36 protein-coding genes are annotated in these 47,531 nt (G+C 45.9%); 10 read left to right on the top strand and 26 right to left on the bottom strand.

All coding sequences use genetic code 11. The annotated features are described in order from the left end of the window. The first annotated feature begins 264 nt into the window (after positions 1 to 264). Positions 265 to 873 carry an abortive infection family protein gene (locus V9K67_RS24575; RefSeq protein ID WP_336727321.1) on the top strand — a complete coding sequence of 203 codons (609 nt, stop codon included), beginning with the start codon at positions 265 to 267 and terminating at the stop codon, positions 871 to 873. Positions 874 to 1,082: 209 nt separating this feature from the next. On the opposite strand, the gene V9K67_RS24570 is transcribed toward V9K67_RS24575, so the two are convergent. The 14 genes from V9K67_RS24570 to V9K67_RS24505 all read right to left on the bottom strand — a co-directional run bounded on the left by V9K67_RS24570 (position 1,083) and on the right by V9K67_RS24505 (position 11,212). Further along, complete coding sequence (locus V9K67_RS24570; RefSeq protein WP_336727319.1) at positions 1,083 to 2,348, bottom strand: Y-family DNA polymerase; 1,266 nt, start codon at positions 2,346 to 2,348, stop codon at positions 1,083 to 1,085. Continuing rightward, positions 2,345 to 2,755, bottom strand: a complete 411-nt coding sequence (gene umuD / locus V9K67_RS24565) for a translesion error-prone DNA polymerase V autoproteolytic subunit (RefSeq protein ID WP_336727317.1) — start codon at positions 2,753 to 2,755, stop codon at positions 2,345 to 2,347. The genes V9K67_RS24570 and umuD overlap by 4 nt, the downstream gene beginning before the upstream one ends. A gap of 735 nt (positions 2,756 to 3,490) precedes the next feature. Beyond that, positions 3,491 to 3,715 (bottom strand): hypothetical protein, encoded by a 225-nt coding sequence (locus V9K67_RS24560; protein WP_336727315.1) that lies wholly within the window; start codon positions 3,713 to 3,715, stop codon positions 3,491 to 3,493. Positions 3,716 to 4,166: 451 nt separating this feature from the next. Then, on the bottom strand, positions 4,167 to 4,409 hold the full coding sequence (locus V9K67_RS24555; protein WP_336727313.1) for a hypothetical protein: 243 nt from the start codon (positions 4,407 to 4,409) through the stop codon (positions 4,167 to 4,169). Between the two features lie 375 nt (positions 4,410 to 4,784). Then, positions 4,785 to 5,090 (bottom strand): hypothetical protein, encoded by a 306-nt coding sequence (locus V9K67_RS24550; RefSeq protein ID WP_336727310.1) that lies wholly within the window; start codon positions 5,088 to 5,090, stop codon positions 4,785 to 4,787. A 153-nt stretch (positions 5,091 to 5,243) separates the two neighbouring features. Next, positions 5,244 to 5,438 carry a hypothetical protein gene (locus V9K67_RS24545; RefSeq protein ID WP_336727308.1) on the bottom strand — a complete coding sequence of 65 codons (195 nt, stop codon included), beginning with the start codon at positions 5,436 to 5,438 and terminating at the stop codon, positions 5,244 to 5,246. A 58-nt stretch (positions 5,439 to 5,496) separates the two neighbouring features. Then, on the bottom strand, positions 5,497 to 6,003 hold the full coding sequence (locus V9K67_RS24540) for a hypothetical protein (RefSeq protein ID WP_336727306.1): 507 nt from the start codon (positions 6,001 to 6,003) through the stop codon (positions 5,497 to 5,499). Between the two features lie 39 nt (positions 6,004 to 6,042). Continuing rightward, a complete protein-coding gene (locus V9K67_RS24535; RefSeq protein ID WP_336727305.1) occupies positions 6,043 to 6,255 on the bottom strand; it encodes a hypothetical protein in 213 nt (70 codons plus the stop codon). A gap of 44 nt (positions 6,256 to 6,299) precedes the next feature. After that, positions 6,300 to 6,827, bottom strand: coding sequence for a hypothetical protein (locus tag V9K67_RS24530; protein ID WP_336727303.1), 528 nt, complete (start codon positions 6,825 to 6,827; stop codon positions 6,300 to 6,302). Further along, positions 6,817 to 7,137 carry a hypothetical protein gene (locus tag V9K67_RS24525; protein WP_336727302.1) on the bottom strand — a complete coding sequence of 107 codons (321 nt, stop codon included), beginning with the start codon at positions 7,135 to 7,137 and terminating at the stop codon, positions 6,817 to 6,819. The genes V9K67_RS24530 and V9K67_RS24525 overlap by 11 nt, the downstream gene beginning before the upstream one ends. Then, positions 7,124 to 7,933, bottom strand: a complete 810-nt coding sequence (locus V9K67_RS24520; protein WP_336727299.1) for an HNH endonuclease — start codon at positions 7,931 to 7,933, stop codon at positions 7,124 to 7,126. Before V9K67_RS24520 ends, V9K67_RS24525 begins: the two co-directional genes overlap by 14 nt. Before the next feature lie 110 nt (positions 7,934 to 8,043). Continuing rightward, positions 8,044 to 8,583, bottom strand: a complete 540-nt coding sequence (locus V9K67_RS24515; RefSeq protein WP_336727297.1) for a hypothetical protein — start codon at positions 8,581 to 8,583, stop codon at positions 8,044 to 8,046. Positions 8,584 to 8,877: 294 nt separating this feature from the next. After that, positions 8,878 to 9,099 (bottom strand): hypothetical protein, encoded by a 222-nt coding sequence (locus V9K67_RS24510; protein WP_336727295.1) that lies wholly within the window; start codon positions 9,097 to 9,099, stop codon positions 8,878 to 8,880. A 181-nt stretch (positions 9,100 to 9,280) separates the two neighbouring features. After that, on the bottom strand, positions 9,281 to 11,212 hold the full coding sequence (locus tag V9K67_RS24505; protein WP_336727293.1) for a ParB/RepB/Spo0J family partition protein: 1,932 nt from the start codon (positions 11,210 to 11,212) through the stop codon (positions 9,281 to 9,283). 700 nt (positions 11,213 to 11,912) lie between these two features. Here V9K67_RS24505 and lexA point away from each other — a divergent pair. The 6 genes from lexA (at position 11,913) to V9K67_RS24475 (ending at position 19,264) form a co-directional block, all read left to right on the top strand. Beyond that, the gene (lexA, locus tag V9K67_RS24500) at positions 11,913 to 12,539 is read left to right on the top strand and encodes a transcriptional repressor LexA (protein WP_336727291.1); all 627 of its coding nucleotides are present in this window, start codon (positions 11,913 to 11,915) and stop codon (positions 12,537 to 12,539) included. A 10-nt stretch (positions 12,540 to 12,549) separates the two neighbouring features. Continuing rightward, positions 12,550 to 12,795: a DUF2188 domain-containing protein gene (locus tag V9K67_RS24495; protein WP_336727290.1), complete on the top strand. Its 246-nt coding sequence runs from the start codon at positions 12,550 to 12,552 to the stop codon at positions 12,793 to 12,795. A gap of 81 nt (positions 12,796 to 12,876) precedes the next feature. Further along, the gene (locus V9K67_RS24490) at positions 12,877 to 16,125 is read left to right on the top strand and encodes a DEAD/DEAH box helicase (RefSeq protein ID WP_336727289.1); all 3,249 of its coding nucleotides are present in this window, start codon (positions 12,877 to 12,879) and stop codon (positions 16,123 to 16,125) included. 190 nt (positions 16,126 to 16,315) lie between these two features. After that, on the top strand, positions 16,316 to 17,188 hold the full coding sequence (locus V9K67_RS24485) for a hypothetical protein (protein WP_336727287.1): 873 nt from the start codon (positions 16,316 to 16,318) through the stop codon (positions 17,186 to 17,188). A gap of 221 nt (positions 17,189 to 17,409) precedes the next feature. Then, positions 17,410 to 18,684 (top strand): AAA family ATPase, encoded by a 1,275-nt coding sequence (locus V9K67_RS24480; protein ID WP_336727285.1) that lies wholly within the window; start codon positions 17,410 to 17,412, stop codon positions 18,682 to 18,684. A 34-nt stretch (positions 18,685 to 18,718) separates the two neighbouring features. Next, a complete protein-coding gene (locus tag V9K67_RS24475; protein ID WP_336727283.1) occupies positions 18,719 to 19,264 on the top strand; it encodes an RloB family protein in 546 nt (181 codons plus the stop codon). Between the two features lie 94 nt (positions 19,265 to 19,358). On the opposite strand, the gene V9K67_RS24470 is transcribed toward V9K67_RS24475, so the two are convergent. Then, positions 19,359 to 19,607, bottom strand: a complete 249-nt coding sequence (locus tag V9K67_RS24470; protein ID WP_336727282.1) for a hypothetical protein — start codon at positions 19,605 to 19,607, stop codon at positions 19,359 to 19,361. Positions 19,608 to 20,155: 548 nt separating this feature from the next. On the opposite strand from V9K67_RS24470, the gene V9K67_RS24465 reads away from it, so the two are divergent. The 3 genes from V9K67_RS24465 (at position 20,156) to istB (ending at position 24,346) form a co-directional block, all read left to right on the top strand. Next, positions 20,156 to 21,775, top strand: coding sequence for an ISL3 family transposase (locus tag V9K67_RS24465; RefSeq protein ID WP_336727281.1), 1,620 nt, complete (start codon positions 20,156 to 20,158; stop codon positions 21,773 to 21,775). A gap of 268 nt (positions 21,776 to 22,043) precedes the next feature. Then, entirely contained in the window at positions 22,044 to 23,573 is a 1,530-nt protein-coding gene (gene istA / locus V9K67_RS24460; RefSeq protein WP_336727279.1) for an IS21 family transposase, read from the top strand. Positions 23,574 to 23,617: 44 nt separating this feature from the next. After that, the gene (istB, locus tag V9K67_RS24455) at positions 23,618 to 24,346 is read left to right on the top strand and encodes an IS21-like element helper ATPase IstB (RefSeq protein WP_336727278.1); all 729 of its coding nucleotides are present in this window, start codon (positions 23,618 to 23,620) and stop codon (positions 24,344 to 24,346) included. Between the two features lie 82 nt (positions 24,347 to 24,428). On the opposite strand, the gene V9K67_RS24450 is transcribed toward istB, so the two are convergent. From V9K67_RS24450 to V9K67_RS24400, 11 genes are all read right to left on the bottom strand, one after another. Further along, positions 24,429 to 24,863, bottom strand: coding sequence for a transposase (locus tag V9K67_RS24450; RefSeq protein ID WP_336727277.1), 435 nt, complete (start codon positions 24,861 to 24,863; stop codon positions 24,429 to 24,431). Positions 24,864 to 24,886: 23 nt separating this feature from the next. Further along, the gene (locus V9K67_RS24445; protein ID WP_336727275.1) at positions 24,887 to 25,441 is read right to left on the bottom strand and encodes a helix-turn-helix domain-containing protein; all 555 of its coding nucleotides are present in this window, start codon (positions 25,439 to 25,441) and stop codon (positions 24,887 to 24,889) included. 88 nt (positions 25,442 to 25,529) lie between these two features. Further along, complete coding sequence (locus V9K67_RS24440; RefSeq protein WP_336727272.1) at positions 25,530 to 26,657, bottom strand: DUF8696 domain-containing protein; 1,128 nt, start codon at positions 26,655 to 26,657, stop codon at positions 25,530 to 25,532. Positions 26,658 to 27,047: 390 nt separating this feature from the next. Next, a complete protein-coding gene (locus tag V9K67_RS24435) occupies positions 27,048 to 27,677 on the bottom strand; it encodes a hypothetical protein (protein WP_336727269.1) in 630 nt (209 codons plus the stop codon). Between the two features lie 173 nt (positions 27,678 to 27,850). After that, positions 27,851 to 28,897: an RHS repeat domain-containing protein gene (locus V9K67_RS24430; protein ID WP_336727267.1), complete on the bottom strand. Its 1,047-nt coding sequence runs from the start codon at positions 28,895 to 28,897 to the stop codon at positions 27,851 to 27,853. Positions 28,898 to 28,919: 22 nt separating this feature from the next. Next, complete coding sequence (locus V9K67_RS24425; protein ID WP_336727265.1) at positions 28,920 to 29,285, bottom strand: hypothetical protein; 366 nt, start codon at positions 29,283 to 29,285, stop codon at positions 28,920 to 28,922. Next, complete coding sequence (locus tag V9K67_RS24420; RefSeq protein ID WP_336727264.1) at positions 29,285 to 36,928, bottom strand: RHS repeat-associated core domain-containing protein; 7,644 nt, start codon at positions 36,926 to 36,928, stop codon at positions 29,285 to 29,287. Before V9K67_RS24420 ends, V9K67_RS24425 begins: the two co-directional genes overlap by 1 nt. Before the next feature lie 21 nt (positions 36,929 to 36,949). After that, the gene (locus tag V9K67_RS24415) at positions 36,950 to 37,795 is read right to left on the bottom strand and encodes a hypothetical protein (protein ID WP_336727261.1); all 846 of its coding nucleotides are present in this window, start codon (positions 37,793 to 37,795) and stop codon (positions 36,950 to 36,952) included. Positions 37,796 to 37,820: 25 nt separating this feature from the next. Further along, complete coding sequence (locus V9K67_RS24410; RefSeq protein ID WP_336727259.1) at positions 37,821 to 44,840, bottom strand: hypothetical protein; 7,020 nt, start codon at positions 44,838 to 44,840, stop codon at positions 37,821 to 37,823. Positions 44,841 to 44,861: 21 nt separating this feature from the next. Next, the gene (locus V9K67_RS24405) at positions 44,862 to 45,932 is read right to left on the bottom strand and encodes a hypothetical protein (RefSeq protein WP_336727256.1); all 1,071 of its coding nucleotides are present in this window, start codon (positions 45,930 to 45,932) and stop codon (positions 44,862 to 44,864) included. 1 nt (position 45,933) lies between these two features. Then, entirely contained in the window at positions 45,934 to 47,484 is a 1,551-nt protein-coding gene (locus V9K67_RS24400) for a hypothetical protein (protein WP_336727255.1), read from the bottom strand. Positions 47,485 to 47,531: the final 47 nt, after the last annotated feature.

Raw genomic sequence — 47,531 nt, 5'->3', positions numbered from 1 at the left:
GTTTTACTCATTTGACAGGTTTAAAAGTTTACAAATATCTACTTTAATTGCCTGTCCAAAAAACCGGGAGTATTATACTTTCTCGTAACAAAAACATTACGAGAAATAAGTAACTATTTTGACAACCATGATGTAAAGTTTACAGAGCTTCCTGAAGGCAAGGTTGTCGGAGCGCAAAGACGAACCCTCGTTGAAAACTACTATTATGGAGTTAACTGGGAAGACCCAAAGGATGTTAGCAAAATTCTAAAAGTATATGAAGATGTGTTTATAGAATTGGAGGATATAACAAATACTTGGGAACCAGAGAAAGACAAAGAATGGTTAGAGAAGTTGAAAAATAGCCTTCTTAGGGACGGCTATGCTTTTGAAAATAAAAAGTTACACCCAGTTGGACAGGCAGTAAACTTTGAGGATTTGCAAAATGCCACAGACTTACTCGACAAAGCACATTTCCAAGAATATATTGACCGAATAAAAAAGTCAATTTCAAATGATCCTAGTCTTGCAATTGGCTCTACAAAAGAGTTGATTGAAGCTACTTTAAAAACTATTTTGGCACAACAGAACGTCGAATACGATAAAGATGATGATGTACCAAAGCTTTTAAAAAAGGTTCAAAAATCACTTGAACTTGTCCCTGACGAGGTTGACCATAGTAAACGAGGGGCGGACATAATAAAGGTAATATTAAGCAACTTAGGCTCGATCGTTATAAAGCTTGCAGAATTAAGAAACTTGTATGGTACTGGTCACGGACAAGAAAGAGCAAGAAAAGGGTTAAATGACCGCCATGCAAAGCTTGCGGTGGGAGCCGGGATAACGCTCGCAACATTTTTACTTGAAACATTTGAACATAAACGGGCAAAATGAAGTAGCTGTGAGCCGACGCCAGTCGATCAATAAAATGTTATCATTTTGAGCTGACCATTAGGTGCCGACGCCGGCAGCCACTGCTAAACTTGTTATCAAACAGGAGTATCCGGTTGGCTGGTCGGCGCTGATTCAGTTCCTTTAGGAAATTTTTTGTTATCAAAATGCAGTGGCCGATACTTAAATAAATCGAGAAAGAGCTTTGATCTTCAAACTTTTACCTTTAGAATATCGCTGAGCCGGGTGGTATAGCAGGGGGAGCGTTTTTCCGATTTCAGCTTCCATTTGTTCCCCTGGCCACGGCTGGCCACCCGCACCACATCAGCCCCGAAGCTCTTATTGATTTTATCCATTGCCGCCATCACCGCCTTGTCGGCCGACCGGTCCCGCTGATCGAAAAGGTTGTACTGCACCTGGGATTCCGGTATTATATCCGACACCAGCACGCCGGCTTTCGCATAATTGTACCCGGGCTTGAAAATCTTTGCTAATCCCGCAATGGCATATTTCACCAGCTCCATGGTCGAGGAGCTGGCCACCGGTAGGGTAAGGGCAATGCTCTTGCTGTACTGTTCATCGCTTTTCCGGAAAGGAGAAGTATGGATGAATACGGTAATCTGCCGGGCGCAACTGGCCTGCCGCCGCAGCTTTTCAGCGCAGCGGGAAGCATAATAGGCTACGGCCTCCTGGAGATCCTTTTTCGCCCTTATAACCTCTCCAAACGAACGAGAGGTACAGATGGCCTTTTTCGCGGGTATAAGCTCCTCCAGCTCATGGCATTTGATGCCGTTTAGCTCCTTCACCAGGCGCATGCCCACAACTCCGCCCAGGTTCTTTTTGGCCCAGGGAAGCGGCACCCGCTTCAGGTCCAGTGCCGTCTGCAGGCCATACATAACGGCAAGGTTACTGTATTGCCGGCCAATGCCCCAAACGTCCTCAACCTTAGTTTTTTCCAGAGCCTTCCAAATGCTCTCCTCGTCCAGCATCACGTAATACCCCTGCTCTCTTAGGTGTTTCTTCGCATACCGGTTGGCAACCTTTGCCAATGTTTTTGTCTGGCTTACGCCAATCGATACCGGTATGCCGGTACATTTCAGAATCCACGCCCGCAGCCGGCTGACCAGCGCCGGAATATCAGCTTTTCCATAGGTACTGAGATCAATAAAAGCTTCATCGATACTGTACACCTCGACTTCCGGGAAAGTCTCCCGGATTAATTGCATAACCCGGGCCGACATATCGCCATAGAGCGTATAATTGCTGCTGAATACCACCACCCCGTTGCGCTCGATAATATTCTTCACTTGAAACAAGGGTACTCCCATGGGAATCCCCAGCGCCTTGGCTTCCTCTGACCGCGCAACGACGCAGCCGTCATTATTGCTCAGCACTACAACCGGGCACCTGGCAAGGCTTGGCTCAAATACCCGGTGGCAGGAGGCATAGAAGTTATTACAATCTACCAGTCCGATCATATAACGCTGTTTTCAGCCCTTTTACGGGCTTGGTTGATGAAATAAGTAACAATGCCCCACACCAGCACATCCTCCAGTACATCGATGCGCAGGGGCCTATAAGCGTTATTTTCCGGGTACAGCCATGCCCCATCAGGCTTTTTTACAAATCGCTTGACGGTAAACTCTCCCTGAACGGCCGCAAGGACAATATCGAGGTGTTCCGCGGTCAGGCTCCGGTCCACGATCAGGATCGCATTGTCCAGGATACCCGCGCCCTTCATGCTGTCGCCTGCTGCCCGGATCAGGAAGGTGGAGGAGGGCCTGGGAATCAAGAACTTTTGTAAATCAATCTCATCTTCAAGGTAATCGGTTGCCGGTGAAGGAAAGCCACACCGCACGTTCTCCAGGTATAAAGCCACGCCCATAATGCTAATATTTTTAGCAAATCTATACAAAATGAGTGCAAAATTATTGTGTTCCTGACGGCAGGCATCCCCTGTCAACGGGTAGTTTCCCTAAGCGAGGATCGGAGAGCGGAGAAAGCGACCGTACGAGCGAGACTGTAAAATAATTTGTGAAACGGCGGAAAAGGTGATCATCAGAGCCAGCACCTGTTTTCAAAAATAGTTAAGAGCGGATTTGACCCCCAAGGGCGGGCCTCGTCCATTCCGCCCTGAATGCCGTCCAATAAGGAAATACGTTTCTTCCCGTAGGGTCCACCCGATTGAACAGAAGTTTTTCCAGGACTTTGCGACGCGGCCCTGGGAAGAGGAGGTCGCCCGACAGTCCAGAGCAGGGTAGGAGCCCCTGGATTATCCGCGCTTTTGTATCCCAGATTACTTGCGGCATTTCTTCACGGACTTCCTTTTCGGTAAAGCGCAGCACATGGAAGCCAAGGTGCTGAAACTGCCGGTTGCAAAATCCCAAAAGGAAGAGAACTGCACCTGAAGCAAGTTGATTTTTTTAGGATGCCCCCTTTTATTACGGGCTGCTGCCGGACTTTAATAATTTTATGGAAATGGCAAAGGCTAAACGACTTTCCTCCCTGGAACTGTATGGCGGTTCCCTATAGCGGTCGCCATGGCCAGCAAGCACCAGGTAACATCCGAAATATTTTCGCCCGGTCACAGCGCCACAAACCCCGGAGCACAACAGGCTCCTCAGGCTTCCTCCACCCAATCCCACCAGCTCTTGACAAAGCTGCGGCCGCTGCTGCTCACGCACAGGCAGGCCGGCCTGGCCTGGACCAGGGTGTCACCCTCCGGGGCCGGTTCGGCCGCAAGGGTTTGCTCGTTATTGAGCTTTTGATATTTCCGGGTCTTGCCGGGAAGACGAAAATATTTGCCATCCCGTATGAGGGAGAGGGGAACCAGGTTCTTTTTCATTTGCAGATAAAATAACTGAAGGGCTAAAATAAAAAAACGGGCCAAATTGCACTGGAAGAAAACAAAAAGAAACCCGGATTTGCAACACCTTGCCCCTTAGTCCTGACCGCGGTCTTTAACGGAAAATGCACCATGGGGGAAAGGAGGATCGTATAGAATAAATACAAGCTAAACAACAACTATTAAACAAATAATCCTTTATGCAATCAATATATTATTGGATCAAGGAATTAATAAAACAATAAATCAAATGCTTGATAAATCATTAATAAAATAGCTTAAGGAAATAAGAATCAGCGTAAAGTACCTTAGCTGCGCTACTGAAATAGCACTCAGGTATGGGCAACCTTATCTCCGGCTTCCAAAAGTTTCATTTCTTCCATAAGGGTTAAGCAAAATTTAATTTGTGGCGCAAATAGGCAGGTTTATCGGAAGACGGAAATTGCGTTGGTCAAAATCCATCCGGGAGATTTATTTCTCCCAGATAGGGCTCCAGCGGATCCAAGCTGGTAAAGGAGCGGAACCGCCTGATTTCCAAATGTTCTTTGTCCCGGTACACCTCCACGTAAAAGGCATCGATCTGATACAGCAAAATGATGTGCTGCCCATCTTCCCGGTCGCCAATCCTGGCCGCCCCTGCAATGACCTGGGCCTTTTCCGGGTCAGTCATACCGTTAAATTCGTACAGGGTCATGTTTGCCTCCTTTTAGGGGTTCTGCATTGCCAAGGTTCTATAACGTAGCGCCCAGCATTTGATTCATTATAGAAAATTAATCGGCCTCCTCCACCAAATCCGAGGAAGCTTTTACAAATGTGCTGCCACTACTATTCACGCAAAGGCAGCCCGGCTTTGTTCCAATCACCGGCGTACCATCGGGAAGATAATCCAGGAAACGCACCAGGTGACCTTTTCTCCGCAGGATATACTTGGCCCGCTTACCAGGCAGCCGGAAGCATCCGCCCTCCCTGATGGTATCCAGGGGCACTAATAGTCTCGTGTCCATTTACAGGGCGCCTTGAACGACAAGTTTGACCCGATCATCCTTTTGCTGCATAATTTTTTAATCGCCTACTGTTTCTGAAAGTACCCGGAAATACCATCCAGGTTGTGTACAAACCGGTCGGTAGCGGCATGAATTACCTCCTCCGGGCCAAACATCAGCTTTACCTTATACCCGGTAAAGGGAATCGTAACCGGTTTGTTGGCGGCCAGGGCCTGTTCCAGGCTTTCCTGCGTTATGGGGGCCTCCAGCTTAAAATCCCTCTCGTTGAGAAATTCGTCAATCCAGGTGTAAAGCTTTTCCCGGGTTGCACAGGGCACGGGGTTGATAAGCGCCCGCGGCTGGCTGTCCTGAATGAATCCAATAATATACATAAGGCAAATTTAGGGTTCCAGGGATTGTTCTTGCATGGGCTTTTTTGGCAGGGCCGGCTCCGCCGCAGATTGCCGTTTCAGGGTTTCCGTTTCACGGCATGGCGTAGACGCCTGCAGAAAGTTACATAGGTGTCGATGATCCCCTCCAGCTCCTTATCCTTCCCTTAAGACGGTCACCAGCCCTTCCAACTGACGTTTTTCCTCCTTCAGGGGAAAATAACCTTCCAGGGTCCGGAGCACCGCCTTGGAAGCGGTATGCTCCCCGAACTCGCCCTGCAGCCGGGCAATGAGCGCTCCCGTTTGCGCAGGTAGCTTCCGCAAGTAGACTTCCGATACGGGTTTTCCCATTCTCAGGGCTTTGCCTGCCTGGGCGGCCACGCAGGATAGGTAAGAACAGGGCAACCGGTTAGTTATACAAGCAGCGATGGATGCGACTGACCACGGCTGCATACCGGCATACCAGCGGGGCGGAGAGGCGGTTGAGATCCACCCAGGCAGCGTCCAGTTCCCGGCAGAGGGACAGGCATTTGCAGCGGTTTTCCTCCCACGAAGCCTTTTCCAGTTCCTCCACCCGCATCAACAGGTAAACCTCCTCGAAGTCCTTCTCGCTGAAGATGGCCGCATAGGCGCTGACTTTGGCCCAGAACTTCCCGGCCCTGCGACCCCGGGCCCGAAAGAAGCTCAGGCCGGCAATATCGCCTTCCAGGGTGCAGAGAATCTTGCGCTGCAGGTTTTCCGGGGACCGCAGCATTTTGGCGCGGTACCGCATGAACAGAATAAAGTAGAGCATGCTCTCGGCCGGTCCCGGGGGAACATTCCTGCAGAATAGTTCCGCCAGGTCTGTCCGGCCGGCACTGAGGAGCGTTTGGGAGACGACTTTACGGGCGATCTCCTGTTTGATCCTTGGTTCCATAAACGAGTGTTTTAAATGAAGTAGGGGAAGGGAGGAGCCCTATTCGGCCAGGGCACCCCTCGCCCGGGCCTCCGGGGCGTCCCCGTCGGAAAGGGGCTCCACCCGGAGGTTCCAGCGCCCGAAATAGAAGGGCACCCGCACCAGGGCGCAGCGCCCCGGCAAAGTGTCGGTTCCCGGAAAGGGGAAAAGGTTGTTGCGCAGGGAGGCGCCCTGATCGGCCGGTGGTTGCGGCCGAATGACACACATTGCCATAACACAAAGATTTTAGGATGAAAAAATTTCCGTTTCCCCGGCCCTCAGGACCGGGCAGGCTTGAAGTTGCTGACCCGCGTGGTGGTCTTGCGGACCTTCAGCAGTAATCGCTTCGCCCGCTGCCGCTGCCAATAACTTTCCCGGGCGCTCTCGGCCTCCTCCTGCCGCCGGACGTAGATCACTGTTTTATGGGCATCATGGAGGCAAACCGGGACCAGGAGAGAATAATCCACCACGCGGGTAGGGAAGGGTACCGGCTGGGGCTTTCTTGCCGGTGCCCGGGCAGCCGTTCGCCCCGTGACCGCCACGATGGTCCCCGGGGGCCTGGAGACGCTTTTCTTCTGCCGCCCGCCCCTTCCTGCCTGGCGCCGCGGCGCACCGGGGGCTTTGGAGGTCCTTTTCTGTAACAGCTGCCGTTCCCCGGGGCTTACCGGTTCGCCGGTAAGCTCCCTGATCTTTTCCTGTACCTGGGACAAGGGGCGCTCCATGAGGGAGGCGATCTCTTCGCCCGTATGCTTCTTCATCAACTGCCACAGCAGCTGGGTATCGAGAAAAGAGAAATCATTTTCCATGACCTTTGGTTTTAGGGTTGCCGCCTGCGGTTTTCAAGGGGATCAGTTTGGTTCCGGCTCCCTTCTTCCCGGAAGCCGCCCCGTTCTTTGCCGGGCGTTGCTCCGCCACCAACTTCACCACCTCGATCTGTGCCTTGCAGGAATTGATCACTACTCCGCCCATTTGCGCCAGGGCGTCGGCACGTCGGATCTCCTTTTCCAGGTCATTGTTGGGATCGGTCAGCCGGCCCATCTGTTCGAACATGCGATCATTCAACTGCTCCAGGGCATTGGGCTGAATCTGCTGCAGCAGGAAGTCATTCTTTTTCATGACATTTTTTGATTTTGCGTTTCAAAAGAAGCAGTTGCCGGTAGGTTTCCACCAGGGCAGGGTTACGGAGGAAATCTTCTTTCAGGTGCCGGTTCTTCCTACCGGCCAGCAGGGAGGCGACATACGTATCCGGGAGGTGGAGGGAGCCGCTGTTTCGCTTTACGTTTTCCTTGCGGGAAATCAGCTCCCAGTTCGAAATATCAATATTCAGGGTGTCTCCGTCCCGGCACCAAAGGCACATGCCTTTCGGAATCCTGCCCCTGTGCTGCTCCCAGTTAAAGCGCTGCAGCTCCTGCCACACCCCGGTCCGTATGCGGATGTACCAATGGGGAGCGCCTCTTTGCGGGTGCGGCCACCGGATGGCAATGGCGCCGTCATAAAGGGTATTGGCCGGGGCCTGCCCCTTTTTAAAGCGGGTGCCGGCCGTCCGCCGGAGGGCTGCGGGGGACAGGAACTCTTCCTGCCGCTTTCCCTTGTTGGCTGGAATATGGCCTTTGGAAAAACACCCTGCCCGCCGGAACTGCTTGCGCAGCCTTTTGGGCACTTCCAGGCCCAGGGCCTTCAGGCGCCCTTTCACCAGGGTTTCGCTGTAGCCCAGGTACCGGGCCATTGCATTCACCGGCGTGGTGCGGTAATGCCTGCGGATATACGCATCGTCTTTCCGGGTAGCCTTGGAGCCCACCACCGTCGGGACCATTCGTTTCAGTTGCAGCACGGTCACCTTTGACTTCAACGCTGCGTAGGTCTTTCCCAGGCGGGCGGCCAGCTTGCGGGGGTTATCAATTAGGGGATACAATTCCCGGAGCTTTCGGAGTTGGTATGGTGTCCATGTTCGCATAGCCATAGACAGGAATCAAATACAATGTAAATATACTAAATATATCTTTACACAAAGAATAAAAAAATTTAATAATTTCTTGTGTCCGCTTTCAGGTACCCATCCAGGGTAGGCCGCGAAACCTCGAGTTTCCGGGCCAGGTCCGTCTTGGTATAGGAACCGGTGGCAAATAGGTTCTGGGCTTCCTTTGCCTTTTTCAAATACTCCACGGTATGGCCTTCCGGGGTAATACCTGGCTTAGGTTTGCTGGTGTCCTTCCGGTTTTTCTCCGCCGCTTTAATATCCACTTCCATAAGCGCCAGCACTGCAGCGCCCTCCACGCCACAGAGTTTCGCGATTTTCAGGAGTTCTCCTACACGGAAAAAGTAAGGGTCCTTTTGCTGCAGGTCCACAAACACACTGACATTTTTTTTCAGCGTATGGGCAAGAACCGTAGGGGGAAGGAAGTCATAGATATCCGAAAACCGCTTTACTTCGCCCGACAGTATTTTCTCCCCAACCAGTTGAAACCGCGCGTCTTTCTGCAAGAGCTTTTTCTTCTCTGCTGGTTGCAACCGATGGCCGTTCCGCTTTTCTTTCTGCTCCTGGTTTACTTCTTTTTTGGTCATAAAGAGCCTATTACCCGGCAAAAATAAAGGTCGGAGAGATTATCCAATCGACAATAGGTTATCGAAGAGCAGAATGGCATCATCCAGGGATTTCCAGCTCCTCACGCGGGACGGCACTCCCGAAACCGGCCAGGTAATACCTGCCGCTGCAGCGGTCGCGGGAAAGGATACGGGTCAGCACGCCCCGATAGCGTACCGGGGCACCAGCAGCCAAAGGTTCACCTTCCCGGGATGGGAGAGAGGCCACACTTTTCTTTGAAGAATCGATTTTTTTGCTATCCATAACGGGTATGCTTATTTGCTTCGCAGCAGGTTGAAGGTACAAAGAAGGGCGAAGCCATAGCAGAGGTATTTCAGGACCATAAAAACGAATTCCAGCAGCTTCAGGGAAGCCAGGAAGATGATCTTGATCAGCCATCCCAGGATCATAAAAAAAGCAATAAGTACCTTTTTGAGGGGCTTGGCTGTAGTTGCCGGAACGGCGCCGCTACTGATGACATCCTTGCTGATAAACATAACGTATGCTTTAGAATAAATCCGGTAGAGGTTGATTGCGAATGGCTTATCCTTAAAGGTACACCATACGCCTTTAGCCTCAATGCTCAACTGCAAAAACTTTCACATATGTTTTACTGTCTGATCGCCCGCTCCCGCGATCATCATACCAACCGGGGAGTCCTCCCCGGTTGGTGGCCGTTCAGGATTGTTCCGCCATTTGTACCTGCGGCTGCTTTTCTTCCTCCGGGCTTCCTGCCCGAAGCAGTTGCTTTTCCTTTTTCCGGGCGTCAATGCGCACCTGCACATTTGCCTGGCGCTTCAGGGTTTTTTCATCCTGCTCCTTTTGATAAGCGGCCAACTGGCCGGGCAGGTAAATTTTCATGAGCTCATAAAGGGCTGCCGCCTTTCCATACTTTTTCCAATCGGTTTCGACGGTGGAATCCAGGCCATCAAAAACAGAGCGGCGGATAAAGCGGTACATCAGGCCCGGTTCGGGGAGTTCCCGTAGCTTTTCGAACAGCGCCAGCCCCCGGTAATCATGTTCTGCGCCCAACTGCTTTTCCAGCCAGTCTTTGGTTCCGGGGCCAGCCCCTGTGCCGGACAGGGAAAGAAGGACGGTCAAAGCCACCAGTTCCTGCCCTGCGATCGGAGCCGTGCTGTCGATAAAAGCGGCGCAGTGTTTCAGTTCCGCACTGGCCCGCTTGTACACTTTTTCCCGGTCCAGTTCCTGATTCCGCTCCTCGCGCTGCTCCATCCGTTTGATCTCCAGGTCACAGGCCAGCTCCCGGTTGCCCTCCGTTGCGGGCAGGGGAACGCCTTTTTGCGGGGTAAAGACCACCTCGATGATCCTGCCTTCCTCGGTGCCGGCCACCACCAGGGCGCGGCGCAGATTTCCGGATTGCTGCTGCCGGTTATAGTGTTCCAGCTCGTGCTCGTAGTCGGCCACCTCGCTTTCCCACTCCTGTTTACACTGCTGTTCGGCTTCCCGATTCTCTTCTTCACTGTACTCCTCTTCCTCGCTCCACCGGTCGTTTTCTTTCAAATAGTCTTCCCAGGAACCCGGGTGCTCGGGAGGCCGGATTTCGGTAAACGTGTCCCGGTTCAGTACGGCAGCGCCCATTTCCTCGGCGGAGCGGACCTTTGCTTTAGCGTCATCATCCAGGTAATAGCTCTTGGTAACAAACAACATATCCGGTTCTTTCAGGTGCTCCTCCAGTTGCCGCTTATAGTTTCGGGAACACTTGATCTTGAAGCATACCCCGTTATGACAGGTGCGCGCTGTGTTCATATCCGGGAACAAAAGCTGGTTACAGGCTGAATTATGGGGACAAAGGCTGCAGGCGCCCATTTCAGGATACAGGTCGGGATCTTCGATTGGGAAGGGCGCACTGTCCAGGTTATGCTGCTGGCGGTCAATGTAATAGGCCAGGTTGCCCGGCTGCCAGTCCGGCCGCTCTTGCCAATCGTCGGGAACGTTGAGGCTCTTCAGGATTTCCTGTTGGGCATCGCCCGCAAACCGGGAAAGATTTACGGCATCGGTTAATTTGATTTTCTCGGCGGCCAACAGGTCCTGAAAGGCGGGGACCAGGTCATTGAGTTTCACACGGTTTGCCACAAACTGGGGGCTTTTGCCCACCCGCAGGGCGATCTCCTCTATACTGTACCGTTCCTTTAAGGAGGCAAAAGCCACGGCTTCTTCCATGGGTAAAATGTCCTTTCGGAGCAAATTCTCGATGATCTGAATCTCCAACGCTTCCGCATTACTCAGGCTGCGAATAACCGTTGGAATATGCAAAATCCCGGCGGCCCGGGCGGCCCGCAGGCGGCGTTCGCCGATCACCAACAGAAAAACCGGCCCTGCCAGACTCCGGGCCTCTTTAGGCAGGGGTATATCGTCGGGAAAAGGCCGAACAGTAATGGCCTGCAATACCCCATGCCCCCTTACCGAATCGGCCAACTCCTTCAAATCTGCTTCATTGAAGTATTTCCGGGGCTGATTCGGGTCCGGGAAAATGTTTCCGACCGGCACCTTTGTGTAACTGGTCTCGGGGATTTCCAATACTGATGCAGAACCAGTGGCTGCTGTACCTAAGCTTTTCTCATTTCTCGGGGAAGTCTTTTTTTTCGTCATAAGACAAACATTTAAAATGAAGAAAAAAGGAAGAAGATCATAACCTCCTTGCCTATGTAAAGATACTAAATATATGTTTACATATCATTTAAATAAGGAGACAGTTCCGCACATAAGAAACCGATACTATCCTTTTCCCCTTGGTGCCTCCTTCTTATTAGCTTCATAACCTCAAATTGTCGAGAATGGCCTGTGCTTAACCGGCAGAGGTTTATTCTATCTGGATCAGCGAGGCCAACGGCGGCACGAATGCCGTGCGTGTAGTCAAAAGATAATTGGAAGTGGGCCGGGACAAGGCGCTGCCTGAGCAGCAGTTCCGCGCCACAGAGGTCGGCCGCTGCGCGACCAGGGACGGCATTTAACCACAAGAAAACGGACATTTATACGATGTCAAATTGGACAAAATTGCTTGGCTGACGGGATACAGGTTGGCAGTTCAGCGTAAAATCAGAGAAATATGATAGTTTTTGGAAAATACTGGGATCCTGGTGGCCCGTCGTACTTCTGGGTTCAAAATGGAAAATTAATTTCCCGAACCATTCAATTACGGAAGTAGGCAAATATTAGAGGCAAAATCGTAGTTTTTTCACAAAAAAGAGGGATTTGAACAGGCTTTTCGCAAAATTCGATCGCAAAACGCTACACCATATATAAGAAAACCATTAAATTGCAAATAATACAGCATTATACACTTCGTATTATGAGTGCAGAAAACCTGGGCTTAAAAGCAAAAGAAGCCTTGCGGCAGGTCATTAATTTCATAATGAGTTATGGCAGAGTTCCTTCTGTCCGTGAACTCATGATCACCATGAACTATAAATCTCCTCGTTCAGCTGCATTGTTATTGGAGGAGTTAGAAGAAAATGGCTTTTTAGAAAAGAAAGATGATGGCACTTACAAATTATTAAAAGATATAAAAGATAACGAAAACGCCCAAACGGTCGCTATTCCATTATTAGGAACGGTTACCTGTGGTCGCCCTATACTCGCAGAGGAAAACATTGAAGCTTTTATTCCGGTCTCTATTTCTATTGCCCGGCCAGGAGGAAAATATTTTATGTTAAAAGCAAAAGGTGATTCAATGAACGAAGCGGGAATCAACGAAGGAGATCTAATATTGGTAAAGCAGCAATCTACGGCAGAGAACGGGCAAAATGTTGTTGCACTTATAGATGACGAAGCAACTGTAAAAGAATACCAGCAAAGGGGAAAGGTCGTTATACTATATCCCCGATCAACGAATAAAGCACATCAACCAATTATTTTGGACCATGAATTTCAAATTCAGGGCATTGTCATAGCAGCTATTCCAGTTATTAATATTTAAAGTCAGAAAAATGGCAACTTATCATGTAACTCAGAGTAACGGCCAGAAAACCTGGAACGTAAGAAAAGAGAATGGCAAAAAGGCTTCTGCAATCCTGCCTACTCAGGAAGCGGCAGAAAGGTTGGCTAAAAAACTCGCTGGAAATAGCGGAGGCGGTGAAGTTAAAATACACAGACCAAATGCAGGCCCGATCCGCGATAGTGATACAGTGAAGCCAGGCAATGACCCGCGCAGGTCAAAAGATCACAGGCATTGATCTCCTGTTTCCATTCGGGGAATTAAGCTCAACCACTTATTAGATCTTTTGGTGATTGCTTTTTTAACCAAAGAACATTGGATGAAAAAACTTTTACTGCCCGACCTTTTCAACGTCAAGAAAGAAGGAAAGAATCTGATAAAACAAAAACTATTTACAAGTGAAATTTTCCATTCATCTTCAACAGAGATCTTTAACGGATATCATCTGCATAGGAATGAAGATGGAGAAGTCATTTGTATTGTTCAAAAAGGAAAGCCTTGCCCAGCAGGATTCTCCAGGATACTGGCAGTTGACAGGAAACTTTCTCCGGAAAACGGCTATGATTCTTCTGTTGAGCCGACATGGCTGAAATATCCCGGCCTAAACGACCCATTTGAGCCAGAGCAGGTTCACCAAAGCTGGACGGATACGTTTTCTTATAAGGAGGAGAATCTGGCTGAAGATGTTTATGGCCTGCGAAAACCACAGATCGCTGCAATTTTCAGTGTGCTATCCCACTGGAGAGTTGAAGAGGACCTGGGGACCGTGGTTATGCCCACCGGAACCGGCAAAACAGAAACCATGCTTTCCTTGCTGATAGCCCAAAAGTGCCGGCGATTGCTTATTATCGTTCCATCCGACCCTCTCCGGGAACAATTAGCAGAAAAGTTTGTTACGCTAGGTCATTTGCAAAAACCTGCATTTGGAATTGTTTCATCAAAAGCCTTGAAACCTATAGTAGGAGTTTTATACGAGAACTTCAAGTCCAGTGACGACCTGCTTTCGTTTATACAAAAGTGTAATGTGATTGTGACAACAATGGATTTGATCAGTGCTGGCTCGACGGAGCTGCAGGTCTCGTTGAGCCGGAATGTTTCACATATTTTTATAGACGAAGCTCATCATGTAAAGGCCCCTACCTGGTTGCATTTCCGGGGCTTGTGCCAAAAAGAGAAAATTATTCAGTTTACTGCAACTCCGTTCAGGAATGATGGTCAAAGCCTGGATGGAAAGTTTGTATTTAACTATTCGCTGAAGAAAGCACAGGAGGATGGGTACTTTAAAAGGATTGAGCTCATTCAGGTAAACGAGTGGGACAATGCAAAGGCCGATGCGGTTATTGTTGAGGCAGCAATAAATCGACTCAAAAGCGATCTGGAAAAGTATGATCACATCTTAATGGCCCGTTGTAATACCCAAGTAAAAGCCAATGAAGTATTTACGCTTTATGAAGCCTATCCGGAATATAATCCGGTTTTAATACATACAGGACTGAGTAAACAGGAAAGAGAAGAAGCGAAAAGAAAAATACTGAGAAAGGTATCCAAGATCATAGTTTGCGTGGACATGCTGGGAGAAGGCTTTGATTTACCCAACTTGAAGATAGCTGCCTTTCATAATATTAGAAAAAGCCTGCCCATTACAGTCCAGCTAGCTGGAAGATTCACCAGGACAAAATATGATGAGCAGCTCGGCAACGCCAGCATTATTGTAAACCTGAAGGATGCTGATGTAAAAAAAGAACTCGAGGATTTTTATGCCTTGGGTGCGGACTGGAATTCATTACTCCCCAAGGTAAGTACAACGCGGATCAAAAAAGAGATTGACTTTAGAAAATTTTTGGATGGATTTTCAGAATTGGATGAAAGTAAAATTCCTTTTCAGAGTTTGACGCCAGCGCTGAGTACCGTAGTTTATAAAAACCATTCAAACGAATGGTTTCCCAACAATTTCAAAGAAGGATTACCGGGAGTGGAAAAGCTAGACTATTTATTCCCAGATATAAATAGGGAAGAAAAAACGTTGGTTATTATCACGGGTAAAAAGCAAGAAATAGACTGGGCCTATTCCAGAGAAATATATGATATACTTTGGAATCTTTACGTAATTCATTGGGATACAAAGAACAACCTGCTTTTTATTAATGCAAGCGACAATGCCGGCATGTATTCAGACCTTGCTAAAGCCATTATTGGCAAGGATGCTGAAATTATAAATAAAATAAATATATTTAAGGCATTTCATGGAATAGAAAGAGTGCGGTTGCAAAATGTGGGTTTAAAGGAGTTTTTGGGAAGGAACATTTCCTTTAGCATGCGAACAGGCTACGACATCGAAAAAGCCTTAGAATTAGCAGATAAGCAGTCTGCAGAAAAAGCCTTTGTTTATGGTACAGGTTACGAAAATGGCGAAAAAGTCTCACTAGGTTGCTCCTATAAGGGTAGGGTTTGGGCCCGAAAGAATGGCGATATTCAGGAACTGATAGAATGGTTCCATGCTATCGGCAATAAGTTGATTAGCGATGTGGATCCAGAAGAAATTTTAAGAGACACACTTATATCTCATTCAGTTTCAATGCGCCCCAGAATCCTGCCATTTGCCGTGGATTGGGACGAGGAGGTCTTTCTTTCCCCGGAGCAGCGCATTCTTTTTGAGATCAATGGAGTTCCTGTGGAGTTTTATAACACAGAGCTACAATTGATAGAGGCATCAGAATCCGGGGACTTAATATTTCTTCTCTCAACACCAGAGGAAAACATCAAGTTTAAACAGGTGCTCTTTAATAATGGGAGGCATGATGATTTCAGAATTGAAAGATTTGCGGGTCCGAATGAAAAATACCTTGTAAGGATAGGCAAACGGCAATCTACCATTGAGGATTTTTTTTATCAAAATCCGATCACTTGGTGGTTCGTTGATGGTTCATCCTTAACAGGCAACGGCTATATGGAGCTAAAACATTTAATGCCTTCCTTTCCGAAAGAGAACATTATTAAAAAAGATTGGACAGGCGTAAACTTAAGGCAAGAATCTCAGGGAATAGATCCCAAAAAGACCAGCTCGATACAGTTTCATGTTATCGCTGAATTAAAGGAAGGAGATTTCGATATTGTTTATGATGACGATTATAGTGGGGAAATAGCCGATGTAGTCACCGTAAAACAATTTGACGATTATATAAACATTCAACTCTACCACCTGAAGTTTGCACACGCGGGTCGCATAAGTAAACTCGTTGACGATTTATACGAAGTATGCGGCCAAGCTGTAAAATCCTTAAATTGGAAATTTAAAGAATCTCAGGAATTCTTCGAACATTTGCTGCGAAGAGAAACAAAAAAAAGGAAGGGAAAGTCCTGCTCAAGAATTGAACTTGGATCGAAGGACAAAATCTCTTATTTTAAGGAAATTGCAAGGAAAGGGTTTTCGGTGGAGTTTGAAATTTTTATTGTACAACCTGGATTATCTGCCGATAATCCAAGTCAGGAGCAATTAAGCCTTTTGGCCGTAGTTAATTCCTATTTGAAAGGGAAAGGCGGTATTACGTTAACGGTAATCGGTTCCTGACCGGACTCGCATGTATTTGCTAGCCTGGATCAGGATTTCACGCATAGAAAAAACAAAAGAATGCTTCCGGATCATCCCGAACAGAATCGGTGAATAAGTGGTTGATAATTAAGCATCTCATTACCGACTATAAATATACAGAACCCGGATGTTCGGCTTAAATTGTAATGCAATTTTTAGATAAAAACTTATGAAACTATTTCCCTCCTTTAAGAAGAAAGAGTCAAGCGGAATTTTCATTCCTGACCAAACAGGATTTGCCGAATTGAAAGACGAAATAAAAAACTCCTCAATAAATGGAATTGCAGAACACTTGGGATACCATCCGGACCAGGCACATTCTTACTTTGGTAACTTTGACCAGAACGCGGATGTAAAACATGTCATTGTAGAAATATTTACAAAGAACATTGTATTCGTATTGACTCAAACAACTGTCACGCAACTCAATAAACGGCAGGTGGATCATTTCCTTAGGGACTTTGAGTTGAGTGAAGTTTTTGATAGTATAACTACAAGGGACATCCTGCAAGAAGGAATCCAAAACAAGTCTTTAAAAATTGATTTCTTATCCCGTGTTCTTTCAATACAAGATCCCGATCCCAACGGACTGTTCTATATAGAGTCCATCGGCCTATACCTTTACTTTTTTGATGGATTCCTTGTGAGCATACAATCGTCTGATGGCTTAAGCCATTGGGCTAAACATTTTAAACAACTAAATCCTCAATTTATTGGGCAGTATGAACATGTAGCCAAGCTTTACTGGGGGAATAACCTTCCAAAGGTTATTAATGAGATCAATATACAATCAGATGCGTTAGCCGACTTGCCCGATGGCATGAAAAACCATTATATTCATTTGCATGAGACCAAGTTTGGTACAATTAATTTTGCCATGCTGCATGTCTGTCACTATAATAAGGAAATTTCACTCAGGGATTTTCGGGAAATAAACCATGGGCGGTTTCAACAAACAGGACCTTTTGAATATGTAGTGGACAGGTTTAAATATGAGTTTGAGGAAGACGGAACGCTTTTGAACAGTTCTCTTGCTTCCTGACCAGAGGGCCCTGTATCTGAAGTAATAGAACAGGCCGGAGCTGCACCCAGTCGATTATTAACCCGTTTCTTTCTAACTTAATAGAAACCCGGCATAGGGGAGGATTCAATTTCAGGATGCTTATTTGCCGTATAGGAAAGCTAAACGCAAGCAATTCTGCCAATCAATCTAATCATTTAAAGACATTAAAGCATAAATTTGCAATAAATCCGCAAATTTAGATGTTAATAAATTTTTCAGTTAAAAATTACCTTTCTTTTAAAGAGGAGGTTAACCTATCCATGGTAGCCTCTTCTTTAAAGGAAGTGTACGATTTCCCTCAGCGTGCTGAGGAAAAACTGACAAATGACCTAAGCGTCCTTCCCGTAGCAGCCATCTATGGTGCCAATGCCAGTGGTAAATCCAACTTACTCACGGCAATAGGCCTGATGAGATATTTTGTCCTTCACTCGTTTGCCCCCAGTAATGTAGAAGGAGAATTGCCGGCGGAGCCTTTTGCCTTTTCTGCGGAAACAGAGAAAGAGCCTTCTGAGTTTGAGGCTACTTTCACTAATAGGGATATTATTTACCGCTATGGCTTTGAGATCACAAATGAACGGGTAGTTTCGGAATGGTTGTACCAAAAGGAATTAAAGCTTCGCAGTAAAGAAAGGGAAGTGTTTTTCCGTGAAGAGGATGAGCTTTCCTTTCATCCAGCTCTTTTCAAGGTAGGCAAAGTGATTCGCGACCAAAAGCTGGCCAAAAAGAATGTTCTGGTATCCACTTTGGCATTTCAGCTAAATGACGAGGTCGCTAACAACATTGTTTCGTGGTTCGCAATGCTGAACCTTTTACAGGGCCACTTGGATGAAGAATTTGAGGAAATTTCCAGAGAAGAGATCCTAAAGCACAGCAACATTGCCCAAAAGATGGAAGACTTGGTCCGCTTTGCCGATACCAGTATCGAGAAGCTGAACTACCGGTCTGTTGACGGAGATCCAAAGATTACTACCGTGCATATGTTCTATAACGAAAAAGGGGAACCTGTTGGCCAAAAGGAACTGCTTTTAAATGGGCAGGAATCCGCCGGCACCAAGAAGCTGTTTAACCTTTCGGGACCAATATTCAGTTCCTTGGAATTTGGGGAGGTCCTGATCATTGACGAAATGGATTCCAAGCTGCACCCGAATTTAATGGAAAGGCTCGTTCTTATGTTCCAAGATTTAAAGCTCAATCAAAATGGGGCACAACTGATCTTTACTACCCACAATACCAATATCCTCAATGCCAGGCTTTTGCGCCGTGACCAAGTATGGCTAACGGAAAAGGACTCCCTGGGTGCCACCCGGCTTTACTCCATAGCAGACTACAAAACCAATAAGGGTAAAGCCCGGAATACAGAGGCCCTGGAACAGAACTATATTGAAGGCAAATATGGAGGAGTGCCGTTTTTGGGAAATTTGGATAACTTTTTAGAACAGCAGATACATGAGCAAAAGGGACCAGCGCAGGAGTAAGCAATACCACCCCCGGCAGCTGCAGGGAAAAAATATGCGCCAAAGCTTTTTGATTTACTGTGAAGGCGAGACCGAGGTAGGTTATTTCTCCTCTTTTAAGAAAAGGGCAAAACGTGTAAAAACCGGCAATGCCCTGGCAGTCGTGCAGGAAGCCATCGCCCAGAAAAAGGCCAACAACACCACTGTGGATCAATACTGGGTGGTATTTGATAAGGATGACTCTACTGATGACCAGTTTGACAAAGCGGTACAGCTTGCGCTGGCCAATGGCCTCCAGGTTGCCTGGAGCAATCAGGCGTTTGAGCTATGGTTTATCCTTCATTTTCAAAAGTTTACGCAAAAGTGTCACCGCAACCAATACGAAAAGGTGCTGAAGGTGCACTTGCCTTTATACAGCGCCGCAGACAAAGGGGAAGAACAGGGCAAATGGCTTTCCCGGGAAACCATCCATTTAGCGGATACGGTAATCGCTAATGCTAACAGCGGCCGGGCATCCTTTGGGACGGGCTTAAAACCATCGGAAATGGAGAGCTGCACCACCATACAGGACCTCGTTGTAGCCATAAGGGAGAATTCATGACCTATGACTTAACAGCACGAAATTGCAGAGCCATTTCGGAAAAGCTTTCTTAGGCCTCTCCGAACACCGGTTGCCTGGCATAAAGAAAGGTTCTTTAATTACGACAAAATTGATATTGGAGGGACTTTATCAAGTATGCCTGCTTATCAATATTGTCAGCACCCTGTACTTTAAAAAATGCGGATATCTCTAATATCTTTTCACTTAAAGCCGCTTGCAAATCAGGCTGATGTGCCGCTTGGTCTAAAAGTTCCTGAATGGGCTGAAGTTCTCGTTCTGTTAAGCCAAAGTGAGTTGCCAACACGTTTGCAATAGAGTGCCGCGGGGTTTTCATATTTTCCATTTGCGTAATTTTCATTTCTGCAAATAAAAGTAAAATTCCAGGCCGGAGGCATTCGTTTTTTTTATTGTTATAACCGCCGCAATATTTTTTCCTTCAAAGAAAAAAGGTTCTGGTTCCCGACGCCATTACTTAACATAATAATATCCAAGAGCTTAATCGGAAAAGCAGGCCCGTGGCCCACTTCAGGGGAGTAGCAAAAGTTCTACTTAACATAACAAAAATTATAAGCAAGCTGAGCAAAGGCAGGAGAGGAGTCCAACCAGTAAATCTAAGTGAATTAGCAAATGTTATTTGAAGAAAGATTTAAGCCAAAAGTTCTTTGATAGAATGCCTGCTCGATGCTTTGCCTGGAAGTCGGTTAGCTTTAAAATATAGGTTTCAGCGAAATCAGCATGTTCTGCAATGTTTGCATACTGGTGATTCGCAGAAATATCCGATTTGACTGTAGATTCCGGGGTATTGTGGTTCTTCGTCAATTTTGGTGGTAAACATTTTAACTTTTTATAATTAGTATTTTGTTGTATGATAGGGAAAAAGGATAGTGAAGGATGGTTTCAGAGGCGCTTGCCTTTGGCTCGACGGACCTTTTCGAGTTAATAGGCTTTCAGAAAATGGATAATCAGGCTATTTTAACCGTACAAAGCCGTAATACCCAAGGCGCCTGTCCCAGTTGCCAGCAAAGCAGTAGGCAGCTTCATAGCTACTATCGCCGGAAAATAAATGACCTGCCGGCATTCGGCAATAAGGTTTGCATAGAAGTAAAAGCCAGAAAGTGGTACTGTCAAAATGAAGATTGCAGCCGGATAATATTTACCGAAAGATTTTCGCACTTTATTCAACCTTTCAAGCGTTGCTCTGACCGGCTTAGGGAAAAGCTTTTGACTATAGCGCTTCTGATGGGCGGAAACGCAGGTAAAAGGCTCTGTCGTACGCTTAGCATTGCCACCAGCAGTTCTTCTCTGATCCGGCTTATCCATAGCCAGGCCCTGCCAGAACAAGCTACGTCCCATGCTTTGGGTATAGATGACTGGGCTTTCAGAAAGGGGGTCAATTACGGAACTGTGGTCGTCGACCTCGAGCAGCACAGAATCGTGGATCTGCTTCCAGACAGGGAGGCACAAACCGTGGAGAACTGGTTTAAGCCTCGACAGGAAGTTTCGGTCGTTTCCCGCGACCGCTTCAGCCGGTATGCGTCCGGAGTTTCCAATGCCTTGCCCCAGGCTGCACAGGTGGCAGACCGATGGCACTTGCTTAAAAACATGGGTGACGCCCTGAAAACTCTATTGGAGCGCAAACGCCAGGAAATAATAGCCGCACAATCATCCTTACCTGTTAATGAATTTGCAACCAACCAAGTCGAAATTGTAGAAGTGCAGGCGGCGCCCATGGAAGTTCAGTCTGCCCCAGAACCGTCGCCAAGGCTTAAACTTGTACAGCAGGTAAGGGAAATGCATATTGGGGGAAAGACCCTTCGGGCTATCGCCCGGGAGCTCAGAATAAGCAGAAATACGGTACGCAAATACATTTTTTTGCATGAGCCGCCGAAAAAGAAGGGAGTTAAATCAACTAACCTTGGCTCCTACAGTGATTACCTGCAGGCAAGAATGCTGGAAGACAATCAGGTGGAAGTGTTGCAGCTATTCAAAGAGATAAAGGCCCAGGGATACAATGGAGGCCGCACTATTCTATATGAATACCTGAATTCCTATGGTAAAAGAAGGGGTAGCCAACGTACAGTAAAGCTTCCGGTATTATCATGGAAGGCATCAAGTGTAAAGGTACTACTTTGCAAAAAGGAGGAGCAGCTATCGGAAAAGGATAAAGTCTTGGTCCGGGACATCTGCGAGAAGTCCGAGGATGTAAAGGAAGCCCGCATGTTGGCCCTCAAATTCCGGGATATGATGGAAAACAGGCAGGGCCATCTGCTAAAGGAATGGATTGATGAAGTAGGAGCATCGTCCATTCGGGAGTTGAAGGGCTTTGCCAAGGGCCTATTGAGCGATATTGAAGCGGTGCAAAATGCTCTTACATTACCTTGGAGCAATGGGCAAGTCGAAGGACAAATAAACAAACTAAAAACCGTCAAACGGCAGATGTATGGTAGGGCCGGTTTTGAACTTTTGAAAAAACGAATGATCCTTGGATCGGACCTCTACCACCAAAATTGACGAAGAACCGTATTGTGACCCCCTAATTCCGTTTTCAAGCTGACCCCCTTATTCCGGACGAAGCTGACCCCACCCATGTATAGGTTTTCCTTCCCGGTTTACGATCCATTCTGGGTCATGTTGACCCCCTGGGAAAGGAATGTCAACCGGCCAGTTCCGGAACATTTTGACCCCTCTCCCAGGCAATAAAGCGTTCTGCGGTGCTGCTTTTCCTCGTCATTTGCGCCTATAAAATCAACAAGGAGCAATGGCAGCAAAAGCAATAGAAATGGAACAACTCAAACAAATCCTTCAACTCCAAAACGACGGCTTCTCCATAAAAGCCATCGCACGCCATACAGGACTGGCCCGCAATACCGTAAAAAAGTACCTGGCCCGCACTGCAAACACCGACACAGAGCCATCCACTCCGGCTGATGATAACCAATTGGCTTCCATTGCCTATAATGACGATACCACCACCTTCAAAAGCGAACGCTACACCTCCCTGCTCCACCACTTCTGCTATGCCGAAACCGAAGTAAAGAAGGTTGGTGTTACCCGGCAGCTCCTCTGGCAGGAATACAAAGAGCAACATCCCGATGGCTATAACTACAGCCAGTACTGCTTTCGCTTTAGCGAATACCTCCAGCAAAAGGAAGTCGTCATGCACCTGGAACACCGTGCCGGCCAGACCATCATGGTTGACTTTGCCGGAAAAAAGCTTTCCTATACCGATGCCGAAAGCGGGGAGATCATCCCCTGCCAGGTCTTTGTTTCGGTACTGCCCCACAGCGGACTGGTCTTCTGCAAGGCCGTACATACCCAAAACACCTATGACTTTATCGACTGCATCAACTCCATGCTCACCTTTTATGGCGGCGCTGCCCAGACCATCCTCTGTGATAACCTCAAGACTGCCGTGGTACGCCCCAGCCGCTATGAACCCCTCTTTACCGACATGTGCTACCAGCTCAGTGAGCACTTTGCCACCACCTTCAGCGCCGCACGGCCCTACAAGCCCCGCGACAAAGCCATGGTGGAACGCTGCGTCAGCATTGTCTATACCCACGTCTATGCTCCTTTACGTAACGAGGTCTTTACCAGCCTGGGAGAGCTCAATGCAGCCATAGCCCTGCAGCTGCAAAAGCTCAATGACAAGGCCTATAAGGGCTCTTCCTACAGCCGTCGCCATCTCTTTGAACAATATGAGCGGCCGGTGCTTAAGGAACTGCCCTCCGAAGCCTTTGTACTGAAACGGTGCACCATGGCCACCGTGCAGCGTAATTACCATATACAACTGCCCGAGGACCGCAATTATTACAGTATTCCCTTTACCTACGTGGGCAAGAAAGTAAAGGTCCTCTTTGACAACAAGACCGTGGAGGTGTATTACGAGCACTCCCGCATCGCCTTCCACCGGCGCAGCCATACCCTGAAGGGCTATAATACCCTGCCGGACCACATGCCCTCCAGTCACCGCCATGCCCACAAGGTGATGGGCTGGACTGCGGAAGAGCTGTTGGAAAAGGCTTGTAAGGTCGGCACCCATACCCACCAGGTGGTCGGGCACATTCTTACAGCCAGCTTTTTCCCCGAACAGAACTACAAGAGCTGCATTGGTGTGCTGATGCTGGAAAGCGCCTTTGGCCGGGACCGGCTGGAGGCAGCCTGCGCAAGGGCACTGACCGGCACACGGATTAACTATACCATGATCAAGAACATCCTGGAATGCGGGCTGGACCGCCAGCCATTGATCCTGGAAGCGGCTCCTTTGCCCCTGCATGACAATATCCGTGGAGCGGAGCACTACTACTGATAGATACCTATGTACCCTCACCCTCAAAAACAAATACACCCAATATGAACACAACACAAACCCTCGAACAACTGCAGCAACTGAAGCTGCAGGGCATGGCCACCTCTTACAAAATGCAGTTGGAGCTGCCGCTGCACCAGCAACTGGACGCCCATGAGCTCATTGCCCGGCTGGTGGAATCCGAAGTACTGGCGCGGTCCTCGGAACGTACGGCCACCTACCTAAAGGCAGCGAAACTGCGCCTACCGGCCACCCTGGAACAGGTAGACTGCTCCGCTGGCCGCGGGATCAGCAAGGAGCAGCTATCGGCCCTGATAGAGGGGCATTACCTTCACCAGGGAGAGACGGTGCTGATTACCGGGGCCACTGGCTGCGGCAAAAGCTTCCTTGCCTGTGCCCTTGGCCACCAGGCTTGCCTGCAGGGAAACAAAGCCCTGTACCTGAACATGAACCGGCTGATCGAAAAGATCATGCTTGCCAAACTGGATGGCACCTATATCAAGGTGCTGAATCAACTGGAAAGGGCACCCCTGATCATCCTGGATGATTTTGGTTTGCAGCCCCTGGACCAAACCATGAAGGTTGCCCTGTTGCAGATCCTGGAAGACCGGTATGGGAAAAGGTCGGTGGTAATCGCCTCGCAGCTTCCTGTATCGAAGTGGCATGCCTATATTAATGAACCAACGCTGGCTGACGCCATTATGGACAGGTTGACAGCAAAGGCCCATCGAATAGAGTTGAAGGGGGAATCCAGAAGAAGAAAAAAACAGTAGTGCGACACAAGTCGAAACAATATCTTTGGCCCGGAAAAGCACATCCTCAAAACGCTCTTTTTATTAGCTCCTCATCATGCCCCTAAACGGGGTCAGCTTGCATCCGGAATGAGGGGGTCAGGTTCCCCGGAATAAACAATTTGACCTCTTTCCACAAATGATCCATTGCGTTTAACTCAGGGCATTGCTTCGGTAACCATATCAATTTGATATTCAGTTCTTCAGCTAAGGTTTGGCTTTTGGGTGCGGTATGGGCACTTGCTTTATCCAGCAATAACCAAATAGCTCTGCCTGGATAATGCTCCCGCATCAAATGCAGAAAATCCTGAAAGCTGGCCTGATTTAATCTCTTGCCTTGCAGGATGATGCGTTGGCCGGTTTTCATATTTATTATGCCGAACAGCACCCCCTGCCTGTTCTCTCCGGTAATGGCTATGGTGGCCTGTTCACCTTTCAGTGACCAGGCTCTCCGGAGCACTGGAAAGAGCCTTAGGATGATTTCATCTTCAAAGAGCACAACCGCTGAAGGCTTCTTCCCTTTTAGCTTTCGGACAATCGCCCTTTTTTTTGAGCCCGGTTAGGCTCTTTCTCAGAGTAAACATAGCGAGGGCGTTTGCAGCGTAGTCCCATTTTCTTCATGCGCCGGTACAATGTAAAGGGGCTGATGGGAGTTCCATAACGGTTACTGAGATGATTTGCCAGCAGGGCTACGGTCCAGGTGGTGGTATAATACCCCAGTTTCAATGGGTTAAGTCTCAACTCCCGAAGTATCCGTTTATCGGTTATTCCGGGAGCGGAAAGGGGACGTCCACTTTTGGACGCATCAAAAAGCGCCTCGACCCGATGCTGTTTTAGAAAAGCTGTTATCCAGACATAAATAATCTGGAGGCTTTTGTTAACGATTCGAGACACTTCATTGATACTCATACCCTGAGCTACCAAGGAGACAGCTTGAAGGCGAAGATAAGTTCGCTTGTCGCAAACCTTCTTCATAGCGTTTTTAAGGCGCCCTTTATCATAGCGGTCAAATCCAAATTCGGCCGGGCTCTTTTGTGTTCGCATCTCATAAGCTAACACATTAAAATTATTCTTCAAAAAACATTTGCTAATTCACTTAGGATCACCTCTTCGTGCTGACGAAGCAAACGAACTAAAAATGCAGACTAAAGTCGCTTCCACTTTATTATGGGTTATAATAATAATAATAAGGATGGGATGAATAATGAAGTTTTACAGGTTTTACAATAAATGCGGAACTGGCTGAAGTGCCTGTCAATACAAACGTATTAGACTCAAAACTCTCATATACATTATTGTTCGGATATTCTTCACTGTAAGAGATGTATCCGTAAAAGTACCAGAATTCTTCTGAAATGGTATAGGAACTTACTCCTGCTGAAACCAGTTGGTTGGAATACATACCTATATCTCCTTGAGAATAAATGTTTTTTGCAACATCATGATTTACATAATGATTATCAAGGGTAAAGTATAAAGGACTGGTGAGCGTCAAGGGTATAGTGCAAGCCTCATTAGCATAGAAGCGCAGCAGTACCCGCGCATATTCTTCAAAAGCATCATAACCACCAGACCCGGGCCAGCTGTCATATTCAAGCCGAGGATTATCCAACTCGATTCGAGCATAAATTGAAGATGACGGACAGCTACCCAAAGAAACATAGACTGAATTGGTATACTTAACAGCATTGCCGCAAGTGGCCCTACGCTGAAAAAATGTTCCCTGATTCAGAGGTTGATTATAGGAAAGGTTTTGAGAAGAAGCACCGGGTATGTCTGTAAAATACTGATTATCGGTAGACTTCTGCCATTGATAGGCATAATTTCCCGAACAACCTCCAAAGGAAGCTGGTGAAGCATAGATAGATGGAGGTACCGTATTAGGAGCTGTACATCGGGTATAAATTTCAATACACCCTCCTTCTAAAGATTTTGAAGACTCATTCCCCTTATATACATTAGGGGTATTGGGAGCAAGGAAACTGGGATATTTGCTTGTAAAGAAAGGACACTTAAAATATTTATATTTCCTATTAACCACTGATATACCCTTTCTATTACCAAACACTTCCCTTAATAATTCTTTGCTAATATTAATACTGCTTGTCTGAATTTCACCGATCCCAATCGGCACCTCATTGGAATTAGATGCATACGCGGAACTATTTAGCGTACTCTCATAGCTTGCAAAACTATTGAGGTCACATGGAGACGCTTTGTATGATATGCAGAAAAACCCTAAGAACAACAATAAAATTACTTGAACCCAAGATTTACTTCTTTTAATTTTCATAAGGCTACTTAGTTTAATATTTAACCGTATCTACCTAATTTTCTCTATTCTAAGGCAATATGATCTGCGCATCACTTAAATACATATGCTTTTATTCCACATCCAATTGAAATGAAGATCAATAACATAAAAAATAAACAGAACTAGCGTATTGTTTTAAAACATAACTTAATATTTGCAACAAATGGTTTGGATCAGTAAGTAATCAAAATAGTAAGCTTACCTATAAAATAAGCTGGCGAGTCGTATTAAAGACCTGTCATCGCCTCCGATTTCTGCCGCAGGGGTCAAAGCCTTCCTGTCTTAACTATTATTGAAAACAGGCGCCAACTCTGATGAATGCCTTTTCAAACGCCTATACAAATTATTTTACAGCCTCATTCGAAATTTTCATTTACCGAGTTGATCTTTAATTTTTTTCCGTTCCTTAATCTTTACTTTAATTGGGTTAAGAATTAGCTTTTTAAACTTTTTTATTTGTTTTTTATTAGCTAAATACCAGAAATCTGCATTGATATATCTCTCGTTATTATGGCTTTCATCCGATATACTATAAAAACCGAATACAGTATTAATACTGTCAGAATCAGGTCTAGTAAATGCATGAATAACTTCCTTAGTATCTGAATAATAAAAGTATACATGAAGGTAAAAATCTCTAAAGGATGTCTTTGCACTTCCAAAAGAATTTTCGGGTCTATGAGGAGGTGGCTTCAAAGTTGGATTTGTTTTAAGTTGCTCTCTATAGACAAGCATATCTAACGATTCCTCTATATATCCGCTATCCCTTACATATTTTGGATCAATTTCAGTGGGAGGTCGCAGACTTGGATTTTCTTTTTTAAGCTCTTTAATGACTTCAATAACTTCTTTCTCTGTTGCATCAAGAGTCCATACTTCAGCAAACGAAAAGTTTCCAGACCATCCACCAATAACGCGTCTGCAATATTCCTCGCACCCCCATAATAGTAAGAAGAATAAAAGTAAAATAATTACTATTTGTTTTCTTTTGTAAAGCATTTAAATATTTTGGCGCCTCTAAAATTGGAAAATATTGTTTGTCTGTCCACGATCTACTTTTCTGGATAAAACATTTTGTAATCACTGCATTAGACACTCTTTATTACATATAAACACTTTCATAAGTATTAATTAAACTAAAAATAAAAGTTACTCTAAAGGTGCAATAAGAATTATTTTGGAGCCGCAAGCTTATCAATATTATCCAGACTTTTTACTCCTTCCTTTATTACAGAAATAACCTTATCCACAGTTTCCTTTAAGTCTTCACCAACTTTTTTCACGCCTAGACAGATGCTCTTTTCAATTACTATAGCAGTAAAGGTTGATGCTACAAACTGGGCTACATCATATGTCTCTCCAGAAACCTTTTGTTGATTGATTGGATCTTCTTTTCCACCACGATATAAACGGATAACTTCTAAGGCGTCCAACACAAGTTGTTTATCTGCATCTAACGCCCTTAATTCCCTAATTGCCCCATCTGAACCTTCTGTAGGTATTCTTGCATAGGCCAAGTCATGCTTTTTGCCTGCGGCCTCCAAAGAGTTAAATGCTGGGAAATCATAACGATCTGTCCCTTTAAGTGGTCCACTTTGATACTTATGGTTCCAAGGCCCTATATAAAGTGTGTTCCCAAAGTTCTTTAGTGGGACTTCGCCTGATTTATTCAATATTCTACCATTGCCATCTTCTCTTATAAATTCAACTATCCGTGGCTTAACAGGAATACCAAAAACATCTATTCCCATATATTTTAATGAGTTGTCCGTAATAATTCTTATTATATTATCTTTTCCATCATTCACACGGTAATGAACAGTATACTTTTCTAAACCGTCTAAATCAATGTTTTCAATTGGGCTGTTTTCAGCAAAAGCATATGGGGTATTCCATGGATAGCTTTTCGTTAGTGGATCAACAGATAAGAACCTCCCGAGCCTTGGGTCATAGATTCGCATTCCGTAATCCTGCTGATTCCCATCCCCTTTAACCTCGTTATCGTTTTCTTTGCCATTGAAGCCATATCGATACATACTATGCACGTTACTTTTCCAAGTTCTCCCTGCCAGTTGCATGCCGAAAGGTGTATAATCCGAGGCATTTACCACATCTGCCTCAAAATGATCAAAGGCTCCATTGGACGGGGAAGGCACAGCAATCTTCTTATCAGAAACAGTTACTAGCACATTGCCCAGGTGGTTGCTTAGTTCCATCATCTTTTCGTCCCGGGTAATTGCATTACTTAGCCTTAATAAAATCTTCGAAAGAATCTCCGAACTCCTCCTCCAAGCCAAATGCCACCGTAAATCCCCCTACTGTAATTAATTCGAATCCAGAATCCTTATCAATAATTTTAGTCATATTTTCACCTGTATCCAATTTATCATCAGTCAAAATTGAAAGGTTAGCATTGTTCCAATCAAAGCTGGCGACCAAATGCTCGCAACAAACTCCTATTATATAAGCAACTTCATTCTTTTGGGGTAGAATTAATTTAATAGCCATCCTCCGTAAACTTAAACTATAGGCATATAATTGTGCCGTTGCACCTTGAAAGCGCTGCAACAAAAGATTCGCTTCTTTTAAATTTGTAATTATTTCCATTATTTTTTATTAAAGGTTTTGCCGTCCCAAATCACTTCACTTCCGTTTTGTATGAATGTCGTTTTATTCATAAGCGTAGGATTACTCGTTATGTGGTTAAATTCGAAATTTGTCATTTTAGGATCTGTATGAAAAGGATTAAAATGTGTAACATCAAACTTTATAGCACTGGCATTATTTGCTGCCTCCTTAAATGACTCTCTGAAGTAATAGTCATCTATAGAAGCTCTTCCCCAATTAACTTTTGTTAAACCTTCTACTTGCCATCCCGCATTCAAATAGGTAATTGCATCAGTTCTCCTAAAATTAGCTAAATCCTCCTTCAGGCCTAACCCTATCGTTTTTCCAGAACTTGCTTTCGATATAAAAGGAAGTACAGATAACGCAAGCCCGGTTGTGTTCCTAGCCACGCCCCATCCATCGCTTTCTTGGTAAGCACGGACTGCTCCTGCACTAAAAACAAGTGGTGCTTGAATTGTACTTCTTGCATCATCTAAAATTATCCCCGCATGAAAACCTGAAGCTGGATCCATAGTAGCGCCTGATATTGCTTCATCATGAGCCCTTTCAGCAGCAGCGTTAGCAGATTGTTGCCTTTGATACTCTGTTCTATTATCTGAGCTAAGAACCTGCTTTGGCTGAGAAAGAATTAATGCCTGTACTTTCTGGTTCTGTACTTGAATTTCCTGAGATTTTATTACTCTCTGTATACTGGCAGCAGATTGATTGGTACTTTCTGATCGGGAACCGATTTGCGCTAAACCAAGTGTCTGTCCCTTCGGTTTCCAAGAAGCTTCTAGCCCGTCCAAGTCTACTGCTTTTATAGGAGTATTGCTTGCAAATTGGTAAGGCGTCAGTTCAGGATAACTCCTTGTCAGCGGGTCTACGCTCAGAAATCTTCCCAACCTTGGGTCATAGATCCTCATTCCATAATCCTGCTGATTGCCCTCGCCCTTTACCTCGTTATCATTCTCCTTGCCGTTGAACCCGTACCTATACACATTATTATTCCAATTTCTTCCCTCCAGTACCATGCCGAAGGGGGAATAGTCCGAGGCACTTACCAAATCTGCCTCATAATGGTCAAAGGCTCCATCGGACGGTGAAGGCACAGCAATCTTTTTATCAGAAACTGTTACCAGCACATTGCCCAGGTGATTGCTCAGTTCCATCACCTTTTCGCCTCTTGTAAAGAAACTTACCCTTGCTGAACCGAACCCTCCTTGTAAGCTGACTGTTTCAGGCCCTTTTGTCAGTTCTCCAACTATTCCTAAACGGCTGCTGCCATATAAATGAACTTCGGCTTGCTTTATCCCACTAGAGGCCTCCTTTTCATAAACACTCAACACATTTCCTTGAGCATCCCGCACATATATGGTAGTTATAGAGTTTGAGGATTTGGTAATGCGATTACCAGCTGGATCGTAAGAATACTTGATATCACCACTACTTTTTTTGACCTCTGTCATCTTCCCATAAGCATTCCAGCTAAACTCACGATCATTCGCATTTATATCGGCATCCTCCTTTATCAAGTTACCAATCGCGTCATAGTTGTAGCTAATTCCCCAGTCAATATCGTTGGAATACCGACTATTTATTCCGTATTGATCTGAAACCCTGTTCAGTTGATTAGAACCTGCATTGTATTGATAGACCAAATAATCCATCAGTCCAACATCTCCTTGACGGTAATAATTAAGGATATTACCATTGGGATCATAATTGATTATTTCCTTGTACTGATCATTGTCCATTGGCATTAATCGGTTGTTGCTCCAGAAGCTGTAGGCATCCATGTTCACCAGCCTGTTGAGCTGGTCGTACCGATACGCATATACCAAAGGACTACCAAGCTTAGGTATATTCACCTCCATGGCGGCGATATTTCCATTGTATAGAGACCCGTGATTACCAGAAACTTCCAGCGGAGCCAATACCTGAACAAAGCCAGGCGCATTTGTCCCTATGGGCTTATAGTCATTTTTATAATAGTGCAAGCTATAGCTGAAAGCATCCTTTGCCACCTGGTAAGCATTATTCCCACTTACCGTATTGCTTCCACCGGCAGGGCTGCAGACAGCAAGGCTGCTGTTCAGCTCGGTTTCAAAAGCGTCTGCTGTCCCACTTTCAAAGCCAGGTTCAAAGGTAATGCTCTGGCGGGCAATGTACTGTGCCGGCAGGCTTGTATTACGAATGCTTACCATGAGGTTGTCCACCGCAGTGCCCGGCGTACAAGCGTCTCCTCCACTTGTAGCTTCAGAAGCAGGATTTACTCCTTTCAACCAACCCTGTAAGGTATAGACATAATCTACCCCCTGCACTAGCAAATGCCCCAGCTCGGTTCGGGCCAGCGGGCCGTGTTTATAATATTGATAAGCCGCATCCCACTCCCACTCTATGCCATCCCGGCTGGTCCCTGCTTTCAAAAGCCGGTTCTCATCATCGTAAGTGTACCGGTGATAAAAGGCATCTGGCTCGCCAGGTTGGTAGTTTAGGCCATTTACCTTTCCGCTGATCAGGTCGTAATCATAAAAAACCTTTTTATACCGGTTATTGGTTCCGGACATTTCCGGAATGCCTTTATAATCCTGCACCAGCCGGTCCACGTTTCCATGGACATCGTAATTGTAGAACGTAGCCGTATAATAGTCCAAGACATCTGCAGTTCCCAGCTTTTTGACCGCCGTATAAGTTACGCGGTTGCGAAGGTTATGCTGCTCCAGTTCGGTACCAGCAAATATGCCGTTGGGAAAATCTGGTTGGAGGATAGCAAAGGGAACATCATAACCCGTTACTGTAACCTCTTCTTTAACCGCCGCTTCCACGTTGGTCCAATATTTCAAATCGTCTTCATCCTGGCTGATCGTTTGGGACATTGCCCGGCTGTTCTGCTTTTGCCCCACTTCGATGACCCTGCCCAGCTCGTCATAACGCGTATAGCTGTATTTATTGCTTTTCACCTGTTCCGCGTTCTGGCTTACGGCCAAGCGGCCCACTTTATCATACCAGAATTTGGACGTGCCCCCATCTGGGGAGTGCTGCTCTACGATCTGATTCAGGCTGTTGTAACGATAATCAGTAGCTAACTCATGCTGGGGATTGAAACCGACAAAGTCCGGACGAACACCCTTTGGCGGCACGGTTTTAACCAAGTTGCCCGCCCGATCATAATAATACAAGGTATAATGATATTCGCGGTTGGTATACTCCACTTTGAAGGCTTCCGATTGTTGTACCTCCAGAAATTTGCCCCGATAGCGCGTTTCAAATTCTTCCAGTAGCTTTTGCCGGCGAACCCGATATTGTTCCTGGGACCAGGCTACTGCCATGTCGTGCGCGCGCTGGCAGGGCTCCTCAATAGTCACCACATCAGTTGGATCGTCAAGCGTCCGGCTGCTATTACAGATCACCTTTTGATGGGCGCCGCTATTGGTAGCATAAGTAGCTAGATTGCATTGGGCGTCCCGGGCAGCCCGCAGGTATTCTACCCAGGAATAATCAAATCCGGTATGGAAGTTTAAAAACCTTTGGTAGAATACATGGTTATTTATTTGTGCCGCGGTAAGGTCTGCTTGCGACAACACTGGTATGGAGTATGTGGGGAATCTTTGTTTGAATTGCTCGGTCAGCTTACTTAGCTGGGCACAGTCCAGGCATTGTTTATTGCCTTCAAAGCCGCATTTCAAGAAGGCCGGCATCGGCTGGGCTGCCGAAAGGGCAAAGTGGCTGCCGACCGGCAGACACTCCCGGCCCACTATGCACTCTACCTGCACAAAACCGTTCTCCGCTACATCATCTATATCAGAACAGCCGCACGGCATTTCCCCGACAGGAATGGTCCTGATTTCTTTCACTTCTTTGCAGGTCGTGGCACCCAACAATGGACACTTATCCTTGAGGGCATTAAACAGCTCCTGCGTCAGGCCTTCATTATAGGTGGCCTCCATATAGGCATTGAACTCCGAATAAAGGGCAGGATTTTTCTCTGAGGCCGCCACTTCGGCTTTCAGCTTGCCAAACTGTTCGCAATGGCAACTCTCCACCACGGCGATCTGTTCCTTGCTCAGGCGTCGCCCGGCACCGTACGGTTTGGGATAATCGATGACATAAGGATTGCATAAATCAGTCAAAGCAATACCGTGAGCCTGAAAAATGGCTAGTATGGCTTCCTCAAAGCTCCGGTAGGAACCATCCTGTGGCGCGCTAGGTGCCACCGTAGAAGACCCAAAAGGATTGGCAGCGTTGGCGCCTTTTTGGCAAATGCTGACCATGGCCGATGTAATTTCATTCAAGATCTGATCCTTGCTGGGATGCCCCTGTAGTTGGCTGCATTCCAACAAGGATTGCTTCCATTGGCCAATGTAATCGCTGCACCGGCTCTGGTACCCATCGTTCACACTGGTACCGTTATTGGTGCCCGGCGGAAATGTGGTGGGGGTTTGGTAAGGAAGATCCGGGAACCAAGCCCACTCTTCCGCTTCTCCCTGTTTGCCGAACTGCAGGGTTAATTGCTTTATGTCCTTAGGGAAGCGCAATAGGTAGCCCTCATCGACCAGAGCGCCATTGTCCGCCAGCTGCACCTTCGCATTAAGGTAGGCATTCAAATCTTTGGTACGCTCCATGATATAAAGGATCCGGAACAATTTCCACACCTCATTTTTCTGGTCTCCTGTAAGCGCATCAATGGAGGAAGGCATGGGCTTGGCGTAACAAGCGTTCCGCTCCAGAGGATTAACGATAGTTTTACAAACAGTATTCCCATAGGCAATTTGCCACATGCTTTTACCGCCTGCATATTCCAGATCAGTTCCATTAATCTTTGCAACTATAGATTTTTTCAACCCATCGTCAGGGTTATAAATCAACCAATCGTCAAGGTTATAAAAAGGATCGTTAAGTGCACCTGAAGAGTTATTCAAATAAGCTATACCGTTGCTATAATCAGGAATATTACGGAAGACCTGAACCCAATCAAAAATCGGCACCAAGTGCTGCTCAGCGTATATCAGTTTATTGAACTCAGGGTGATATTTCAGTAAGGATTCAACGTCTTCGGGATCCTTGCTCTCCGGATGAGAAGTCGGTGGAATATTGTATTTATTAAACATAGGTCCGGAACCCCCTTCCTTCCTATATTGCCCCTCATAAGGCAGCATATCTGCCAGCATAAGCGACCGCTTGGTAGCTAATTCCTGGGATTTTTCATTACAAAGGCGCTCGCAGGAAAGCTTTGCTGCTTCGTATAGCTCCGGATCACCCTGCAGCGTGGTTAATGCAGCCTTACAGGCAGTACAGGCATCCGGCCCGGAAGTAGCCTCACACCCGGTAATGCTCTTTAAGGTAGCATAAAGGTTTTCCACCATTTGTTCTTCTGTTTCGCAGATACCTTTATTCAAGGTGAGATATTCCTCCCGGAACTTCTGAAGGGAAGCTTCACTAAGCGTTAGTGTTTTTCGGATGCGATAAGAGCCGGGCTCCAGCAGTTCATTTATAATAATTTCCGTGTTGGAAATGGAAACATTTTCGGGACGGGTTGCATCGGACACGTACTTTAGACTTAGGTTAGTACCGCAGGTGCCACTGGCATCTATATTGCTGAATTTGTATACTTTAGGCGCATTTTCCCCCGATTCATCGGTAATGGAAATTTCCAGATCATACAAGCTATTGTAACAGAGGGAAGTATTCGCGCAAGAAGAAAGCTCCAGTTTATCCGGTATTAAGGTATACGTAAACGTATATGTTTGAAGCATGTTTACTTGTGGCACTAATAAGGTACTTACCGATTCAAAGCTATTTCCTTTAGCCAGGTTCGTATTTTTATCCAAAAGGTTCCTGGACACTGTTTGGAACTGTTGACCTGGATACTGCTCCATATCCAGCTCAGAAAGTTGCCCTGGCCACATACCTGCCAAGGCGGTGGCGACTGTTCTCCCGTACATATCCAGGTAGCTCACACTCATCTGGCCATTAGCATCCTTTACCATGTTTTTAAAATAATGCGTATAGTGGCCCGCCTCTGTCCCGAATAAAGCTTTAAGCTCCTCCTGAGAGGGTGTTCCATAATAGTATTTGGTTTCGTGCCCGCTGCCCATCTTCATTTCCGCTCCTACCCCGCTCTGCGCCATCACTCTCCCTGTAGCATCAGGGGTATACCGCGTAACGGTGTACGGATAACCTTGGGCATCGGGAACGTTCTGATTTAGCTCTTCATTTTTATCCGGGTTGGCTGCGCTATAGTACTGTGCTGCGCCTCCATTTTCACCAGCCACCGAACGGGACTGCAAAGCGGGAGTGCGGCTGGCAGCACCGAGAACGTTTATGGGCTTTAAATCAAAGAAAGCAGCCGGGTCGTCCTCTGCAGTCTGATCATTAGGAAGGTCCAAAGCAGGATCCTTACCAAAAAGGTTCAAGCCCCTGGTATAAGAAATTGTATTTATATTTTTACTTGCCGGAGCAGGGAGTACCTGGATGGCAGGCCTTCCCTGCCCGTCATAAAATGTTTCCGAACTAATAACGGTTTTCGTTTCATTATCCTTGGTAACGGTTTGCCTGCTGCGTAAAGACCCATCATAATACTGGATCATCGCTTTTCTCTTTCCATCCTCAGCAAAGGTTATGGCAGCCTGCCAGTTCAAATAGCCATTATGCCCCCCAAAAAGATCCTTTCGTGAAACAGACCAGGGTCCATCCTCGCGCGTTCCGTCCGTTTTTATATTTACAGCTCTTACCCTGCAGTAAAGATGTCCTTTCCCCCCATATAACAGAGGTATACGATAAGAGTTCACGCCTCTGCGCAAATCAACCCGGCTGGTGTTGTTCTTAAACAGCAGGCTTTCATCAAGTACCTGGTTTTCATTATGGTAAACGGACTCCATTCCTTCTTCCAACCAGGTCCATTCCAACTGCGTGTGGGTATGCCCGGCCCCAGAAGGCCAGGCCCAAGTCGCTTCCATTTCGTCCGGGACCGGGGCAGAGGATGGTGCAAACGACGTGGAGAACATGGAAGGAAGCACACCTGAATTTAACTGGTAGTAGCGGGTCACCCTCATTTCACTCTCCAGGGAAAGGAGATCTCCTATGGGAATATTGCCTACTGTTTCCGGGGTGACATGATCCGTTATTGTTACTTTAACATGCTTGGCGCCTTCAAAGCTGAAATATTGCTTTGCATCATATTTGACACCAGCGCCTTTTTTGAAGGATACGACAAAGGTCTGATCTATGCTATGCTCATTGTACGCATTATGCCCATATTCTATTTTCACTTTTACAGTGGCTATAAAATCGGAAGGGATAATGCTTTCCTTGTACTCTTCCTTAATTCTGACCCGGATAATGTTTCTGATCTTAGGAGGCAAATTGTCCTCACCAGGTTGAAAGGATTGTATAATAAATTTATCCTTCGCAAGGTTAGCCCCGGAAAGAAGTGCGATTACCGGGTTGTCTTCAATTCCCCCATCACCTCCTGCATATGCCTTTATGCCCAAACTTAGAGCGGCCCAGGTAAGAATAACAACCAAGGCTATCGCTCTTCGAAACAGCGGTATTTCGTTTTTTAGATGAAGCAGTACTGTAAAAAGCCCGGAAACTTTCCGATTGATAGAGTTGAGGCTAGTATGCTGGGTGCTGCGTTGCATAAGAAATGGAAAATAATTACGTTAGTTAATGGTTACGGCATAACCTGCGTAGCTTCTCACGGGAACATAATCTCCTTCACTGTTTTTGCTGATTCTATCCTTTATGGTCGCTGGAAGCTTTAGGGAAGGCCCATACCCTATTTCCCGATAAAGAAAGGTGGTGACCTGCTCGCTGATGAAAAAGTATCCCTTGCCTTCCACTGCCAATAGGGAGGATACTTTTTCCGGATTAGTGCTCAGGGCTTTATAAGCTTCCTCTTCTAAAGGAAGAAGTCTCCTTTTCCATTGAATTACCTTTTCCGGCAGCTTTGTTTTGGAATTGCACTGCATTTCAATTGTTTCTCGAGGAAGGGAAGTGCCATACAACTGGCTTCTACTGGATAATCGGATGACGGATTTACCTTCGGCGGGGCGAATGATTTCAGCATTGAACTGCTTGGCGACCTGCTGAACCGAAGAATCCCCAGTCCAAAAACGGCTGAGCAGCTGCATACGGGCAGTTACTGACTTTACATTGGAGGACAGGAACATTCGTTGCGCCTGATTACTTACCATCAACGCCAGAGAGTCGTCAATAAATTGCTCCATTTCCCCTAACCGTACGTAGCATTGGCTTTTATCCAGGAAAAACCGGCTCTCTACCTGAACAGTGTCATTAGGGGAATCCGCGGAACTCGCGATCTGCGTCACCAAAAGGTCCATCGACAACGGAAGTTGTTGGTACACCTTACTGACCTGTAAAAATTCACGTACAGCAGACAGCGTATCTGGCTGAACCCTTCCTTTTTGAGCCAGCAAGCCAAAGGGCGCAACAAGGAGGAACAGCAGGGTAAAGGACGAGCCGTATAAAATTATTCTCTTTTTCATAAGTTTAAGATGACTATTAAACAAATTACTCAACCGGAGGCGTAATCATTTCCTGCCTAAAGCTTCGGGTTTCCTTAAGCGTCTTTACCCCTTCCTTAGTTTCGGCTTTGGTACGTACCAGCGTGCCCTCTGCATCATATTCATAATAGGTGGCAAAGTTGTTCGCATCCAGTTCGGCTGTTAGCCTCAAATTGACCGGGTCATATACATAGGATTTCATATTTGCATTAAAGGGATGGATTCTAACGTCATCGAAGTAGATTATCTGGCTACTGTTATTAACAAACCTGAGGTTGGCAGTGGTTGCATTAACCGGAGCGGTGAAGTGGCCCTCCACTCGCTGCCAACCTTCAATAACTGGCCCGGAGGGAGTAATATCAAAGACGTCTGTACTTTCGCCTCCGAAATCGACTCTAACCTTATTGGAACAGGGGGCATTTCCGCAATTCTGCTTTACCCAGGCGCTGAAAAACATTTTCTTTCCGGAGGGAATGGTAAAAACGGGATTGAGCATCCCCTCTGTTGCCGGTAAAGGCTTGGTATAGTGACATCCATTCACCTGACTTAAGCTGCTGTAGCTTAAAGAAGGAATATTTGTAACTAAATAGAAGTTTACAGTAGGCATTTGATCATATACCCAGTTACAGGTGGGGTTGGGGGCATAATAAACGATATTTACCCGGGTTTCTACCTTGTATATGCCTTTACACATAGACCGGGAAAGCTTTGTCGTTTCAGGCCACGCATAAGAATGATTGGCCTCAAAAAGAAAATTGCCGGCAGCATCAAAAAACTTCACAGAAATCTGAGCTGTTTCATAGGTAGAGGAGTTGCCGTTATAGCAAATGGCATAAACGGTAAAATTATAGGTCCCATCCTGTTCCACCTTAAAATATTGTGTAGTTGTAATGGCATTCTCATGAGACTTGACGCAATTTGGGGCAGTGCCGTCAAAAGAGTGATCCGTTGGTTCATCTGATAGGGAAAGGCCAAAATTCGAAGGGTCGGCAGTTAATGCTAAATAACCAAATGCTTTTTGGGTTGTACTTCCTCTGGCAAATTCAGGAATAGAATAAGCTTCATCAATTCTAACCCCCTGTTCATGTAACTCACTGGTAATATCCTCCTGCAGGGTCAAATCAAAATGCTCGGCCTCAGCATCGGCACTTGCAATCCGGATGCTTTTGGATGAGGTCCCGGGAGATACCGCCAAAGAACTTCTGCCACTATGGGCGTTCTCACTCGATAGACTACCCATCGGCAGGAGATCCAGATGGGGTTTGAAGCAACTGCCCGATAAGGGTGCATGGAGATTTCCGTCATATCCGTTGTCCTCAAAACCTGTGAAAAACATCTCACTATTCCGGCAATCATTGGCGATGGCAACGGGCAAATTTTTCTTATATGCATACTGAGCCGCTGTATAAACATTAAGGGCGTCCTTCGTTTCCAGTTCAATTCCCCGGGAATTTACCCTTGTAGCTTGGCTTTTCATCACCCACTTCCCATTACTTAAATCAGGTACAAGGTTATTTGCCGTATTAAAATCCCAAAACAATTTGAAAGGTGTCAGAAATCCGTGCTCTTTCACAAGGGGCGCATTTTCCAGAGCCGCACCCGTCCTACTGCCATAAAACACCCTGTTACGATAAATCCTGAAATTTCCCAACAATCCCTTTACATAAGGGTTAATAGACTTTTCCAAATAACCGCTGCAATTAATTTGCTCACTCATGCAACCACCAGGTTGCTGAACCATTGCGAACCGGCCAACCACGTCATTGTCTATTTGCCACTTTTCTCTGAACTCTACAGCCGAAGCATCTACTACCAGGCTGGCCGCTGAAACAGTTAACCTTTTTTCAGAACCGGAAATAACTACTGGGTTCGATAAGGTTGTAACACCTGAAACGGAAGCAGATAGCATATTTCTTTTCCCACTACGCACGATATTAAAAAGAACATTTTTCCGGGTAATCAGCTTTCCTGCTTTATCCATGAAGATGAAATCCGGAGCTATATTGCTTAAGGAGCTCATATTCTTGTTTTTGTCGTAAGCCCAAATAATGGACTTATCCGCCACCCCGGAAAAGGCTGCCTGACAACTTTCTGATGACTCACTTTCTTTAATGTAAAGCTCATCTCCGCTTTCAAAGGTGGCAGCTATTTGGTCTGAGGTCATGCCCCCTACTATTTTACCGTCTTTAAACTCCAAGCCGGACCTTTCGGCTTCAATATTTTTATAAGCGGGGCCCATACCGCTATAGGCCCAGTAAGCAGGGTAATTAACATTGTAAACATCCTCATCGAATTCATTGTTTGTTTTATTGACCACCACATTTCCTGTTTCAGCATCGTACACCAGGTTTTCCGTTCGTACCATGCTACCCTTATCTACAACCACAACTTTGGTCAAAACGCCATGATAATTAACCACTTTTGTAGTGGTAACAGCACGATATGTATTCTCACTATTTCCATCTACCTCCCAAATAAATGGCAACCAAACAAATGGAGGGACAATTTGATCCACCTGCGCCTGTAAATGTTCGCTAATACTTTTTACTGAAAATTCACGAATATCTGTCATCAACTCAATATCTATTCCCATGTTGCCTTCCCGTATCTTCCCACCTTCTGAAGCATAAACAAAGTTAAATTTCTGCTCCAGTCCCTTACTGCCGGTATTGCTGTAAAAGTTTTCCGTATAGTTAACAGGGGTCTTTTCATCACCTTCCGCAAACGAAGCCTGAGATTTCAGCTTGCCGTGCATATCATTGGTTTCTACAAGAAAGCCCTGTGAAATAGCCCTGCTATCGATGGCATACTTATAAAAAAAATCGAATAAAGAGGCCTCGTGATAATCCTTACTGGATGCAGGGTCCAGAGAGGTATGGCTGTAAGAAACCGGAAAATCTCTAGCCGTATAGAATTCGGTTACTTGTTTGCCGATTCCGGATCTGGATTTATACCTGTTCTTGTCAAAATCTCCCTTACCAATTGATTTTACAGTAACCTTACTGTATCCTACAAGCGGAGCGGGAAAAAAAGCATCTAGAATCGGCATTTCTATAGCGCTATAAGAAGCAGGTCCCAAGGGAAGATTATTGGACACCTGTACAATGGTCTGAAATGGGTTTTCTTCCCCTCCAATAGATGGTTCATAAGAAGCCACGCCGCTGCTAATGATTCGTTCCGTACCGTTAAAGACCTCGGTAGTTGTATAATCATACGCCTGTCCATAAACTGAGGGGTATTGCTGGGCCATTTTATCCCAATTATCCTTCATCCGGATCGACTTTACCCGGTGCCCGCCTCCATACTTGTGACCACCCGGCTCGTTCAAACGGACGTAGGACCGGTCGAGATTGATTGTTTTCGCCTTACCCTCTTGCCGCAATTTTTTAACCGGATCTTTTAGCGACATGGAACTGGCCAATCCCTGAATTAATTGAGCCACCTGTTTCAGCCCTGTGCTTTCTGAAAGATCATAAGCTTTAAATGCCTGGCCGGGCAAGCGTTCCCGCAAATATTCTAAAGCTCCAAGGGAAAGCGGGCCAACATTACTTACCTCTTTCATCTTTACCCAGAGTATATTGTTATTAGGCGCTGCACATACGCCAAATTGCCCTGGATCAATAATTGCATAACAATTAATATATTCATCACCCTTTGGCATATTCACCGAGAGCTTAAAAGCCAATTGTTCAAGCCCTTGTAGGTATTTCAATCTTGCCAACTCCTTTACCTTTGCCGGATCGATTAAACTGCCATTATTATCTAAGGTTGGAATAGCTTCAGGCACCTTTATAAATACATAATCGTGTTCAACTATTTCGCTATTGGTACCGGCTCCTACTATACTGTACAGGCTGTTAGTTCTGTTGCTAAAATTATTTGTACGACCAAGACCATGCACCTGCATCATGACAGCCGCGCGTTTGTTCTGAACAAATGCGTAATCATCACTTTCATATTCCACCTCGATTTGCCCCCCGGAAGGTAAGAATATGGTCTTCAATCCCCATGCACCTGCATTCCGATTGGCCTCATCCTTATTCTGGATAGAATAAGGATAGACAGCGTTTTTCAAAGGAGTATTATTTCCATTTTTAATGTAGGTAGGGTTGCTGGCCTCTGGTTTATAGTTGCCCCATTTATCAGAGGAACTCGGAGTATAGGATGGATTTGCGGATGTATTTGTGCCATAGGAAAACGTATACTTGCTTTTGATGGCTTTGCTTCCTCCGTTGAAAGTAAAATATACAGACTCCAAGGAAAGCTTTCCTTCTTTGAGGTTCACGTTTCTTCCGCCTACCATCTCAGGCTCACCATTGTTGTTCTTGGAACTTCCACATAAATTATAATTATAGGTAAACCATACAGTCTTGACCGGCCTAGCATTCATCCCGTTTTTATTGAGATCAGCCTTGTTGTATAGATCGATTTTCTTTAGCCTTTTCTGTGACCCATCAAGGCGGTTTATCATACCATTTTCAGGGTTTTGAACATCCTCCTCAAACTCACCTTTTAACCCCTTTCCATCCTTCCTTTCTTCCAAGGTAAACAAGGCGATCATCGTTTTGGACTCAATGGAGTGCAGGTACCAGGATTCCCTTTCTCCGTAAGTGAAAAGGGCTTTATCATCTTTTACTTCAAACCGGTGCCCACCATTAAAGTTGGCTAAATTCTTTCCTTTGCCCGCAAAAGGAGTACTCCATTTATGAATTCCGGATTTGGTATAATTGAATTTGACGGCATCACCAAGGTCATCCTCTGAAATCCCGTTTCCAGTCACATCCACATAATCGGGAGACAACAGACCGGACAATAGAAACGAATGGGCATAAGCCGGAGTTTGAGTCATTTGGACAAAACCATCCTTTTTACTGCTGGGATCCACCCAATGAGATTGCACAGTTGTTTCCCCTTTGTCGAATGCAATCAGGTCAGCATCTTTGTCCTGGTCTTTAACCGTAAAACTGTAATCCTTCTGGATAATATTATATACCGGAACACCGTACACATACCTTCTTCCGTCAGATTCGGTTACATTGATCTGGGAAATGTGATGTTTTCTCTGGACTTTACCTTCTGTAAGATTAATATCAGCATCTTCATAATATCGGGGAAGCCCTTCCTTATTTAGTAAATTACCGCTGCTCAAAGGCGTGTTCGGATTGTAGCTGTAGATCACGTCATCCAATCCTATCTTTTTAGCCTCTTCTGCCGTTAAAAAGCTGATCACTTGGCTCCGCTTTCTCCGGTCCATTTTCGGGGCTGGAATTGTCTTCGTCCCTTTCAAGATATTTAATTTTGAAAACTGCTCCAGCACCGGTTCCACAGTGGGATTGGCATCGGTACCACCCAATTTGAAACGGACCAGGTCGGTTCCCCCAATATCCTCGAACTGGCGGTCCGAGAGCACGGTGGTTTCACCAGGGTTGCGGAAATACACATGTTCACTCCCCGCTTCACTGGCTGAACTTTGGAATTTAAGGGCATCCGACGTCTTGATCTTGTTGCCAACTCTCCAGTCTCCAATGTAGCTGGGTGTTTTCACCTGGTCGAAATTGGCGCCAAAATGTCCCCCAGGAGCTATATCGGCTCCTCCACTGAAGCTTTCATCCCTGGAACGGGTGGTAACGTCCCGAACATAACCCAGGTCATTGCGAAAGGCCCTTATGCTGCCGCCGGTCCCTTCACCTTGAATAGAAAATACATCATACGCATATTGCGGCGCAGAGATAATCGGAGTTTTCGGGGTGACCTCGTTATCATTGAGACGAGTAAAATCCATTACTACATTGGGATTATCCCGGGCGTCCTGAGCATACAGGTAACCAGCCAGCGACTTTTCCTGTTCCTCATCTCTTTGGTCCACACGGGACTGCTGAATATATGCATCTGCCTCCAGAGACCCCTTCACCCCAAACATCCCTCCTCCCAATTCAAACCTTCCGGAGCCGGACTTATTGGTTATGGGCATGCGAATAGCCGGGATATAGGTTGGTTTTGCAAAGGTGATGGGCGTATTTATCCGATGGCTGGTCAATTTATTGGCATAGTAATTTGCGGCAGTACTGGCTGTTTTTACATTGTAAGACATCTGCTCATACATCTGCAGCTGCTTTATTCCTGACCGGGAATTATAGGTAGTTCCAATCCCTACCCCTGCCGTTAATCCCTTGACGTTGGCAAACGCGTTAGCAGAAAGCGATAAGTTGGGAGAAAGTGTAACTCCGTTCCTGGAATTGACGTTTGCCCCGATACCGGCGCCAAGACTTAAAGACTTTTCAGACCCTGCTTTTCCCGCCAGTTTAATATTGGTTGTTCCTTTTACGCCCAAATCAAGGGCAGGACCAAGGTAATTATTATACGAATATCCCAAACTAGCCCCTACCGTACCCGAGGCAATGTTCTCCAAAAAATCGACACCCACCAGCTCCAGGTCAGCGCCCAAAGTAAATCCCCACGTATTATTCGGCTTCATTTTTTGAACCTGCTTGAGCTTATCATCCTTGCCGTTGAAATCATCGGGGACCCCCCGCATGTTCCTGCTAACTGTTCCGGGATTAATATTCCAACCCAATCCAACCCAGCTTGCCTCCTGCTCCATGGTTATACCGCCATCATAAAACAGGTTAACCGGATACCCGCCCACATCCAGCAGGGGAATATTATAATTGAAGTCGCCAGTAAACAAGTTGACCATGTTATCGGTACCTGCAGCTTTAAAAGAAGACATTTCAGGCTGCGAAGGCCCTCCAATGGCAGCTTTCAAGGAAGCGGAGGGAATAGATTTTTTGTCAACCTTTCCAACTGAAGCCTGCCGCGAAAGAGTAGGAATATTGCCTTCAGGCAAGAAAGAAGGAGAAAATTGGTTCTTGTGAGCGGGATGGTTCCTATAAACCTCCTCACTTAAGCGGGATGCACTTCGTCCATAGACCGTACTACCGTATATGGGAGAAAAGCTTAGGGTAAAAACAAAAATTAGAGCCGATGCGATATGCCTCGGATACTTTTCCGCAAGAACTTGGATCATAGGGTCAAGCAGTTAATCTGGTTAATTAAGAGAAAATGAAGAAGTATACTTTTGACTTTTCAAGTCGGTTATTTCTATATGATAAATCGCTCCTTTACGAAATTTGCTGTTCAGCTCAAAGCTCAAGAAATTATCGCCGTAAGCGATTTGCCGGCTTATTTGCTGCAAAAGCCTTCCCTTAGAATCAAAGAAGCGAATAACATTTTCATGTTCGCGGTCAAATGAGTAGTATTTTATATACAACTTTTCACCGGATATATAATTAACATTTGAGGCTTCTCTGTTCGTTTTAAGCATTATGAAGCTGAAACCTGTCTCCTTCACATTAACCGAATCTTTTGCCATTGTAAAGGTCCAGATGTCCGAGGCCGTAACATAAGTTAGGCCATTTCGGGCAATCACCTGCCAAGCGTAGGTTTTTCCATCACCCAGCTTGGAATAGGATGATGGGTAATTTTCATAAGGCACTCTGAAGTTTGCTTTCGCATATACAGGGGTATTATACCGTATTGCATCAGCCGGCACTTGTCCTTGCTGCACCTCAACCAGGCTCAGCTCGTAATTTAAGTTATCAAACATAGCCAAAGGTGTCGGCGGGATCCAAGTTAATTGTGGCGCAGTGGATTGAAGTACCGACTTGTCCGCAGGCGTACTGAGCAATAGTGGATTTAAAGGAGCAATATCCAGGCGTACACATTCATTTGCGACCGGCTCCAAGCGCTCATACATTGACGTGCTAATGGTATAACAGGCATTATAAGAGCCAATGGGCAGGTATTCTCCGGAAAATCCTGCGGCTCCCATATTGTATTGAACCGGCTGGATTTCCTGCACATTCAGCAGCTTGACGCCTTTGCTCAACAGGAAGCTCCGGGTCCCCGCTGATAGGACAGGCTGACCGGTAACGGCATCCCTCAGGTTTAGAAGTATACTGGTTTCCACCGCTGCGGGACTGCTGTTTATTAGCACAAGGTTCCACAACTGGTCTTTTCGAACCATTCCCGCCTGGGGAAGCTGCACAGTGACCGTAACTTGCGCCTGCAGTACCAAAGACATCAGGAAAGCCAAAATGCTCATGAATTGCTTAACCATATCAGAAAAATTTAAACCATGATACCCTGCCTATCTCCATGGGAAAAAGGGTATGCTTCGTAGTGGGCAAAAAGGATTTTTCATATTGCAGTTGGATGCTTCCTGGCTTCTTAAAATCGAAGTTTAAAAATGCCCGGCTTCCTATATAGCTGTTCCCATCTGCAACTTTGTTATATTTCGCACCCACACCTGCTTTAAACAGAGAGGAGAAGGAATAATCGCCATTTGCCTCCAGTGTATAATAATTTAACTGCTCCTGGTCAGTATAGGTATAAGATCCCTGCAACTGTGTTCTATGAAAAATAATACTTTGGGAGGCTATATAGCTTTTGCCACCATAAGCAATGAATCCTGTATCCGTACCTTTACTTGAGTATTGGTTATAAACCACAGACGAAAGAATTCGGGATCGCCCAAGGGAGTGATGATAAACAACGGAACCATTCAAAACGTAATATGCATTTTCCATTATATTATCCTTATCCATCACAAATAATTGAGAGGCAGGATAATATCCGACGCTTACTACTGGCCATTTAGGAACGCGTGCCGTTACCTGCAGGCTTTTAAAAACCGTACTGGTTTTATAAGTTCTCTGTGCAAAGGGATTCGCAAAATCATTTTTCCGCAAACCACCCAACAACCCTATTCTATTCTTTAATAGAGGCTGGTTTACTTCCAAATGCCAAGCAGTTTGACTTATACTGTAAGCATACAAATTGAACGACTGGAAACTTTGCCCGATTTTCCGGTAGAACCCGTTGATTCTGGTAGCCGTTCCCTTCAGAAGGGTTTGCCCTTTGAAGCTGATTCCCAAATTTGTAAAATCTGAATAATTAAATAGGCCTTTGATGCCATCGCCATTGTTCATCCGCCCAATAAGAGGCTTGGTCGTTTTACCTAATTCAATACTTATTCCTGTATTCCCGTCCTTATTCCAAATTCCTTCAAGGGAATAGCCTATTACATTTACCTTGCCGGGCAGTGTATCGGCTAACATGCTGCCTGAACTGTACTTATTGCCTGTAAAAATGGATAAAATAACCGCCTTTCTTTCCTTATCGCCCATCCCAAGGCGCCCCATCAAAATGCTTTGACCGGATCCTCTTGTATTCTTACCAAAAAAATCCCTGAACCCATAATCAATTTTACCTGCGGCAAGTGCAACGTAAATCTTGGGATTATACTCGATATTCAAACCTGTTATGGATTGATTCCAAAGGGTCAGTTCCGAATAGTTAACTGGACGCCTGCCGATCCCAAAACTTTTCACATTCGAAAGGATCCTCTCGATCCGGCCATCAGTTTTTAAAGCAACTCCATTTTCCAATTGCACTTTTTGCAGTTCCCTAAAATTGGATGCCTTATACACTTTTTGCCTAGCCGAAACATATTCCTTGTTCAGAGCGTTTTTCAGGCTGTCTCTTTTGCCTTGCAGCTTACTGATCAACTGGTGAAGACTGTCCAATTCCTGCTGCCTGCGTTTTAGTAAGCTAGTCTCTGAAAGGGTATCTAATTGAATTATAATACTCCCGGTTTTTTGGACAGGCAATTAAAGTAGATATTTGTAAACTTTTAAACCTGTCAAATGAGTAAAAC

The sequence above is a fragment of the Huijunlia imazamoxiresistens genome (genome assembly GCF_037132455.1).
In the GTDB taxonomy this organism is placed as follows: Bacteria; Bacteroidota; Bacteroidia; order Chitinophagales; family Chitinophagaceae; genus Flavisolibacter; species Flavisolibacter imazamoxiresistens.
This window is presented reverse-complemented; position numbering and strand designations above follow the sequence as displayed.

Bases quoted from the DNA above. Each gene is read 5' to 3' on its own strand.
- V9K67_RS24570 (WP_336727319.1), bottom strand. From the start codon at position 2,348: ATGATCGGACTGGTAGATTGTAATAACTTCTATGCCTCCTGCCACCGG.
- umuD (WP_336727317.1), bottom strand. From the start codon at position 2,755: ATGGGCGTGGCTTTATACCTGGAGAACGTGCGGTGTGGCTTTCCTTCA.
- V9K67_RS24560 (WP_336727315.1), bottom strand. From the start codon at position 3,715: ATGAAAAAGAACCTGGTTCCCCTCTCCCTCATACGGGATGGCAAATAT.
- V9K67_RS24555 (WP_336727313.1), bottom strand. From the start codon at position 4,409: ATGACCCTGTACGAATTTAACGGTATGACTGACCCGGAAAAGGCCCAG.
- V9K67_RS24550 (WP_336727310.1), bottom strand. From the start codon at position 5,090: ATGTATATTATTGGATTCATTCAGGACAGCCAGCCGCGGGCGCTTATC.
- V9K67_RS24545 (WP_336727308.1), bottom strand. From the start codon at position 5,438: ATGGGAAAACCCGTATCGGAAGTCTACTTGCGGAAGCTACCTGCGCAA.
- V9K67_RS24540 (WP_336727306.1), bottom strand. From the start codon at position 6,003: ATGGAACCAAGGATCAAACAGGAGATCGCCCGTAAAGTCGTCTCCCAA.
- V9K67_RS24535 (WP_336727305.1), bottom strand. From the start codon at position 6,255: ATGGCAATGTGTGTCATTCGGCCGCAACCACCGGCCGATCAGGGCGCC.
- V9K67_RS24530 (WP_336727303.1), bottom strand. From the start codon at position 6,827: ATGGAAAATGATTTCTCTTTTCTCGATACCCAGCTGCTGTGGCAGTTG.
- V9K67_RS24525 (WP_336727302.1), bottom strand. From the start codon at position 7,137: ATGAAAAAGAATGACTTCCTGCTGCAGCAGATTCAGCCCAATGCCCTG.
- V9K67_RS24515 (WP_336727297.1), bottom strand. From the start codon at position 8,583: ATGACCAAAAAAGAAGTAAACCAGGAGCAGAAAGAAAAGCGGAACGGC.
- V9K67_RS24510 (WP_336727295.1), bottom strand. From the start codon at position 9,099: ATGTTTATCAGCAAGGATGTCATCAGTAGCGGCGCCGTTCCGGCAACT.
- V9K67_RS24505 (WP_336727293.1), bottom strand. From the start codon at position 11,212: ATGACGAAAAAAAAGACTTCCCCGAGAAATGAGAAAAGCTTAGGTACA.
- lexA (WP_336727291.1), top strand. From the start codon at position 11,913: ATGAGTGCAGAAAACCTGGGCTTAAAAGCAAAAGAAGCCTTGCGGCAG.
- V9K67_RS24495 (WP_336727290.1), top strand. From the start codon at position 12,550: ATGGCAACTTATCATGTAACTCAGAGTAACGGCCAGAAAACCTGGAAC.
- V9K67_RS24490 (WP_336727289.1), top strand. From the start codon at position 12,877: ATGAAAAAACTTTTACTGCCCGACCTTTTCAACGTCAAGAAAGAAGGA.
- V9K67_RS24485 (WP_336727287.1), top strand. From the start codon at position 16,316: ATGAAACTATTTCCCTCCTTTAAGAAGAAAGAGTCAAGCGGAATTTTC.
- V9K67_RS24480 (WP_336727285.1), top strand. From the start codon at position 17,410: ATGTTAATAAATTTTTCAGTTAAAAATTACCTTTCTTTTAAAGAGGAG.
- V9K67_RS24475 (WP_336727283.1), top strand. From the start codon at position 18,719: ATGCGCCAAAGCTTTTTGATTTACTGTGAAGGCGAGACCGAGGTAGGT.
- V9K67_RS24470 (WP_336727282.1), bottom strand. From the start codon at position 19,607: ATGGAAAATATGAAAACCCCGCGGCACTCTATTGCAAACGTGTTGGCA.
- V9K67_RS24465 (WP_336727281.1), top strand. From the start codon at position 20,156: ATGGTTTCAGAGGCGCTTGCCTTTGGCTCGACGGACCTTTTCGAGTTA.
- istA (WP_336727279.1), top strand. From the start codon at position 22,044: ATGGAACAACTCAAACAAATCCTTCAACTCCAAAACGACGGCTTCTCC.
- istB (WP_336727278.1), top strand. From the start codon at position 23,618: ATGAACACAACACAAACCCTCGAACAACTGCAGCAACTGAAGCTGCAG.
- V9K67_RS24440 (WP_336727272.1), bottom strand. From the start codon at position 26,657: ATGAAAATTAAAAGAAGTAAATCTTGGGTTCAAGTAATTTTATTGTTG.
- V9K67_RS24435 (WP_336727269.1), bottom strand. From the start codon at position 27,677: ATGCTTTACAAAAGAAAACAAATAGTAATTATTTTACTTTTATTCTTC.
- V9K67_RS24430 (WP_336727267.1), bottom strand. From the start codon at position 28,897: ATGATGGAACTAAGCAACCACCTGGGCAATGTGCTAGTAACTGTTTCT.
- V9K67_RS24425 (WP_336727265.1), bottom strand. From the start codon at position 29,285: ATGGAAATAATTACAAATTTAAAAGAAGCGAATCTTTTGTTGCAGCGC.
- V9K67_RS24420 (WP_336727264.1), bottom strand. From the start codon at position 36,928: ATGCAACGCAGCACCCAGCATACTAGCCTCAACTCTATCAATCGGAAA.
- V9K67_RS24415 (WP_336727261.1), bottom strand. From the start codon at position 37,795: ATGAAAAAGAGAATAATTTTATACGGCTCGTCCTTTACCCTGCTGTTC.
- V9K67_RS24410 (WP_336727259.1), bottom strand. From the start codon at position 44,840: ATGATCCAAGTTCTTGCGGAAAAGTATCCGAGGCATATCGCATCGGCT.
- V9K67_RS24405 (WP_336727256.1), bottom strand. From the start codon at position 45,932: ATGGTTAAGCAATTCATGAGCATTTTGGCTTTCCTGATGTCTTTGGTA.